The following is a 57671-nucleotide window of genomic DNA, read 5'->3' on the forward strand; positions in this document are numbered from 1 at the left end:
GCCACGCCTTCAGCCCGGGCCGCTGCGGACAGGCTGCCACGTGTTGCCACTTCGGCAAAAGTCGAGAGTTGTTTGAATTGATCCATGGCAGCCTGGCTGGTTATTCTTTCATTTGCAACTAAAATGAAAAGATGTAGTGATGAAATTCGATGATTATGTGATTTTATATTGAATATACTGCTTTCATGTTAGTTGCCGATCAAATTTTTAACACGTTGCTTTTGATGCATTCTTGATACTCTGACCGAAAATCATGCCCATATCAGCCATCGCCTTTGACGCCTACGGTACCCTGTTCGATGTGTATTCCATCAGTGAACAGGCAGACAAGCTGTTTCCCGGCAAGGGACGGGCATTGGCTGAATTGTGGCGCGACAAGCAGATTGAATACACGCGCCTGCGTACCATGTGCAGCATGTACAAGCCATTTTGGGAAGTGACACAGGATGCCTTGCTCTTCTGTTGTCATAAGCTGGGGCTGGAGCTGAGCCTGGATGCGCAAAATACCCTGATGGGCCAGTATGCGCGCTTGCAAGCCTTTCCTGAAAACCTGGCAGTGCTGCAAGATTTGCACAAGCAGGGTTTGAAGCTGTCGATTTTATCGAACGGTAATCTGCACATGCTACAGTCAGCGGTCGATGCGGCTGGCATGCAGGGCCTGTTCAGTCATTTGCTGTCGGTGGACGCCGTCAAAAAATTCAAGACTGCACCCGAGGCCTATCAAATGGCACCCGATGTATTTGGTGTGCCGGCCAAGAATATCCTGTTTGTATCCAGCAATTGCTGGGACGCCTGTTGCGCCGCCTGGTTTGGCTACACCACATTCTGGGTCAACCGGCAAAATGCGCCGCTCGAGCAACTGGGCGTCACGCCGCATGGCGAAGGACGCAAGCTGCAAGATCTGATTGCCTTTGTTGAAAAACACCGCCACTGATTTCGTTTTACATTATTTTTTTGGAGACCATCATGACACAACTGACTTTACCTGAAGGCATGCAAATTACTGGCGAAATCAAGCCGGGTTTTGCCGGGATTTTGACACCCGAGGCACTGGCCCTGGTTGCCAAACTGAGCCGCGCATTTGAACCACGCCGCCAGCAATTGCTGGCCGCCCGCGTAGAACGCGCCAAGCGCCTGGATGCTGGCGAGACACCAGACTTCTTGCCAGAAACTCTGCACATCCGTGAAGGTGACTGGAAGATTGCGCCTATCCCCAAAGCGCTGGAATGCCGCCGTGTAGAAATCACCGGCCCGGTAGAGCGCAAGATGGTTATCAACGCCTTCAACTCAGGCGCTGACAGTTACATGACCGACTTTGAAGATTCGAACACCCCGAACTGGGACAACCAGATCACCGGCCAGATCAATATGCGCGACGCCGTGCGTCGTACCATCAGTCTGGAACAAAATGGCAAGTCCTACAAACTGAATGACAAGATCGCCACCCTGGTCGTGCGTCCACGCGGCTGGCACCTGGATGAAAAACATGTGCTGGTCGATGGCAAGCGCATCTCTGGCGGTATCTTTGATTTTGCCCTGTTCCTGTTCCATAACGCCAAAGAGCAACTGGCGCGCGGCGCTGGCCCTTACTTCTATTTGCCGAAGATGGAGTCGCATCTGGAAGCCCGCCTGTGGAATGATATTTTCGTCATGGCACAAAATGAAATCGGCCTGGCACAAGGCACCATCAAGGCCACCGTGCTGATCGAAACCATTGTTGCTGCTTTCGAGATGGATGAGATTTTGTATGAACTGCGTGAACATAGTTCAGGCTTGAATGCCGGTCGCTGGGATTATATTTTCTCTTGCATCAAGAAATTCAAGAACGATAAAAACTTCTGCCTGGCAGATCGGGCCAAGGTCACCATGACTGCGCCTTTCATGCGTTCTTATGCGCTGCTGTTGCTGAAGACCTGCCACAAGCGCAATGCGCCAGCGATTGGCGGCATGGCGGCACTGATCCCTATCAAGAACGATCCTGAGAAAAACGAAATCGCCATGGGCGGCGTGCGCACTGACAAAGCCCGTGATGCAACGGATGGTTACGATGGCGGCTGGGTAGCACATCCTGGCCTGGTTGAACTGGCGATGACAGAATTCAAAAAAGTCTTGGGTGATGCACCTAACCAGATTTCCAAACAGCGCCCTGATATCGAAGTCAGTGCCAAGGATTTGTTGAACTTTCAGCCAGAAACGCCGATCACTGAAGCGGGCCTGCGTTACAACATCAATGTCGGCATCCATTACCTGGGTGCATGGCTGGCGGGCAATGGTTGCGTGCCTATCCATAACCTGATGGAAGATGCAGCAACCGCAGAAATCAGCCGTTCACAAGTCTGGCAATGGATACGTTCGGCCAAGGGTAATCTGGAAGATGGTCGCAAGGTCACTGCCGACATGGTGCGTGCCATGATCCCGGAAGAATTGCTCAAAGTAAAAGCAATCGCAGGCACAGGTGCCACTTATGACCGCGCAGCGCATATTTTTGAAGAGATGTCGACTTCAGAAAATTTCGCTGAATTCCTGACTCTGCCTTTGTACGAAGAAATCTGATAGAAGAAAGTAAGTCAGCCTGATCGTGGCAGATTAAAAAACGCGGACCAGTTCATGACTGCTCCGCGTTTTTATTTAATGGTACTGGGACTATCAGTCGGCAAAGCGCTGTTGCAACGCATCTCCAGCGAGCCCGGTGCTACTACTACTGCCGGCCAGGGCTTCCGATAACAGTTGTTCTGCCTGCTGATAGCAGCATTGATACACGGCGCGGCACAGTTGATACGCTTTGCTACCCGCCCAGTCAGCCGGGCGCAATTCTGCCGGCAGGTGCGGGTCATGCAGTTGGGTACGGCGGAAGTTGTGGATCAGCAGGCTGCGTATGACAAAGGCGGCAGGGGCTGGCAGATCCTGGTTGCTGATTAATTTCAACAGCGGGGAAAAGTTGTGGATGAATTCCTGGTAACTGGCATTGATTTCATCCAGTTGCCAGTGCGACTTGATCAGCGTATGCAAGGGCAGGCCCTGCAACTGATCATCATCGCTGGCGCTGCAGATCAGCAATTGGTCGCGGTAGCCTGTGCGTTCCAGAATATCCTGCAAGGCCACTTTATCTGCCTGTGGATGGGCATAGACACCGGTATTGATCTGGCGAAAACCTTCCCAGCTTAATTCCTTCTTCAACAGGCTTTTATTGCCGCTGCCTGCATCGCCATTGCTGGCAATCAGCAGCGTCCAGTGTTTATCCCAGACCGGGGATTGCTGGGTATACACCCTTTTATACGCATGCTGGAAACGGGCATAGGTGGCCGTTGCCAGTTGATAGCTGCTGCGGCGACCGTCGCGTTGCGCTTCCAGCCAGCCTTCATCGGTCAGCCTGAAGACACTGGTGCGCACCAGGCGGTCACTGATACCGAAATGACCCATCAGTGCGATCAATTCCCCCAGCCAGATACTGCCGCCATGGGGCGCTATGGCATCGCCAAACACCGTCATCACCAATGATTTGGCGCGCGGCGGGTCCCTCGTTATGCATAGTTCTATCCAGTCCTGGATTTTTGCTTCATTTCGCATACGATACTTTTAGGTTGAGGGCCAGATGATGTCAGGCAGATTTTACCCAAGCCTGGCTCCGCACACTCAGGTTTACAGCCCGCTATTTTCATGCGGAAATACCTATTTAAATTAAATGATACAAAAAAATACTAACATCAATAAAAACTGTATCATATAATTGTTTGAGACAGATCAAGGTTTTTGTATTTTTATTAAGTGCACAGAAGGAGATGTGGTCATGTATGCACAATTAGTGGAAACAGGTCTTTCAAAAGTCCGCACGCCTGAAGAATTAAGTGCTGCAGAGCGTGCCTTCCAGGAAAGAATCGATGCCGGTATCCGCATCGAAGCCAAGGACTGGATGCCTGATGCCTACAGGAAAACCCTGATACGGCAAATTTCCCAGCATGCCCATTCCGAAATCGTCGGTCAGTTGCCCGAGGGGAACTGGGTCACCCGTGCACCTACCCTGAAACGCAAGGCCATCCTGCTGGCAAAAATCCAGGATGAAGCAGGGCATGGACTGTACTTGTACAGCGCCGCCGAAACCCTGGGCGTATCGCGTGATGATATGCTGGCTGACCTGCATTCCGGCAAGGCCAAGTATTCCAGCATCTTCAATTACCCGACCTTAAGCTGGGCTGATATGGGTGCCATAGGCTGGCTGGTCGATGGTTCTGCCATCATCAACCAGATACCACTGTGCCGTTGTTCTTACGGCCCTTATTCTCGCGCCATGATCCGCGTCTGCAAGGAAGAGTCCTTCCATGCGCGCCAGGGTTACGACATCATGATGACCTTGTGTCGCGGCACGGCAGAACAAAAAGCCATGGCGCAAGATGCCCTGAACCGTTACTGGTGGCCGGCGCTGATGATGTTTGGCCCGTCAGATGCGGCATCGGTAAATAGTGCGCAATCGGCGCAGTGGCGTATCAAGCTTTTTTCCAACGATGAACTGCGCCAGCGCATGGTGGACCAGACAGTGCCGCAGATTGAATACCTGGGCCTGCAATTACCTGATCCCGCTATTAAATGGAATGAAGAACGCGGTCATTATGATTTTGGTGAAATCAACTGGGATGAGTTTTACCAGGTCTTGAAAGGCAATGGCCCCTGCAACCGTGAACGCCTGCGCACCCGCGTCAAGGCGTATGAAGATGGTGCCTGGTTTCGTGATGCCTTGCAGGCGCATGCAGACAAGCAGCACGATAAAAAACAAAGCGCGTAAGAACTGGAGACAGATCATGAGCAAAGAATGGCCCTTGTGGGAAATTTTCATCCGCAGCCAGCATGGCCTGGCACACAAACATGTGGGTAGCCTGCATGCACCAGATGCGGAAATGGCGATCAACCATGCGCGTGATGTGTATACGCGTCGCAGTGAAGGCGTCAGCATCTGGGCGGCGCGTGCCGGCGATATTTTTGCCAGCAGCCCGGGCGACAAGGAAGCCCTGTTTGAACCATCGGACAGCAAGGTGTACCGGCATCCGACTTTTTTCCCCATGCCGGATGAAGTCAAGAATCTTTAATTGAATCATGCCTGCACAGCAGGCACATCATTTCTGGAGAGTTGAGATGTCTGAGGATAAGCTCAATCACAAGTTCAATCATGTTTTGCGTCTGGCAGATCATGTCATGGTGCTGAGCCAGCGGCTGTCGCAATGGTGCGGCAAGGGGCCAGCGCTGGAAGAAGACATGGCACTGACCAATGTCGCTCTTGACCTGATAGGCCAGGCCAGGCTGTGGTATACCTATGCGGCAGAACTGGAAGGCAGGGGACGCGCAGAAGACGACCTGGCTTTCTTGCGTGATGCCCACGACTTTCATAATTTCTTATTGGTCGAACAGCCGAATGGCAGCTATGCCGATACCCTGACACGGCAATTCTTGTTTGATACCTGGCATTACCACTACCTGCAGGCGCTGAAGTCATCCACGGATCAGCAGATTGCCGCCATCGCAGAAAAATCGCTGAAAGAAGTGACTTACCATTTGCGTCGCAGCAGCGACCTGGTGGTGCGCCTGGGGGATGGCACGGCATTAAGCCATCAAATGATGCAGGCTGCATTGGAAGAGCTGTGGCGCTTCAGCGGTGAAATGTTCATGGATGATGATATTGATATCGGCATGCATGCCGCGGGTGTGGCGCCCTTGCCGTCGGCATTGAAACCAGCCTGGGATGCGCATATTGCCGATGTCATGCATGCCGCCACCTTGCACCTGCCAGTTGCCAACAGCTGGATGCACAAGGGCGGCAAGCAAGGCGTACATACTGAGCACATGGGTTACCTGCTGGCCGAGATGCAGTTCTTGCAGCGCGCTTATCCGGGCGCGCAATGGTAGCCACTGCCGCAGCAGACAGGACAGACCCAATTGCCACAACCGCGCAGATCTGGCAATGGCTGGGCGAGGTCAGCGACCCGGAAATCCCGGTCATTTCAGTGACAGATCTGGGCATTATCCGCTCGGTGGAATGGCAGGGTACAGAATGGGTCATCACCATTACACCTACATACTCTGGCTGCCCGGCCATGGATGTCATCGCAGAAGAAATTGGCAAGACCTTGCAGGCGCATGGCATCACCACCCCCAGCATTGTCTATCAATTGTCACCCGCCTGGAGTACAGACTGGATGACAGAAGCGGGCAAGCAAAAACTCACTGGCTATGGTATTGCGCCACCACAGCAACAGGTGGTTGATATCTCATCCATACAGCGTTATCGCGAAGTGCAGCCCGCCATCGCTTGCCCGCAATGCGGTTCTGCCGATACGCAACTGGTCAGCCAGTTTGGATCAACGGCTTGCAAGGCTTTGTACAAGTGCCGGGTTTGCCTGGAACCTTTTGATTACTTCAAGCCGCACTGAGCGAGTAATAAGAAGTAATAAGAATAAGAGGAGACCATTGTAAATGAGTAAATTTTACCCGCTGACAGTCAGCCAGATACGGTCAGAAACCCGTGATGCCGTGGTATTGAACTTTGCCGTGCCAACTGATTTACAGGAACAGTTTGCCTATCGTGAAGGGCAACACCTGACTCTGCGCACGCAGATAGCTGGTGAAGATGTGCGGCGCTCGTATTCGATTTGTTCTGCCGTGCAGGATGGGCAATTGCGTGTTGCCATCAAACGCGTACAGGGTGGCGTGTTTTCCAACTGGGTACATGACAGCCTGCGTACGGGCATGGCCGTCGATGTCATGCCTGCCATGGGGCATTTCAATTTTCCCTTGGCTGCTGCGCACAAAAAACACTATCTTGCCTTTGCCGCAGGTAGTGGCATCACACCCATACTGTCCATCATCAAGACCACCTTGCAAAGCGAACCGCACAGCAAATTCACTCTGGTGTATGGCAATCGCGCATCGTCTACTGTCATGTTCAAGGAAGAACTGGCGGCGTTGAAGGACAGCTACCTGCAACGCCTGAACCTGGTCTACATCATGAGTCGTGAACAACAGGATATAGACTTGTTCAATGGTCGCATCACCGCAGAAAAATGCCTGAACCTGTTTGATAAATGGATACCTATTTCCGATATGGATGCCGCTTTCATCTGCGGGCCGGAAGACATGATGCAGGCGGTCAGCGCAGCCTTGCAACAAAGCGGCATGCCCAAAGAGCATATCAAGATCGAATTATTTGCCGCCAGCATCCCGACACACCGGCATGTGGCCAGCAACCAGCCTTTGCCGGGCAAATCGTCCTGCGCCGTGACGATTGTCATGGATGGTCATCACACCCATTTCGATATGGAAAAAGATAAGGAATCTGTACTGGATGCAGCCCTCAAGCTGGGGCATGATATGCGTTATTCCTGCAAGGGCGGGGTATGTTCGACCTGCCGTTCCAAAGTGGTGGAGGGCAAGGTGGATATGGACAGGAATTATGCCCTTGAAGATTACGAAGTGGCACGCGGATTCGTGCTGACCTGCCAGAGTTTCCCGGTCAGCGATACCCTGACCCTGGATTTTGATAGCGAGAATTGAATGGACTATTCCCACATCCTGTTTCACATCAGCGACGGCATTGCCCACCTGACCCTGAACCGCCCCGAAAAACTTAATAGTTTTAACGTTGCCATGCACCTGGAAATACAGGATGCACTGGCAAGGCTGCGGGCCGACACCTCGGTGCGTGTCATGGTGTTGACCGGTGCCGGACGCGGTTTTTGCGCTGGCCAGGATTTATCTGACCGTGCCGTCAAAGGAGACAATGCGGCCGACGGTGCTCCACCTGATCTGGGCGCATCGGTAGAAAAATATTATGCGCCACTGGTGCTGGCCCTGCGTGCCTTGCCCATGCCAGTCATTTGTGCGGTGAATGGCGTCGCGGCCGGTGCCGGTGCCAACCTGCCACTGGCTTGTGACATCGTACTGGCAGCGCGTTCTGCCAGTTTTGTTGAAGTCTTTTGCAAGCTGGGCCTGATACCCGATACCGGCGGCACGTATTTCCTGCCGCGTGCACTGGGTACGGCCAGGGCCATGGGCGCCGCCATGCTGGGTGGCAAGATCAGTGCTGAACAGGCAGAGCAATGGGGCCTGATCTGGAAATGTGTGGATGACGATCAGTTGCAGGCCGAAACCATGGCCCTGGCCAGGCATTTTGCATCCGCCCCGACCAAGGGTCTGGCGTTGACCAAGCAGGCGATCTACGCCAGCCCGCAACATACCCTGGAACAGCAACTGGTACTGGAAACCAGCATGATGCGCGAGCTGGGGCAAAGCCAAGATTATCGTGAAGGCGTGGCGGCGTTTGTCGAGAAGCGTGCGCCAAAGTTTGTCGGCAAGTAAGCCTGGATGGAATGCAACTACCTTGAGGAACAGCATTGATGAACACAGAGATCAGTCAAGTAAGCAAGCAGGTCGCCAACGACCACCAGCACATGGCAGAACTTACGGCTGCTGCCATGTTCGCCAGCGATGCCGCAACGCGCGGGCTGGATATGCAAATCGTGCACGTGGCGGAAGGTACGGCAACACTCAGCATGCGCATCAGGCCGGCTATGCTGAATGGACATCAGACCTGCCACGGCGGCTATCTGTTCACCCTGGCTGACAGTGCGTTTGCCTTCGCCTGCAATAGTCGTAACCAGGCGACTGTCGCCGCTGGTTGCAGCATAGAATATTTATTGCCGGGGCGGGAAGCGGATGTCATCACCGCGACCGTGACCGAGCAATCATTGACTGGCCGTACCGGTATTTACGATGCACGCCTGACGAATCAACATGGGCAGTTGATTGCCCTGTTTCGTGGCAAGTCGCATAAGCTGAATGCTGAAGTGGTGCCGGGCCTGGTGTTGCGGGAAAATGCAGTTCCAAATGAACCTGTGTTTAGTCATCAAAAATAGAGACGAATCGAGAGAGTTCAGCAGGAGACAAAACATGGCAGACAACACAGACAACACAGACAGCAAAACAAACAGGAAAATAGCGACAGGCCTCGATGCGATAGAAACAGCCAGCAAGGATGAGCTGCAGTCCCTGCAATTGCAACGCCTGAAATGGACCCTGCAGCATGTGTACAATAATGTCCCGCATTACCGCACCAGTTTTGATGCAGCAGGCGTGCACCCTGAGGATTTGAAAACTCTGGCCGACCTGGCGAAATTTCCTTTCACCGGCAAGCAGGATTTACGCGACAACTATCCCTTCGGCATGTTTGCAGTGCCGCGTGAAAAAGTGCTGCGGGTACATGCCTCCAGCGGTACCACGGGCAAGCCTACGGTGGTGGGTTACACACAAAAAGATATTGATACCTGGACAGACCTGGTGGCGCGCTCGATACGTGCTGCCGGTGGTCGTGCCGGGGACATAGTGCAAGTTTCGTATGGCTATGGCCTGTTCACCGGTGGCCTGGGTGCGCATTATGGGGCAGAACGTCTGGGCTGTACGGTGATCCCCATGTCGGGCGGGCAGACAGAAAAGCAGGTGCAACTGATACAGGATTTCCAGCCATCCATCATCATGGTCACGCCTTCTTATATGCTCAACATCATAGAAGAAATGACGCGCCAGGGCATAGATGCTGCCAACACTTCGCTGCGTATAGGTATCTTCGGTGCCGAACCCTGGACTGATGCCATGCGCAGTGAAATCGAAATGCGTGCCGGTATTGATGCCGTTGATATTTATGGCTTGTCAGAAGTCATGGGCCCCGGTGTTGCCAGCGAATGCATAGAAAGCAAAGATGGGCCGGTGATCTGGGAAGACCATTTTTACCCTGAGATCATCAACCCGGATACTGGTGAAGTTGTGCCCGATGGTGAAGAAGGTGAACTGGTATTTACTTCACTGAGCAAGGAAGCTTTCCCCGTCATACGCTATCGCACCCGCGACCTGACGCGTTTGCTGCCACCCACTTCACGCGCCATGCGCCGCATGGGTAAAATCACCGGACGTTCTGACGACATGCTCATTATCCGTGGTGTGAATTTATTTCCGACCCAGGTAGAAGAACTGATACTCAAACATCCGCAACTGGCACCGCAATATCAATTGGTGGTGACGCGTGAAGGGCATATGGACAAACTCGACATCGTCGCCGAACTGCGCCCCGAGGTATCAGGTACGCTGTCAGAGCAGGATGTGAAGCAGTTGCACCAGCAGCTTGAACACCATATCAAGACCTTTATCGGCGTCAGTTGCCATGTCAGCATATTGCCCGCCAACAGCATAGAACGCACCTTGGTGGGCAAGGCCAGGCGGGTAATAGACAAGCGGCCCAGGGCCTAGTAATCAAAGCAAATATACGCAAAAATACGCAAAAAAAAGTAATCAGGAGTACATGGTATGAAAGTATATGCAATCGATGGCCTGATACCGGTGGTGCATCCCACTGCCTATGTGCACCCCAGCGCTACGCTGATTGGCGATGTGATTGTCGGGCCAGCTTGTTATATCGGCCCGTCTGCCAGCCTGCGCGGTGACTTTGGTCGCATCGTCCTGGAAGAAGGGGTGAATGTGCAGGATACCTGCGTTATCCATGGTTTCCCGGACAGTGACACGGTGGTGGAACGGGATGGGCATATCGGCCACGGTGCGGTATTGCATGGCTGCCGCATAGGCAGGAACGCCATGGTGGGCATGAATGCCGTGGTCATGGACCTGGCTGTCATCGGCGAATCATCCATCGTCGCGGCCATGTCCTTTGTCAAGGCCGGTATGGATGTGCCAGCGCGCAGCCTGGTCATGGGCGCACCGGCGCGCATTGCGCGTGCTTTGCGTGAAGAAGAGATCGCCTGGAAAACCGAAGGTACGGCGCAATACCATGCACTGACGCGACGTTCACTCGCCAGCATGCAGGAGGTGGAAGCTCTGACTGCCGTTGAAGAAAATCGCCCGCGCATTGCACTGGTCGCAGGCTTGCCAGCTTATCGCATCAAGTCTTGATTCATAGGACTTACGCAAAACCGCCCCAACTGCGTTGCAGCTCCTCGCCGTACTATTCGTACTGTCTTCGTCGCTGCGGTGTAGTCGGGGTTTTGGACAATATATTGTCCGCCGACGTAACGAACCTCCCCTGCAAGGGAGGTTTCCTAAAAGCGGCAGCCTTGCTGGGACAATTTTGCGTAAGTCCTGATTCATTTCATTATTAAAGAGTAGCCCATGAAAATTTTGCAAAGCTGGATAGCTGGTGTGTGGACAGGTGCAGAGCCCGGGCAGGTCTTGCATAGTGCCATTGATGGCAGTGCGATCTACGCCAGTCATGCTGAAATTTTGGATTTTAAGGCAGCGCTGACGTATGCAAGACAGATCGGTCTGAAGAATCTGCTGGCGCTGGATTTTCAGCAGCGCGCTGCCATCTTGCGCGCCCTGGCCAAATACCTGACCGAACATAAAGAAGATCTGTATGCAATTTCCTCGCACACCGGTGCGACGCGTAGCGATAGCTGGATAGATATAGAAGGTGGCGCTGGCACCGTATTTGCCTATGCCAGCATAGGCACGAATGAATTCCCATCCGGGAACGTGGTGCACGAAGGCCCGGCCATGTCGCTGGGTAAGCAGGGACATTTTTCCGGCACCCATATCCTGGTGCCGCGTCAGGGTGTGGCTGTGCATATCAACGCCTTCAATTTTCCGGTCTGGGGTTTGCTGGAAAAATTTGCTCCCAGCTTTTTGGCAGGCATGCCTTGCATCGTTAAACCGGCAACGGCGACATCGTATCTGACCGAGGCCCTGGTCAGGCAAATTCATGTCAGTGGTTTGCTGCCCGAAGGCAGCCTGCAACTGATCATTGGTACCACCGGCAACTTGCTTGATTTGCTGGAAGAAACCGATGTCGTCACCTTCACCGGTTCTGCTGCCACGGCGGCGCAATTGAAGGTGCATCCGAATATCGTGCGCCGTTCTATTCCCTTCAATGCCGAAGCCGATTCACTGAATTGCGCGATACTCGGGCCGGATATAGTGGATGGTGATGAAGAAGTCGATTTGTACGTCAAGGAAGTCGTGCGTGAAATGACCGCCAAGGCCGGGCAAAAATGCACGGCCATACGCAGGGCCATGGTGCCCGCCGCACAACTGGATGCTGTGGCAGAAAAAATCCGCGCCAGGCTCGACAAAACTGTCGTTGGTGACCCTCGTCTTGAAGGTGTACGAGGTGTACTGATGGGGCCACTGGCAAGCCGCGCGCAGCAGCACGACGTACTCGCCAGCATTCAACAACTGGCAGCAGGCAATCAAATCATCTGCGGCGGTTCAGTGCCAGCGCAGTTGCAGGGTGAAGGGCTGGAACAGGGGGCTTTCGTCTCGCCGACCCTGATCGTCTGTCGTCAGCCAATGGAAAATTCGGCAGTACACGAGATTGAAGCCTTTGGCCCGGTGGCGACCCTGATGCCTTACCATGACATGCCGGAAGCCTTGATGCTGGCTGCAAAAGGCAATGGCAGCCTGGTGGCCACCCTGGTCACCAAAGACCCGCACGTCGCTGCCATGGCGATACCGCATATGGCGGCAAGACATGGTCGGCTGATGATATTGAATGCCGAGTCAGCGCCAGAATCAACCGGCCACGGTTCCCCCCTTGCCGCAATTGAAGCATGGTGGACCGGGCCGCGCTGGCGGTGGTGAAGAGCTGGGTGGTGGCCGGGCAGTCAAGCATTATTTGCAAAGGGCCGCCGTACAGGGTTCGCCTACCATGCTGGCTGCAGTGACGGCAGAGCATGTACGTGGTGCTGCCGTACTGGAATCGGACATCCATCCTTTCCGCCGCTATTTTGAAGATTTGCAGATAGGTATGTCCTTGCTGACCCACAGGCGTACTGTCAGTGAAGCCGACATCGTTGCCTTTGGTGGTTTGTCCGGCGATTATTTCTACATGCATTTTGATGAGATCGCTGCCAAAGAAAGCCCTTTCGGCAAGCGCATTGCACATGGTTATTTTGTGTTGTCGGCTGCTGCCGGTTTATTCGTGTCGCCCGCACCGGGACCGGTATTGGCCAACTATGGACTGGATACGCTGCGCTTCATCAAGCCGGTAGGCATAGGCGACACCATCCGTGCGCGCCTGACTTGCAAGCGTAAGACAGACAGGCAAAAGAAAGATGCCAAAGGTGTGGGGCAGGGTGTGGTAGCGTGGGATGTGGAAGTGACGAATCAGGACAATGAACTGGTCGCAGCGTATGATATTTTGACATTGGTAGCCAAAAAAACGGCTGCTATTGCATGAGCCCGCGCCAAGATCGTAAACAGGATCTTATAAACAGGTTCTTATAAACAGGTACTTATAAGCAGGTTCTTAGATTTTTGCCTCAACATTAACATGGCTAGCTTACAACAGGCTTGTCATGCTGATGACTAGCAGCTTTTTGGTAACATTATTTAAATGATGTTGAACTGGTATGGGATAAAGTGAACTTTTCCCCATTGATCTGATACTATTTCTGGAATAGGACTTATTTCAACCACCTTAGCCTTTTGATACCAGCGTTTATCCCATGGACATGTTCGTTACTGATGACGAAGTAAAACAATGGGAATGTGAGTTGCCGTGTTTGCAGGGACAAGAATTATTGCGAATGATGGTCAGGCTGGCCTGGCATTTTCGTCAGCGCGATACCGCCAGGGCGCTCAAGCTGGCGGATGCTGCAGAGCAGTTGCAGCATGAATTGTCGTCGCTTGCTACCGCAACAAAAAAAGATCCTCAATCCGACCTGATCCATGCCAGGCTGATGCTGGTCAGGGCCGAGGTCGCCTGGTTGTTTGGTGAGTTTGATAATGCGCAGCAAATGACAGAAGCCAGCCTGCAACTGTCTGAGCATGACAGAACGCGCAGCACTGGCATGCTGGCAGCAGATGCCCATTATCTGCTGGCCTGTATCGGTTTGCTGAAAGGTGACATGCAGGTGATGGAAGTCGAGGTTGAACGGGCTATCCTGTTTGCCCGTCAAGCCCAGGATAGCATGCGTGAGCTGGTGGCTGAATCGTTGCTGGCGAACCAGATGGTGTTACGCAACCTGCCACGCGCTATCGAGCGCTGGAATGCAAACCATAATCCCGAAACGGCGGTTGACGACCCTTTCATCAACAGTTACATCAACGAATTCCTGATTTACACCTCTTCCGTGAGCAGTGATTTCGCACAATCGGCTGCACGTGGCATACAGGTATTTGAAGTCGCCCGGCAATACGGACAAAAAAGACGCATGATCAGCATTGCCAGCAATGTCGGGGATGCATTCAACATCATGCGTGACCATCAGGCGGCCTTGCGCTGGATACAGGAAGGCCTGAATCTCGCCCGCGAAACCGGCTGGCCCAACAGCATCGCCAGTTGCCTGCTGCAGATGTCGGAAACCCTGCGCCGTCTTGGACGCCTGGATACTGCCAAGGAAATGCTGGACAGCGCCTTCCCCATCCTGAACAACGTCGTCGGTTCACGTTCACATTTACTGGCCCTGCGTTACCTGGGTGATTTGTCGCTGGACCGTGGTGATTTCGATGTCGCGCTGAAGAGTTTTTCTGAACTGATATTTTGGGCTGACAATAAAGATCACCTGGATTTTCGTATAGGTTCACGCCGTGGCTATGCCGCTGCCTTGTCGCAACTTGGGCAGGCACAAGAGGCGCAACTGGCCGCGCTGGATGCGCTGGAACTGGTGCGTCACAGCAGGGACAGCTATCGCCATGTTGAAGTCTTGCGGGTGCTGGCGGCCTTGCACGCACGGCATTTTTTGCCACCCCCGGCCGACATGCAGGCGGCCAGCGCACCGCTGTATTATCTTGGCATGGCCATGGATATTGCCAGCCATATTGGCGGCTTTACCGTGCCGGGCGAACTGTATCAGGAACTGGCAAATGCCTATGCTGCTGTCGGCAGTTTTAAAGAAGCCTATGAATATAGCCGCGAAGCCATTGCTGCGCGTGAAAAAATTCATAAGCAGGAAGCAGCGAATCGCGTCAATGCCATGCAGCTGAATCAGCAGACTGAACTGATGAAGGCAGAAAGCGAACACCTGCGCCAATTGGCTGCAGCCGAAGCAGAGCGTGCCGAAGTCTTGCAACAGACCAGTGCAGTGCTGGAAAAACTGGGTGCGATAGGGCAGGAAATTACTGGCAGCCTGGATGCTGCGGCTGTCTTCGATGCACTCAACCGTCACGTCCACGATTTGCTGCACGTCACCGCCTTTGTCATCTATCTCATGAACGATGACCAGCAAAGCATGACGTCCGCCTTTGGTGTGGAAAACGGCGAGCCGATAGAGCCGGATACCGTGTACATGCACAGCATGGTCTCGAATTCGGTGCGCTGCGTGAGAGAAAGAAGCGAGATTTCCATAGACCTGGCTGGCGAAGACGATTTACCGGGCCTGATACCCGGTACAGAAAAAGTACACAGCATGCTGTTTGCACCACTGATTATCGGCGAACGGGTGCTGGGTGCCATGACCATACAATCTTCCCGGCAGTTTGTGTATGGCGCGCGCGAGAAAATGATTTTCCGTTCCCTGTGTGCCTATGGTGCGATCGCCCTCGGTAATGCCGATGCTTATCTGCGCCTGAAACAAACCCAGGAACATTTGCTGGCACAGGAAAAACTGGCCGCACTGGGCTCACTGGTGGCCGGTGTTGCGCATGAACTGAATACACCGATAGGCAATTGCCTGCTGGTCGCCAGCACCCTGCAGGATGGCAGCAAAGTCTTGCACAGCAAGCTGCAAGGCCAGACCTTGCGCCGTTCTGACCTGAATAATTTTTGCGAAGAAGTCAAAACTTCATCCGAGATATTGATGCGCGGCTTAAGCAGCGCCGCCACCCTGGTCAGCAGCTTCAAACAGGTGGCAGTGGACCGCACGTCAGAGCAAAGACGCAGCTTTGATTTGCGCCAGGTCTTGCACGACATTATCGCCACCCTGAACATTCGCATTACCCAGACTGGCCATACGATAGAACTGAACGTGCCCTATAACATCCACATGGACAGCTACCCAGGGTCGCTGGGGCAGGTGATCAGCAACCTGGTAGAAAACTCCATCCTGCATGCTTTTGATCAAGCCGAATCTGGCCACATGCGCATTGACGTATCGCTGATAGATGACCAGCGTGTTTTGATCGGCTTTTCGGACGATGGCGCAGGCATACCTGAAGAAAATCAAAAACGTATTTTTGATCCCTTTTTTACGACTAAACTGGGACAGGGGGGCAGTGGCTTGGGCTTGAATATTTGCTATAACATTGCAACTTCGATATTGCACGGCCAATTAAGCGTCAAAAGCAGCATGGGCGCAGGTACCAGTTTCTTCCTGGATTTACCGCTGACAGTTTGATCAGCAATAGGGCATGGCTGCTCAATTGATAGAGAAACAGTGTTAAATAAATATTGATCCGCGTAAATTTTTTGTAAAAAGAACTCCCGAATTTAATACTTGTCAAGCACCGTTTTTTTGTTGCACTTACTTGAAAATAGTTACGGAATCACCTATTGTGCAATGCACCAATAATAACAAGGTACACAATTGGCTAATCAACACACAAAAAGCAGCATCGCAGGCTTAACCCTGGCTGCTGTCGGCATCGTATATGGCGATATAGGAACAAGTCCTCTTTACACGATGAAAGAGGTGTTTTCAAAAGAACATGGCCTGCCACTCAATGAAGCGAATATTTTCGGCGTTGTTTCGCTGATATTGTGGGGGCTACTGATTATCGTCGCTATCAAGTACGTCACCCTGATCTTGCGCGCAGATAACCGGGGTGAGGGCGGTATCATGGCCCTGACTGCGCTGGCGCTGGAATCGGTCGGCAAATCTTCCAAATGGCATTTCACATTACTGGTCCTGGGTTTGTTTGGGGCCGCGTTGTTTTATGGTGACGGCGTCATTACCCCAGCCATTTCAGTATTGTCAGCGATTGAAGGGCTGGAAGTGGCCACGCCTGCGTTTACACCGTATGTGGTGCCGATTACCCTGGTGGTACTGTTGTTTTTGTATTCAGTGCAATACAAAGGCACGGCCGGCATCGGTAAATGGTTCGGCCCCATCATGGTCATCTGGTTTTTGGTACTGGCAGCCATGGGTGCTTATAATATCCTTAAAATGCCAGGCATTTTATGGGCACTGAATCCTGGGCATGCGTTCGCTTTTTTGACAGAACATAAAATGCTGGCTTTCCTGGCCCTGGGTGCCGTGGTACTGGCATTTACTGGTGCCGAAGCCTTGTATGCAGACATGGGCCACTTTGGTAGCAAGCCTATCCGTTCAGCCTGGTTCATGATCGTTTTCCCGTCGCTGGCCTTGAATTATCTGGGACAGGGCGCTCTGTTGCTGGATAATCCGGCTGCCGTGGGCAATCCTTTCTATCAGCAATTGGGTGCGTGGAGTGTTTATCCGCTGGTGATTTTGTCTACGGTGGCAACGGTCATTGCATCGCAGGCGACTATCTCCGGCACCTTCTCCATGACCAAACAAGCCATTTCTCTGGGCATCATGCCAAGGATGGAAATCGTGCATACCTCCTCCAATGAAATCGGGCAGATTTATATCCCTGCAGTGAACTGGCTGCAACTGGTCGTGGTGGTTGCCGCAGTAGTTGGTTTTGGCTCTTCATCCAGCCTCGCTTCTGCCTACGGTATTGCGGTGACGGGCACGATGCTGGTGACATCCTTGCTGACCTTCTTCGTGATTCGCTATGGCTGGAAATACAACCCCTTCCTGTGTTTTGCAGCGACCGGTTTCTTCCTGTTTATTGACGTTTCGCTGTTCTCTGCCAATGCGCTGAAATTCTTCCATGGCGGCTGGTTCCCGGTCGTGCTTGGTATCGTCATGTTCACCCTGATGATGACCTGGAAACGTGGACGTGAGCTGGTGTTTGACAACCTTAAAAAACACGCCATTCCGCTGGAAGATTTCCTGGAATCCCTGTTTGTTTCGCCACCAGTGCGGGTTGCTGGCACTGCCGTATTCCTGCGCGGTGAAGCAGACGGCGTGCCGCATGCCCTTTTGCATAACCTGTCGCACAACAAGATCTTGCATGAGCGCGTCATCTTCCTGACTTTGCACAACAAGGAAATCCCCAGGGTGCAGGATGCTCAACGCGTCAAGGTGACCGATCTTGGCAATGCCTGCTTCCAGATCGATGTGTTCTATGGCTTCAAGAATGAACCCGATATCCCTGCGGCACTCGCGCTGTGCGAGCAATATGGCCTGACATTTGAATCCTTGGAAACATCGTATTTCATCTCGCGCCAGACTATTATTTCTAGCCCAGGCAGCGGCATGGCCATGTGGCGCGAAAGCGTTTTCGTCGCCATGTCCCGTATCGCCCGCGATGCTGCCGACTATTACCAGATCCCCAGCAACCGCGTCATTGAGGTAGGTTCACAGGTGGAAATCTAAAAAATGGCAGCAGGGGCTTATCAATTGAAAATGCCTATGCTATAATCTTGGTCTTTCGCGGCTGTAGCTCAGCTGGATAGAGTACTTGGCTACGAACCAAGGGGTCGTGGGTTCGATTCCTGCCAGCCGCACCAGATTTAAAGGGACTAGATGAAAATCTAGTCCCTTTTGTCTTTGGGGAATTGGTTTTTTGTTGAGTTAATCGGACTACGATTGCGGTTAAAAGGTGTTCAAATAGAGTGTTGATGTGGGGAATGCAAAAGTTGTTTTTGCTTTTTTATCGACTTGCAGGCGAATTGAAATGCACAAATGTTTTTCGATTGATTCTGCACTCGTGCAGGGCGTATGTAGGATTTTCCCGTGTGGGTTGATGCTGCTTGTATCGGCGCAACATGCCGGGAGGGTGCCAGGCTCGCACCTTGTTTGACCAGCGCTACTGTCACGACAGGCCGGTTACACCCCGTTGTGGTCGCTCAGAGTTAGGTCGGGCGTCTTGAACTCAGTGGCACCGAAGGCATTCGATGGAGTGAAGGGCAGGGCGGGGGCCGCGCCGAATAGGCTCAGTCTTCGGTAGAATTCCAGTCTAAAATTTCTACAAATTCCTCATCGCCGGAATTTCGTTCAAATGCCGAGCCGATCGGGGCGTCTAGTAATGGAATAATGGAACGATCATAATTGGCGATCGTATTCATATTGTAATACGCGAGATTTGCGGGGTCGTTCGCGTACTCATCAGTTTCTTGCCCTGACATGAAGCACCATCCGCTATCGTGTTCGTGTCTGGGGCCTTCTCGATACATGAAACATACCGGCAGGCCATCGACAGTGATCATGTCGCTTGCTAGGCCTGCGCCATAGCCAGATACGAGCGGTTGGATCTGATCTTTCGGCAAGAAGTAAATTTTCGTCATACCTAACGTCTAACCTACAAGTTCAATGCGGTCAAAAGGCCGTCTGCTGTAACATTCAGGTTCGCGATGACTGCTTGTGCTCGTCTGCCGACGATTGTACCCAACATCGCGCGGGCTGTGTTCGCTTTGGTCCCTGTAAGGTTGGGCGGCTGGCGCGCCAAAGTTGTTGCGAGATGAGTCATTTTATATCAGTGGATCGACAAACAACTTATTCATTTCCCCCATTGGTGGATGATTGGCTGCCAGAGAATCATCTGGCACGCTTTCTGGATTAATGCATACGTTGACGACTGACAATGGTAAGGGATTTGCTCATTTATATCGCAACCTTCGAAATGAATAAAAATATGCGATGCAGCTTTGCACTGCGTTGATGCTTATTGATTCTTTTTACGCATCTCGCTCGCAAAGGCATGATTGTATATCTGCAGGCGTATCGTGTTATTGTCTTCGTTGAAACCCAATATCTTGAGGGGTTTTTTACGAGTGCCTATGATCGCTAATATGATCGCAAGAACCCACCAGAACAGAATAAATTTGTCTGATTTATGGAAAACTTGCAAGCCGGACCAACCAATCGCGGCACATGCTATTGCCGCCCCATACCATTTAAAATGTGCTGAAGAGCAACTCCCGCAAACGGGTATTTCGACTGAAATATACCGGTATTTTGTGACACTTAAGACCGTCCATAGCACGACTTTTTCTGTGTGCACTTCCATGTTGAAATTTTTGCTGCCGCAACGGCAGCATTTGGATGGCCAATTAATGTAATCTGCATCTGCATCTACGTCGAGGGGTTTCATTTTTCTAATTTAGGTGAAGTGAACTGGACATGCTGAATATTGAAAAGTAGAGAATCTAAATTCAGACTGGCTGAATATATTATAGCCAGGACTTACGCAAGATTGTGTTAGCAAGGCTATTGCTTTAAGAATCCCAACCTTGCAGGGTAGGTTCCTTGCGTCGGCAGCAATGAAGACGATACTTTAGTACGCGGCTCCTGGGAAAGGAGCGGCAACGCAGTTGGGGTGGTTTTGCTTAAGTTCAAATAGCGATGTTTATTGATAGACTGCTCTTGGGCGGATAATTGCAAATGGCCTTGAATCACATGGATTGTTCATCATGACTTGTCATTTTGAACAAGTGTCAGTTGAATCAGGATGGGCAGAAAAAGACAAATGAAAAGCAATTTTTTGGCGAGTCGCCGATGAATTGTGCTGGGTTTTTGCCCGTCAACCCCATAAAACCCCAAAATATTTCCCTCAAGGGGCTTTTTATTTCCAGATTACCCGTGCTATACTCTCGTTTTTCGCGGCTGTAGCTCAGCTGGATAGAGTACTTGGCTACGAACCAAGGGGTCGTGGGTTCGATTCCTGCCAGCCGCACCAGATTTAAAGGGACTAGATGAAAATCTAGTCCCTTTTGTCTTTGGGGCGTTGGAATATGTTCTGGATGTAAATTCTGGGCTGGTATCTGGGGTGTTGCTGACGCGTAGGTTGCGACGGCTGCTGCTTTGTCAGGTGGCCAGAATCAGTTGCCGTATATTCCAGCCTTGCGGGGCGTCCTGGTTCAGGGTGCTGCGTTTGATGTCGGCACCTGGTGTGTGTTCTGTCATGGATGCAAGCAATCTTTGCAATTGCATTTGATCTGGCAGTACGGTGCCGAGGAAGATGACCTGGTCGCGGTATTGAATCAGGATGGTGGGAAAGTCCTGAATATCCACTTCATCCACCAGATGGGCCTGGTCTTCGATGTCTATCCAGGCGAAGCATTTGTCGGCATGCTGCTGCGCCAGACTGTCGAACGCCGTGCGATAGGTATTGCAGGTGTCACACCAGGCAGCGCACAGGCAGGCGATGAGCCAGTCCTTGTTGGCCAGTTCAGCCTTGATGGAAGGGATGTGTTCGGTATTCGTGATTGCTTTCATATGACAATTTTAACCGAACTGGGCGACCGGGTGCGACTGGCAAAAGCCAGCCTTGAGTTGAATGGAACACGGTAAAATACGGGCATGACTATTTTATTAGCAATTGAAACTTCTACTGAACTGGCGACGGCAGCCGTGCTGGTTGATGGGCGCTTGTATCTGCGTGAGCTTTCAGGTGTGCAGACGCATTCCCAGGGTATTTTGCCGGCCATCCAGGCGCTATTGAAAGAAGCAGGCGTTGCCTTGCAGGATTGTGCTGCCATTGCCTTTGGTTGCGGGCCGGGCGCGTTCACCGGCATCCGCACGGCATGTGGCATTGTGCAGGGCCTGGCGTATGGTGCTGGTCTGCCGGTGTTGCCGGTGGTGAGCCTGCAGGCAATGGCAGAAGCTGCCCGAGGTGAAAAACCCCTGGCCGAATTTGTTTGCATACTGGATGCCCGCATGAATGAAGTTTATTGGGCGCAGTATCGCTATATCGGTCATGCCTGGGAAGTGGTGTCGGCACCAGCGCTGGCACGTCTTGATGATGTGTTTCCGCTGGTCAGTTTTGCCGCACCCACGTATGTGCTGGGCCATGGCATTGTTTTGCCGGAAGCGATTGCGGTCGCTGCAGAAAGCCAGTTGTGCATGCCACATGCGGCGCAAGTGGCAACGCTGGGCCATATTGCGCTGCAGGCAGGCTTGCAATTGTCACCAGAGCAGGCACAACCCCTGTATTTGCGAAACAAGATTGCACTGACCACGGCCGAGCGGGAGCAGGCCAAAGCACTGGTTTGAAAGATTGTTAAGAGTGATGAATTTAACGCCCACCTTATCCAGCTTACCTGCCCTGGCCGCATTGCCAGCTTTGTGCAAACTCGGCTATGCCGACATAGACAGAATACTGACGATAGAAGAACAGGTGTACACCCATCCATGGACGCGGGGTAATTTTACCGATTCGCTGTTGAGTGGCTATGAGGCTTATGGCCTCCGCGATGCAGAGCAGGAATTGTTTGCCTATTTTGTGGTGATGCCGATTCTGGATGAATTGCATCTTTTGAATTTTGCTGTGGACTTGCCGCATCAGGGGCAGGGCAAGGGTAGGTTATTACTCGATAAATTGTTCGATTATGCGAATGAACTCCACTATGTATCCATCTTACTGGAAGTCCGGCGCAGCAATGCGCGTGCTATCTCTGTGTATGAAAGCGCGGGTTTTGCTGCCATTGGCGTGCGCAAGGGCTATTACCCTGCGCATAATGAACAACGCGAAGATGCCATCGTCATGCGGAGGGCTTGCTGATGTCTGCATTTGATCAACATGATCAACATCGTAATAACCTGTTGCAGGAACTGGGCATAGGCCCAGTTTGGCAGTTGCGACACCATGCCAGCACACCAGCAGAGGTACCAGACCCGGTTGTGGCGCGCGTGCCGGTTGAGGCAGGCGAGCTTAAATCACCGCCAAGCCTTACACCAGAACTCGCGGCACAATCATCACGCCCACAGGTAATGCCGCCAGAAGAAGTAATACCACAGCAGCACGCGGCGCAGGCAGAAGCAAGACCAGTAACAGAAACAGTAGCGGAAGCAGATGCGGACACAGACACATCGTTGGTAGCCGCCATGTCCTGGGAAGTATTGCAGCCCGTGGTTGAAAGCTGCCGCGCTTGCGGTTTGTGCAAGGGCAGGTCGAAATCGGTGTTTGGTACTGGCGATAGGCGTGCCACGTGGCTGTTTGTGGGCGAAGGCCCTGGCTATAATGAAAACCTGCAAGGCCTGCCTTTTGTTGGGGCTGCCGGGCAGTTGCTCGACAATATGCTGAAAGCCCTGGGGCTGGCGCGTGGCGACCAGACGTATATTGCGAATATCGTCAAATGCCGTCCTACTGATGAAAACGGCAAGGACAGGCCACCTACCGCCGACGAGATAGCTGCTTGCCTGCCATATCTACACAGACAGATTGCGCTGATACAGCCGCAAGTGATTGTCGCCCTGGGCAAGACGGCGGCGGTATCACTGCTGGGCATGAATCTGGAAACGCCAGTGGGGCAACTCAGAGGCAAGCTGCATCACTTCAATAATATCCCGCTGGTGGTGACCTACCACCCGGCTTACCTGCTGCGCAAGCCGGCAGATAAAAGTAAGACATGGGTGGATTTGTGCATGGCCATGCAAGCCATGCCTGCTGCCTGATTCGCTGATTACCTGATGCGCATGGATAGCTACCAGGCTGGTTTCCATCAACAATGGCAACATCTGCACACCCCCCATGTGCGTGCGCTGGCCTGGATGCTGACTGCGCCGGGCTTGCTGGATGCGCAATCACCCTTATGGCATGCGGCTATCGCCCAGCCCCCAGTGACCGATGCGGCGGCCCAGCAATGCCGGCAATGGCTGCAAGCACTGGATCATGATCCGGCCGCCTTGCTGACATTGCTGGGTCGGCATTCACATCGCCGCCTGGGCCTGTATGCCGAAACCCTGTTCGAATTTTATCTGCAAGCGCACGGTTTGCTGCATGCGCATGGCTTGCAGGTGCATAACAAGGGTAGCAATACCATAGGTGAGTTTGATTTCTTGTTACAGAGGGATGGCAGCTTGCTGCATCTGGAACTGGCGACCAAGTTTTATCTGTTTCATAGGACTGATGCTGCAGTGGCAGCGGGCAAGTTGGCTGTCCTGCATGATTTTCTGGGGCCCAATCTGGCGGATAGCCTGGGCGCAAAAATCCGCAAGATTATTGACCAGCAATTGCAATTGTCACGCCATCCCCTGGCGCAACCTTTGTTACCGCAGGTGGTGAGCACTGCACAGGCGCTGGTGCTGGGTTGGCTGTTTTATCGCGAGCAGGATTTGCCGCATCAACAAGCTGGTTTGCCAGGTTTGAATGTCAAGCATTGCCGTGGCTTGATCTGGACGCAGGAAGAATTGCAGTCGCTGGAATTTGATCAGGCGTTGGTACTCGACAGGCTGGATTGGCTGGCACCGGCGCAAGTGTTGCCAGGTGCGACGCAAGACAAAGCTCAGGTAATGGCCGCTGTCGAAGCCAGTTTTGGTGTGACTGAAACCCCGGTCATGCTGGCACTGATGCAGGAAAACCAGGGGCAGATGCAGGAATACCGGCGCGGCATGGTCGTGCCTGCTAACTGGTTTATGCGTGCTGCAGAGATCAAACGACCTGGAGGATGACGCGCCATGCAGGCGCGTCGGTATGCCGGAGTTGATGCTTCAGTGCTTGTGCTCAGTGTTTGTGTTCACCAATCAGTGCCAGCGAATCAAATTCGCGCTGATTGGCGGCATGCTTGCGCATCACCAGATACATGGTGCTGGCAACGAACATGCCAAACAGCACGATCACTACCAGAATATCCAGGTTCAGCGATACCATCAGCGCATACAGCGCCAGCATGGTCAGCACCGACAGGTTTTCATTGAAGTTTTGCACGGCGATGGAATGTCCAGCGCTCATCAGCACGTGGCCGCGATGTTGCAGCAGCGCATTCATGGGGACCACAAAATAACCCGCCAGCGCACCTACCAGTATCAGTAGGGGGTAGGCAATCCAGACATCATGCACGAACACCATGGTGGTCACGACCAGGCCCATGGTGATGCCCAGCGGCATGACGCTCAATGATTTTTTCAATGGCACAAAACGCGCTGCTGCCACTGCACCGAGGGCAATGCCGACCGCCACCACACCTTGCAGGACGGCCGCCCTGTCGAGTTGCATGTTCAGAGATCTTTCTGCCCATTTCAAAACGATGAATTGCAGCGTTGCGCCGGCACCCCAGAACAGGGTGGTCACTGACAGTGAAATCTGGCCTAACTTGTCTTTCCACAAGATCGTGAAGCAGCCGGCAAAGTCGACGATCAGTCTGATGGGGTTACGTTGCTGGTGTTCGTAGCGGGCACCAGTGTCCGGGATGCGCATATTGAACAGGGCCGCCAGTCCATAGCAGGCGGTGATGACGCACAAGGCTGCTTCAGACGGTGTCGTGATGTTGAAATCAAGGATGGGGAAATCAAAGTGCAGCAAGGTACTGGATATCTGCGGGTTCACCAGCGCACCGCCCAATACTGTACCCAGGATGATGGATGATACCGTCAGGCCTTCTATCCAGCCATTCGCAGCGACCAGTTTTTCTGGCGGCAGCAATTCTGTCAGGATGCCGTATTTGGCGGGTGAATAGGCAGCAGCACCAAAGCCCACTACCGCATACGCGAGTAAAGGATGGACATTGAAGAACATCAGTGCGCAGCCACCGACCTTGATCATATTGGTCATCAGCATGACCTTGCCCTTGGGCAGGGAATCTGCAAAGGCACCAACAAAAGCGGCCAGCAAAACGTAAGACAGGACAAAGAATAACTTCAACAGCGGCGGCATCCAACTCGGAGAGTGCATGGACGCCAGCAGTGCCATTGCGGCTATCAGTAAGGCATTGTCGGCCAGTGATGAAAAAAACTGCGCCGCCATGATGGTGTAAAAACCGCTTTTCATGCTTTATTCATGCTTGATATTTACCTGCTACAAAATGTCACTGGCATGCTTTATACCATGAAAATTGCGGCGAATTTGTGAAATAGGGCAAGCTAAATCACGAATACTGGTTAAAATATCAGTGTTTGCGTTGGCATGTTTGACGGGCATCAAATGTCAATAGCAGGTTTCACCTGTCATGCTGGTATGGCATTCCAACAACTTTATAGCGCTCAAAATGGCAAAAGCAAAAACCAATTACACCTGCACCGAGTGCGGTGGCGTCGTCAATAAATGGGCTGGCCAGTGTCCGGCCTGCGGGCAGTGGAATACCCTGGTCGAAACCATCGTAGAGTCTGTCGGCAATCGCTTCTCTGTTAAACCGCAGGGGCTGGCGCAATCGGCACCGGTATTGAACCTGGCTGAAATTGAAGCCATCGATGTACCGCGTTTTGGCACTGGTATTGATGAATTTGACCGCGTGCTGGGTGGCGGTCTGGTACCGGGTGGCGTGGTGTTGATAGGTGGCGACCCTGGCATCGGTAAATCAACACTGTTGTTGCAGGCACTGGCAAATATGGCGCGCATAAAAAAAGTGCTGTATGTCAGCGGCGAAGAATCCGGTGCACAAATTGCGCTGCGCGCCAAACGTCTGGTGCTGGATGCCAAGGATCTGCAATTGCAGGCCGAGATACAACTTGAAAAAATCCTGAATACCCTGGCAGAACACAAGCCACAGGTGGTGGTGATTGATTCCATACAAACCATGTATTCAGATGCGCTGAGTTCGGCACCCGGCTCGGTCGCCCAGGTGCGTGAATGTGCCGCGCAATTGACCCGGGTTGCCAAGACCATGGACATCACCATGATACTGGTCGGCCATGTCACCAAAGAAGGTGCGCTGGCGGGGCCAAGGGTGCTGGAGCATATTGTTGATACGGTCTTGTATTTTGAAGGGGATACCCATTCCAGCTTCCGCCTGGTGCGGGCCATCAAGAACCGTTTTGGTGCTGTCAATGAGCTGGGCGTGTTTGCCATGACAGAAAAAGGCCTGAAGGGCGTATCCAATCCTTCAGCCCTGTTTTTATCGCAGCATGATACCCAGGTCGCCGGGTCTTGCGTCATGGTCACGAAGGAAGGCACGCGGCCTTTGCTGGTTGAGATACAGGCCCTGGTTGACAGTTCGCACGCACCGAATGCACGTCGTCTGTCTGTCGGGCTGGAGCAAAACCGTCTGGCCATGTTGCTGGCGGTGTTGCACCGGCATGCAGGCGTGGCGGCGTTTGATCAGGATGTATTCATCAATGCCGTGGGCGGCGTCAAGATTGCCGAGCCTGCTGCCGACCTGGCAGTGCTGCTGGCGATTAATTCATCCATGCGCAACAAACCCTTGCCGCGCGGGCTGGTGGTGTTTGGTGAGGTTGGCCTGGCTGGTGAGATACGGCCAGCACCACGCGGGCAAGAGCGTTTGCGTGAAGCGGCCAAACTGGGGTTTTCTATCGCCATGATACCCAAGTCCAATGCGCCCAAACAGAAGATCGAGGGTTTGACGATTATTGGCGTGGACCGTATCGAAGAAGCTTTGACCAAGATACGCGAGGTTGATGATGCGAGCTGAGTTGACCTGAGTTTAGCCAGGTTGACCCAGGTTGCGCTATTTGGATTTCAAAAATGCCAGCACCGCCTTGCTGGCTGCAACACCGCTGCGGACAGCGCCTTCCAGCGTCGCCGGATAATCACCCTTGGTGTAATCACCGGCCAGAAACAGACCGGGGCTGGATGTCTGGTTGTCTGGCCTTGTCAGCCCGGGTGTGCAACTGAAGGTCGCACGTTTTTCTGAAATGCATTTATGCCATAGCGGTTGCAGCAAGGTGTGCATGCCCAGGCTAGTGGCCAGTTGCGCCGCGATGTCTTGCGCCAGTTGCTGCTGATCCAGGGCACATGCCTGTTCAGATGCGCTTACCACCACGGCCAGTAAACCTGCCTGAGCGTCGTGCAGTTGGCCGCGGTCAAATACATATTGCCCCCATTTACTTTGTGCCGCGTCATCCAGCAAGGCCAGCATAGGGCGTGGCAAACGCAGGGTCTGTTCATATTGCAGATAACAGGTGGTGATGGCTTCGTAGCTGAAGGCCGGCATGGCGCTGGCGTGGCCGGGTAAGGTTTGCATCAGCCGTTCGGCATTGGCGAAATCGCTGGCCAGGATGACGGTGTCGAATACCGGCAGATCGACGGCGGTTGTTTCACTGTGTTTGATATCCAGTTGCCATTTAGCTTCTGCATTCTGGTGCAGGGCCTGGACAGCGTGTCCCATGATCACCTGGCCGCCATGTTTAGTCACCAGGGCAGCTGCTTTTTCGGGGAACAATGCAGACAGGTCAAGCCGTGGCAACAGCATGTCAGATGCGGCGCGGCTTGCACCCAGGCTGTCGCGCAGCACATTCATAAATACCTGGGCCGAGGCGCGTTCAGGCGGGGTGTTCAGGGCGGCGATGCAGAGTGGGTTCCACATCAGGCGGCACAGACGCTCGGTCTGGTCGAAACGTTGCAGCAATTCACTGACACTGCAATCTTCATGCAAGCGCCAGTTCATCCAGCGCGCTGTCGTGGAAAAACGGGCCAGTGCCTGTTTATCGGCAAAACTCAGGCCTGTGGTTTTCCATAGCGCCACCAGCATATGCAAGGGCGCTGGCAGCCTGGGGGCAATGAAACACATGCCATCTTCAAGCTGCGGGTAGACCATTTGCAGCGGCAATTTCAGCAGCGCCTGATCCAGGTCCACGCCAGCCTTGCGCATCAGGCGCAGGCTTTCACTATAGGCACCCAGCAAGATATGCTGGCCATTGTCGAGCTGATGACCATGCAGGTTCACACCACGCGCGCGGCCACCGGGATGGCGACCGCTGTCGATCAGGGTGACCTGCATGCCCGCTTGCGCCAGTTCAAGCGCCGCGGCGCAACCGGCCCAGCCAGCACCGATGATGGCGACTGACGTGGCTGGCGTCCTGCTCAGCTTAGCCACGGATGTAGGTCTTCCAGGCCAGCCACAGCTTGCGTATGGGTGTCAGTGAAATGCGCTGGTTCAGCACATGGAAGCCATCGCGCTGTATCTCGACCAGCAGGGCACGATAAATCGCTGCCATGATCAGGCCGGTTCTTTGCGCCTTGCGGTCTTCTGGCGGCAGCAGGGCAAAGGCTTCGTCATATAGGCGTTGCGCACGTTCGTACTGGAATTGCATCAGGCTTTCAAACTGGGTGCTATGGCGTGCATTCAAGATATCCGCAGCCGTGACAGAGAACTGCTGCAATTCATTCACTGGCAGATAGATCCTGCCTTTGCGCGCATCTTCGCCCACATCGCGGATGATATTGGTCATCTGGAAAGCCAGGCCCAGTTTTTCAGCAAATTCACGGGTTTGAGGATGTTGAATGCCAAAAATACTGGCAGATAAGATACCGACCACGCCAGCGACATGCCAGCAGTATTTTTGCAAGGCGGCAAAATCCAGATAGCGGGTCTGGTTCAAATCCATTTCCATGCCATCGATGATGGCTTGCAGATGCGTGCCATCCAGCTGGTACGTTGCCATATGCGGCAACAATGCCTTGGTTACCGGATGGGTGGGTTGTTGCGCCAGCATGGCCTGGATTTCTTTGCGCCACCAGCCCAGCTTGCTGCGCGCTACCATGTCATCCGTGCTCTCGTCCACCACATCATCGACCTCGCGGCAAAAGGCGTATAGCGCAGTAATGGCACGGCGCCTTGCAACTGGCAAAAACAGGAAGCTGTAATAAAAGCTGGAACCACTTTGTGCAGCTTTTTGCTGGCAATATTCGTCTGGAGACATGCTGGATAGTCTGGGATAGTCTGAATTGTTCAGGGAAAATCTGGTTAAAGGGAGGCCGCTAAGCTTAAAAAATATGGCCAAAAAGAGGTAATGCTAGCAAACTGCGGCAAAGCGCACAAATACAGATGCCTTGCGAAAGTCTTTATTTATTGTGATGCGAATTTACTCCAATTTACCTGTGTCTGGCAGAGTGAAACATTGGTTTAATGGTACTATGCGCCGTAACAGAATGTAATCACAATGAAGAATTGTCTCCTTTGGCAACGCTAGCTCGTATAATAGTGGGCGCATTATAGTGCGCTCCGTCATACCGGGGCGCTGCTTTTGGAAAAATTCTATCAATCCGGACGAATATCTTGAATAAATCGAAACTTTTAGGAATTATAGCTTGCCTGGCACTTGTCCTCGCTGGTTGCGGTGGCTTTGTATACACCACGGTGGGTGGTACTGTAACGGGACTCACCTCGGGTGATACCCTTAAGTTGCGAAATGAAGCCGGCTACACCCAGACTCTGACAGCAGATGGTAGCTTCTCATTCAATGTTGCCAGTAACGGCAGCTATGCGATCACTATCCTGTCACAACCAAATACAGTCAACTGTACCGTGGTAAACGGTACAGGCAAAATGACCGGTGAAGCTGCGGTCAAGAATATTATTGTTACTTGTGTCCCGAATGTGCCTATCGGCGGTACCCTGGCCGGCCTGGCAGACAGCACTTCGCTGGTACTGGTGAATAATAATTCCGGCTTGACGGCCACCGTGTCGACAAATGGTACTTTCCTGTTCGGTAATTATGTGGTCAACGGTGATGCGTATGCGATTGCCGTGGGTATTCCCCCAGCAGCGCAATACTGTACCGTTGTCAATGGCACCGGCACGGCCAACATTCTGAATACGGCAGCGGCACTGACATCTGTTGTGACCTGTGTGCCTGCGGTGCCAGTCAAGTTCACGGTGACAGGCCTGACAGCTGGCACCATACTGACCATGGTCAATACCGCCAATGCCTACGCCGACAAGTTCTCGGTGACACTGGATGGTACCTATGGCTTCAACTGGAGTCTGCTCAATGGCGTGTCTTATGTCACCGCAGTGGATACCCAGCCTAGCGGCCAGACCTGTAAGGTAGCCAATGGTACGGGTATCATTGATTTCAATAATCCTACTGCTGCCGCCAACATCACGGTGACTTGCACCAAGAGCTGATGCGGCATTTGCCTGCACTTGTGCAGGCAAATGAAGTGTAGAAGTAAACGAAATACAGCCACGCGTATGCATGGCTGTATTTTTTTATGGTGTATTCAAAAGCTGCGGTAAAAGATGGGCGCGCTTACAGTTCTTCCAGGCGACCCTGGGCGTTGAAGTAAAAAATGCCTTCATGCTTAAAGCCCCATTTGCCACCTTTCAGGCGTATGAAGGGTTCAAAGCTGAAAAATGGGACTTCACCCAGCTCTATCTTGTTGTCTGAGTGTATGAATTCACGGTCGTCCTTGTTGATGACGATGCTGTGACCGACATTATTGCGATAATCCAGATTCACAAAACCGTTTTGGCGTATGCGCAGGTTGGCCCAGTCGAATAACTGACCGAAGGTGGTTTTCGGGGTCACCATTTCCGGCATTTGTGCATGCAGGTGCTTCAGGAAGCTGAGGCCATTGCGAAATTCCAGCATTTGCGGCGCATGGGTGACCATGCCGTTTTCTACCGGAAAAGAGCGCGCGCAATCGCCCCAGTATTGTTCATTGGTGGGGCTAAGATCAACCGTGATCAGGTTGGCGCTGCCAACCTGCTCGGTGCCGGGTTGATAATCGCGGCCAGAAATCGAGACACAACTGCGGGACCCCAGCAAAACCAGGGCCGGGCACTGGTGGTACCAGGTGTCGGCATAGCCGCATTCACACAGCATGGCATAGGCCTTGTCGGCAATGCTTTGTTCGGTATCTTTGGCGGTAATGATGCCTGCCAGACGTTCCAGTACCGCCTTGGCGGCAGCCTGGACTACACGGTGTTGCTCAATTTGTGTCTCTGTCGGCATGATGGCTTTGGTGGTGAACAATATGTTTACTCGGTGAACTTATGGCTACGGGTTGCGATGGCGGCTGCCGGCATCATCTTTGTCGCTACGCTCATTACTATCTATATTGCTGTCGGTATCAGTATTGTTGCCATCGTCATCCGCCTTGTTGCTGGTCCCTGGGGTAATTGCCCTGACGCCGGCACGTGTCACATCCACTGCCGTGCCCACCACTGCGCTGCCAACTTTGACCGTAGTGGATACTGCCGCATCAGCAATCGCAAGGACAGTGCAGCCGTTCAAGGAAAGCAGGCAAAGCAGCAGCGCACTGCGGGTTATATAAGTTAGCAAAACTGGCTCCGGTTTTTGGTAGGAGGGAAGAGGATGATGCAGCGCCCAGGGCGGTAATGCATGCATGAGAATGATCGTGACAAACAATTCCCTGTCATTTCATATCAAGCTTAGTGCATGCAGATTATTTTAAGTTCATTCTGTAATAACTACTATGTCTATCCGTATAAATTCGGATTGATTTGTTACCAATCGTTGCGTTTGTTTACATCGGCAAGAAAAAACTGTCCAGATGCAGGTGCAAGTCAACTGACGTCCTACATGTGTTCCGCATGTGCCTTGCATGTGCCCTACCTATGTTTTACATGTGACAGGCGCGCCATACCAGTCTTATCCAGTCTGTTTTGCCCAGTTTGGGGCGCTGATAAAATACATCGGCTTGTACTTGCTCGATTTTTTCCAGTATGCGCAAACCACCCTGTACCACCAGTCGTAATTCCCAGCCCAGCCTGCCTGGTAATCGTTTCGCCAGGCCACTGCCGGACAGCATCAGGTTACTTGCGCGGGCAATCTGGAAGCGCATGAGATTGCGCCAGTCTTCATTCAGCACGCCGTTGGCAATCTGTTGCTCGGCAATGCCAAAGCGGCTGAGATCATCCTGCGGCAGGTAGATGCGCTGTTTTTGCCAGTCCACGGCTACATCTTGCCAAAAATTGATAATTTGCAGGGCACTGCAAATGGCATCCGAATCACGCAAATTGTCTGCACTGGCTTCGCCATACAGATGCAGCATCAGTGTGCCCACCGGGTTGGCCGAGCGTGCACAATAATCCAGCAGGCTGGGAAAATCGGCATACCGGGTCGTGACCACATCCTGTTTAAAGGCTGACAGCAAGTCACGAAAACATTGCAGTGGCAGGTCATATTTGTGTATCACCGCGGCCAGCGCCTTGAATAGTTGTGATTCGCTGCTACTATTTTTCTCTATGCAATCAAGTTCGGCTTCATAGACGGCCAACTGGCGCAGTCTTTCTTCAGGGCTGGCATCGCCTTCATCCGCGATATCGTCGGCGCTGCGGGCAAAGGCATAGATGACATTCACCGCAGGCCGCAGCCTGGCCGGCATCAGCAGCGAGGCGACCGGAAAGTTTTCGTAATGCTTGGAGGGCTGGGTAGGTGCAGCAGGCATATTGAGTGATGGTTGTTCAGATTGTGTACCGGATACGCCGTAATTCAGGACGATTTATAGGCAAAAATTCAATAAAAATAGGCAAAAGTTCAATAAAAAGCTTAATGACTGAAAAGTCATTGGCAAAAACAAGATGCTTAACTATAATTACTAACCGCAAAGTCAGTTATTTGATGGTAGCAGAAAAATATTCTAAAAGATCAAGAAATCTGGGCATGTCTGAAGTCCGGCAAGATTCATTCTCTTTAACAGGGTTTACGCAAAATTGTCCCAAAAGCTGCGGTCGGGCGCTGAAGTAGCTGTAGCCGCATCGCATAAAGAGGCAGTTTTGGGCAAATCCTGTTTAGGTTTTTTACTCGTTTCATCCCGGCTTGGAAAGCCTGCATAGTAAAGGAAAACTCCTGTGTTAACACCAGAAACTACCAATCATCCTCAGGCACGGCAACTGGCTGGCAGGCGCGTAGCCACTTACGCCTTTGCTCTTGCTGCTGCGAGCCTGTTGCTGGCTTGTTCCAAACCTGCTGAAAAAACCGAAGACATCCGCCCGGTAAGGACGATTACCCTGGCATCCAGCAATGTTGATATCAATTCCGAATTACCTGGCGAAGTCAGACCACGTATCGAATCTCGCCTGGGTTTTCGGGTTGCCGGCAAAATCGTTACCCGCAAGGTCGATGTTGGCACTGTGGTCAAACGTGGCCAGGTGCTGATGCAGCTTGATCCGCAAGACCTGGCCTTGGCCCAGATGCAGGCCAGGGCCGGATTGGCAGCGGCAGAAAGCAACCGTGACCTGGCAGTGGCAGAACTGAAGCGTTATCAGGACCTGCGTTCCAAGAATTTTGTTGCTGCTTCCGTTCTGGACGGCAAAGAAGTAGCAGCCAAGTCTGCCCAGTCCAGCTATGAACAAGCCCAGGCGGCCTATAAAAACCAGGCCAACCAGTCTGGCTATACCAGCCTGGTGGCAGACGTGGATGGTGTGGTCACCGGTTTGGATGCTGAAGTGGGGCAGGTAGTGACTGCCGGCACGCCGGTAGTCCGGGTTGCGCAAACGGGTGATCTGGATGTCGTGGTCGGCATTCCGGAAGACAAGATCAACTCCATCCGTCAGATGACTGATGTCAATGTGCGCCTGTGGGCCAGCCCTGGTCAGACTATTCCTGCCAAACTGCGCGAATTGTCACCGATTGCCGATCCGGTTACCCGCACCTTTACTGCCAAGGTCAGTCTGGGTGGCGATGTCAAGAATGTGCAACTGGGCATGACGGCCTTTGTCAGCTTCAATGCCAAAAATCCAAATGCCGCGATCAAGGTGCCGCTGACAGCGATGTTCCAGGAAAAGAATGCCTCCTCGGTATGGGTGGTTGAAGCTGGTGTGGTCAGGCTGGTGCCGGTGCAGGTCGCCGGTTCATCAGGCGAAGAAGTATTGCTGGCTGGTGGTGTCAAGCCGGGCCAGGTAGTGGTGACTGCTGGTGTCAATCAACTGAAAAATGGTCAGAAAGTGACTATCCTTGGCGTTGAAGTACCTGCCAATGCCGCTGCTCCTGCGGCCGCTTCTGCCATTCCTGCTGCCGCCACTCCTGCTGCTGCGCCAGCCAAAGTGGCTGATGCCGCTTCAGGAGTCACCAAATGAGCGATTCTTCCCGTGGATTCAATTTATCCAGGTGGGCGCTTGAGCATATACCGCTGACGCGTTACCTGATAGTCGTGCTGCTGCTGGGTGGCATACTCAGCTACAGCAAGCTGGGGCAGGATGAAGATCCGCCGTTTACTTTCCGTGCCATGGTGGTCAGGGCCATCTGGCCAGGTGCCACTGCCTTGCAGATGGCCGATCAGGTGACCGACAAGCTGGAGAAAAAACTCCAGGAAACACCGTATATCGACAAGATACGCAGCTACTCCAAACCGGGCGAAACCCTGATCATTCTGCAATTGCGTGAATCGACACCGCCCAAGGAAACCGCGCAGTCCTGGTATCAGGTGCGCAAGAAGATAGGCGATATCAAGGCGACCCTGCCGCCAGGCGTGCAGGGGCCGTTCTTCAATGATGAATTCGGCGATACCTATGGTTCGATCTTTGCCCTGTCTGGTGATGGCTTCAAGTATGAAGAAGTGAAGGAATATGCCGATTACGTGCGTCAACAATTCTTGCGCATTCCTTCCGTCTCCAAGGTTGAATTGTTTGGGGTTCAGGATGAAAAAATCAATATTGAATTTTCCCAGAAAAAATTCTCGCAACTGGGTATTCCCTTTGATGCGGTAGTCGGGCAAATCAGCTCACAGAACGGTATCGAGGGTACCGGCGTGCTGACCACATCCAGCGACAACCTGCAAGTGCGTGTAACCGGTGCATTGATGACGGTGAAGGACCTGGAAAGCCTGCAATTGCGCGCTAACGGAACCACCTTCCGCCTTGGCGATTTTGCTACCGTCAAGCGTGAATACAAGAACCCGCCGCAAGACAAGATGCGCTTTAACGGTAAAGAAGTGGTGGGTCTCGGTATCTCGATGGAAAAAGGTGGCAACATCATCGAGCTGGGTAAGAATCTCCAGCATGATGTCGCCATTATCAAGGCCAAATTGCCAGTCGGTATCACGCTGGAGCAAGTGTCCAACCAGCCAGATGCGGTCAAGTCATCAGTCGGTGAATTTATTCATACCCTGATCGAGGCGGTAGTGATCGTGCTGGCGGTCAGTTTCCTGGCGCTGGGCTTGCATACCAAACCATTCCGTCTGGATATCTGGCCGGGTCTGGTGGTGGGGTTGACGATACCATTGGTATTGGCGATCACCTTCCTGTTCATGCGTATTTTGGATATCGATCTGCACAAGATATCGCTGGGGGCGCTGATCATTGCGCTGGGCTTGCTGGTGGACGATGCTATTATTGCGGTCGAGATGATGGTCAGGAAAATGGAAGAGGGCTTCTCGCGCTTTGACGCCGCGACCTTTGCCTATACCTCCACCGCGATGCCGATGCTGACCGGTACCCTGATCACGGCAGCGGGCTTCTTGCCGATTGGTCTGGCCAAGTCTGCTGCGGGCGAATATACCTTCTCCATGTTTTCCGTGAATGCGCTGGCCCTGATTATTTCCTGGCTGGCAGCGGTTATCTTTACGCCTTATCTTGGTTACCTGTTGTTGAAGGTGAAGCCGCACGGTGGTTCTGGTGGCAGCGAGCATGAGATATTCGATTCACCGTTTTATAGCCGTTTCCGTGCCCTGGTGAACTGGTGTGTGGAGTGGCGCAAAACCACCATCATCATTACGCTGGGTGTGTTTGGTCTGGGTGTATTCGGGTTCAAGTTTATTGAGCAGCAATTCTTCCCTGATTCCAGTCGCCTGGAATTGATGGTTGAACTGTGGTTGCCTGAAGGCTCATCTTTTGCCGCGACGGAAGCGCAAGCCAAGAAATTTGAAGCCTTCGTCCAGAAGCAAGAAGGTGTGGATAGCGTTACCAGCTACGTCGGTACTGGCAGCCCGCGCTTCTATTTGCCACTGGATCAGATTTTCCCGCAGACTAACGTGTCGCAGATCGTGGTCTTGCCCAAGGATTTGAAGGCGCGCTCGGCGTTGCGCCTGAAAATCATCGATGCCTTTAAAAAGGATTTCCCTGAGGTGCGCGGTCGCGTCAAGCTGTTGCCGAATGGACCTCCAGTTCCTTACCCTGTGCAATTCCGCGTTTCTGGCCTGGAAGTGACTAAAGTCAGGGAAATCGCTGATCGCGTGAAAGCGATTATGCGCGCCAATGCCAATACCGTTGGTGTGAATGACAACTGGAATGAATCCGTGAAGGTGATCAGGATAGATCTTGATCAGGACAAGTTGCGCATGCTGAACATTACCTCGCAAACGGTGATGCGTGCTGCCAATACCATCTTGACCGGCACCACCGTTGGCCAGTTCCGTGATGGCAACAAGCTGATCGACATCGCGGTACGTCAGCCGGTGGATGAGCGTTCGACCGTAGAAGCGCTGGGTAATGCCAATATTCCAACTGGCAGTGGCAAATACGTGCCTTTATCACAAGTCGCCCGCATTTCCCTGGTATGGGAGCCTGGCGTGGTCTGGCGTGAAGGGCGCGAATGGGCCGTCACCGTCCAGTCTGACGTGGTGGATGGTATACAGGGGCCAACTGTATCCAGCCAGATTTCACCGAAGCTGGATGAAATCCGCGCCAGCCTCTTGCCTGGTTACAAGATAGAGCTGGCCGGCGCGGCAGCCGATAGTGGTAAGGCACAGGAATCGATTGCAGCCAATGTGCCATTAGTGGTGTTTATTATCTTTACATTGCTGATGTTGCAACTGCATAGCTTCTCGCGTTCCTTGCTGGTGTTCCTGACCGGGCCTTTGGGTGTGGCCGGTGCGGCCATGGCCTTGCTGATATTGCAACGCCCATTCGGTTTTGTCGCCCAGTTGGGTGTGATCGCCTTGTTCGGCATGATCATCCGTAACTCGGTGATTCTGATCGACCAGATCGAGCATGATATCCGTGAGGGGGCTGCGCCGTGGGATGCCATCGTGGAATCGGCGGTACGCCGTTTCCGCCCCATCATCCTGACGGCTGCCGCTGCAGTGCTGGCGATGATACCTTTGTCGCGTTCCGTATTCTGGGGGCCGATGGCGGTAGCCATCATGGGTGGCTTGATCATCGCGACAGCGCTGACCCTGCTGTTCTTGCCGGCATTGTATGCGGCCTGGTTCCGCGTCAAGAAACCAGCCTGATCCCTGTGGATGTAGTCTGATCAAAAAAAGCCCTTGCCTGTGTTGTATACAGGCAAGGGCTTTTTTGGTTTGTAGGTGGCCGGGCAGGGCGGGTAATGGTTAATAAGGGCAGGTAGGGGTTTTTCGGCGTCTGTAAAAAAATACGGCACATGCGAATAAAATCCAGTAGAATATCGGGCTGGAGTTGTAATGCCACATACATCAGTTTTGGGCGACGCTTGAATTTCGGGTCGCCCTTTGCTTTTGTACCGGCCGTGCGGAACATGGTCTGACACGATGTCGGTATGCAACATAAACATCCCGCGAGGATGGCGAAATTGGTAGACGCACCAGGTTTAGGTCCTGACGCCAGCAATGGTGTGGGGGTTCGAGTCCCCCTCCTCGCACCACAGAATTTTTACTATTTGGACGATTTTCATGGCAACTGCAGTCGAAACTTTAGATAAATTGGAACGCCGCTTAACGATTTCTTTCCCGATCGCTGACGTGCAATCGGAAGTTGAAAAGCGTTTGAAAGTGCGTGCACGTACAGCAAAAGCGCCTGGTTTCCGTCCTGGTAAAGTGCCGATGAAAATGGTGGCTGCCCAGTATGGCTATCAAGTCGAAACAGAAGTGCTGAACGACAAGGTCGGTCAGGCTTTCTCAGTCGCCGCCAATGAAAACAAATTGCGCGTTGCCGGCTACCCAAGCATAGAACCAAAATCCGGTGCTGATGTTGCCGAAGGCAGCCTGGCATTTGATGCAACATTTGAAATTTATCCAGAAATCAGCGTCGGCGATCTGTCTGTTGCTGAAGTGGAACAAGTTAAGTCCGAAGTGACTGATGTTGAAATCAACAAGACTATCGACATCCTGCGCAAACAACGTGTGCATTTCCACGTTAAAGGCGAGCAGGGCGCGCATGGCGACGGCGGTGCAGACCAGTCCGCACAAAGCGGTGACCGCGCTACAGTCGATTTCGTTGGCAAGATCGACGGCGTCGAATTTGCTGGTGGCAAGGCCGATGACTTCACTTTCGTTCTGGGCGAAGGCCGTATGTTGCCTGAGTTTGAAACAGCAACCATCGGTTTGAAAGTGGGTGAATCCAAGACTTTTCCATTGGCTTTTCCAGAAGATTACCATGGCAAGGATGTTGCCGGTAAAACAGCAGAATTCACTATTACGCTGAAAAAACTGGAATGGGCGCACATGCCTGAAGTAGATTCCGAGTTCGCAAAAATGCTGGGCGTGGAAGATGGCGATCTGACCAAAATGCGTACCGACATCAAAGACAACCTGGAGCGCGAAGTGCGTGGCCGTGTCAAATCCAAGACCAAAGAAAGCGTCATGGACGCGCTGGTCAAGGCGGTTGAATTTGACGTGCCCAAGAGCCTGGTTGCCCAGGATGGCGAGCGTCTGGCAGAAATGACACGTCAGGACATGGCGCAACGCGGCATGAACGTTAAAGATGTACCATTCCCGGCAGAATTGTTTGCTGCTCAGGCAGAACGTCGCGTACGTCTGGGCTTGATCCTGGCTGAACTGGTCAGGGTCAACAACCTGCAGGCAACAACCGAGCAAATCAAGGCGCAAGTTGAAGATTTCGCCCAAAGCTACGAAGACCCACAGCAAGTCGTTAAGTATTATTTTAGCGACCGCAACCGTCTGGCTGAAGTCGAAGCCCTTGTATTAGAAGAAAACGTCGTTAACTATGTGTTGGGTAAAGCGAAAGTCACAGACAAGGTTCTGCCTTTCGACGAATTGATGGGTAACAACGCACAAGCGTAACAAAAAGGAAATCACATGACAGGCATCATCCGTAATTCGGCACTGGACACAAATATGCTGGGCATGGTGCCTATGGTGATTGAGCAGAGTGGCAGAGGTGAGCGTGCTTACGACATCTATTCCCGCCTGCTCAAGGAACGTGTGATTTTTCTGGTTGGCCCGGTCAATGACCAGGCTGCCAATCTCATCGTTGCGCAATTGCTGTTTTTGGAAAGCGAAAATCCAGACAAGGATATTTCCCTTTACATCAACTCTCCTGGCGGTTCGGTATCGGCCGGTATGGCGATTTATGACACCATGCAGTTCATCAAGCCCGATGTATCGACGCTGTGTACGGGTCTGGCGGCATCCATGGGTGCCTTCCTGCTGTCAGCTGGTGCCAAGGGCAAACGTTTCTCCCTGCCAAATTCCCGTATCATGATTCACCAGCCTCTGGGCGGCGCGCAAGGTCAGGCTTCTGATATTGAAATCCAGGCACGCGAGATCTTGTATCTGCGTGAACGTCTGAACGGTATCCTGGCCGAAAACACAGGCCGTAGCCTGGAGCAGATCGCCAAAGATACCGATCGTGACAATTTCATGTCTGCCGATGCAGCAGCGGAATACGGTCTGATCGATAAAGTTTTGACCCATCGCGCGTAAGCAGCATAGAAAAAATAAAACGCCCGCTCCTCGATGGTTCGGGCGTTTTTTTATTCTGCTCTATAATGTCGACGTGGGCTTAACTGTAATTCGACTGCAATAGGTGGTTGCCATGACGAAAGCCGTTTTTGCAGGTAATATGCGTACGGAAGAAGCTTGGGGCAGGTCGCATGGGTGTTTTGTCATCCTCGCTGTGCTGTTGACCTCGGTTTCATAGATTAATTTTGTTTATTTTATATACGTATCATGCCCGATAAAAAATCCTCCAGCGGAGAAAAGTTGCTCTATTGCTCGTTTTGCGGCAAGAGTCAGCATGAGGTTAAGAAACTGATAGCAGGGCCATCCGTATTTATTTGCGATGAGTGTATCGATTTGTGCAATGACATCATTCGTGACGAAGTGTCCGAAATTGATAATATTGCCAGTGCAAAAACCGAGCTGCCGACACCGCAGGAAATCACCGATCTGCTGGACCAGTACGTCATTGGTCAGCTCAACGCCAAACGCATTCTGGCAGTGGCGGTGTACAACCACTACAAGCGTCTGAAGCACCTCGGCAAGAAAGATGATGTCGAACTGGCCAAGAGTAATATCTTGCTGGTGGGCCCGACTGGTTCCGGCAAGACCCTGCTGGCACAAACGCTGGCACGCATGCTGAATGTACCTTTCGTGATCGCCGATGCAACCACGCTGACCGAAGCCGGCTATGTCGGTGAAGACGTTGAAAACATCATTCAAAAGTTGCTGCAGAATTGCAACTATGAAGTTGAACGCGCGCAAAAGGGCATCGTTTATATCGATGAGATTGACAAGATATCGCGTAAATCTGACAACCCGTCAATCACCCGTGACGTTTCCGGTGAAGGCGTGCAGCAAGCCTTGCTGAAGCTGGTTGAAGGTACCATGGCATCGGTGCCGCCACAGGGTGGTCGCAAGCATCCTAACCAGGATTTCATCCAGATCGATACCACCAACATCATGTTTATCTGTGGTGGTGCGTTTGACGGCCTGGCCAAGATCATTTCCGACCGTTCTGAGCGCAGTGGCATAGGTTTCTCTGCCAGCGTCAAGAGCCAGGCAGAAAAGAGCGCCAGCGACGTCATGCAGGACGCAGAACCACAGGATCTGATCAAGTTTGGTCTGATTCCTGAACTGGTCGGTCGCCTGCCTGTGATTGCTACGTTGAATGAACTGGATGAAGCGGCACTGATACAAATTCTGGTTGAGCCTAAAAACGCCCTGATCAAGCAATATGCAAAATTGCTGGAGATGGAAGGCACGGAACTGGAAATCCGTCCTGCTGCCCTGCAGGCCATAGCCAAGAAGGCGATTGCCCGCAAGACCGGCGCGCGTGGCTTGCGTTCCATACTGGAACACGCCTTGCTGGACGTTATGTATGACTTGCCTAGCCATCAGAATGTAGAGAAGGTGGTCATTGATGAAAATACCATCACCAATGGCGCGAAACCCTTGCTGATTTACCACGAACAACCCAAAGTCGCCGGTGCCTGAGTCACCTGCTTGATGTGGTAGCAAAAACATGATGGGGAGGCAACTCCCCATTTTTTATTGGTTTCCCTCGCTTTATTTCTTCGTTTTAATTTGATTCGAAGTACAATGATTTAACAAAATAATTACAGCTTCAATCGTAAAGCTACCCGGGGAAGCTCTCTGTGTGGCTTTTTTTATTGTTTTTTCCCGGAATGGGCTTGTGTTTCCGCCCAGTGCGCCAACATTGTTAACCAGTATTTATGAAAGGTGCGCCATGACGACTACTCTGATAACCGAACAAACCCAACTGCCGTTGTTGCCACTGCGTGATGTTGTTGTATTCCCGCACATGGTGATTCCTCTGTTTGTGGGGCGTCCAAAATCCATCAAGGCTTTGGAAGCTGCCATGGATCAGGGCAAGAGCATTATGCTTGCCGCTCAGAAAGCCGCTGCCAAGGATGAACCTTCGGCAGATGATATTTATGAAATTGGCTGTATTGCCAATATCCTGCAAATGCTGAAGTTGCCGGACGGTACCGTCAAGGTACTGGTCGAAGGCGCTCAACGTGCGCGCATACACAAGATCCATGATTCCGAATCCCATTTTTTCGCAGACCTGACACCCGTCGCTCTGGATGAAGGTGACGAATCCGAAGTGGAAGCGATGCGTCGCGCCATCGTTCAGCAATTTGATCAATACGTCAAACTGAACAAAAAAATCCCGCCAGAAATCCTGGCATCCCTGTCCGGTATCGACGATGCCGGTCGCCTGGCAGATACCATCGCTGCCCATCTTCCATTGAAGCTGGAACAGAAGCAGGTCATCCTGGAAATCTTCAGCGTCTCCAAACGTCTTGAGCATTTGCTGGGACAACTGGAAGGCGAACTCGACATCCTGCAGGTTGAAAAGCGTATCCGTGGTCGCGTCAAGCGCCAAATGGAGAAATCGCAGCGCGAGTACTACCTGAACGAACAGGTCAAGGCCATCCAGAAAGAATTGGGTGAAGGTGAAGAGGGTGCCGATATTGACGAGCTGGAGAAAAAAATCCTGGCCGCCAAGATGCCTAAAGAAGCCCGCGACAAGGCACAGAATGAGTTGAAAAAACTCAAAATGATGTCACCGATGTCGGCTGAAGCCACCGTCGTGCGCAATTACATCGACACCATCGTCAATCTGCCATGGAAGAAAAAATCCAAGGTCAATAATGATTTGACGAATGCTGAAAAAGTATTGGAAGACGAACACTTTGGCCTGGATAAGGTTAAAGAACGCATCCTGGAATATCTTGCAGTACAACAGCGCGTTGACAAGTTGAAAGCACCTATCCTGTGCCTGGTTGGTCCTCCGGGTGTGGGTAAGACCTCGCTGGGGCAATCCATCGCCCGTGCCACGAACCGCAAGTTCGTGCGTATGGCTCTGGGTGGCGTGCGTGACGAGGCTGAAATCCGTGGTCACCGCCGTACCTACATCGGCTCCATGCCAGGCAAGATTTTGCAAAGCCTGTCCAAGGTTGGTGTGCGTAATCCGCTGTTCTTGCTGGATGAAGTGGACAAGATGGGCGCTGATTTCCGTGGCGATCCATCTTCTGCCTTGCTGGAGGTATTGGACCCTGAACAAAATCATACTTTTTCGGATCATTACATCGAAGTCGATTTCGATCTGTCCGACGTGATGTTTGTGGCGACCTCCAATTCCTACAATATCCCGCCAGCTTTGCTGGACCGGATGGAAGTGATACGCCTGTCGGGTTATACCGAAGATGAAAAAACCAGCATTGCCCAACGCTATTTGCTGCCTAAACAAATCAAGAACAATGGTTTGAAAGAAGGCGAAATCACCGTGGCAGAAAGTGCTTTGCGCGACATCATCCGTTATTACACCCGTGAAGCCGGTGTGCGTTCGCTGGAAAGGGAAATCTCCAAGATTTGCCGCAAGGTCGTGAAAATGCTCTTGCTGAAAAAGACCGAGAAAAAAGCCACAGTCAATTCCAAGAACCTGGATAAATACCTGGGTGTGCGTCGCTATGACTTTGGCGTCGCCGTCAAGGATAACCAGATTGGCCAGGTTGTCGGTTTGGCCTGGACTGAAGTGGGCGGCGATTTGCTGACCATAGAAGCCGTAGCCATGCCGGGCAAAGGTGGTGTCATTCGTACAGGTACCCTGGGCGATGTCATGAAAGAATCGATCGAAGCAGCCCGTACTGTGGTACGCAGTCGCGCCAAGCGTCTGGGTATCAAGGCCGATGTGTTCGAGAAGAGTGACATCCATATCCACGTACCCGAAGGTGCAACACCGAAAGACGGCCCGTCTGCCGGTATTGCCATGACCACGGCGCTGGTGTCCGTATTCACCGGCATCCCGGTTCGTGCTGATGTCGCCATGACAGGTGAAATCACATTGCGCGGCGAAGTATTGCCTATCGGTGGCTTGAAAGAAAAATTGCTGGCTGCACATCGCGGTGGTATCAAAACCGTGTTGATACCAGAAGAAAATGCCAAGGATCTGACAGAGATCCCGGACAACGTCAAAAACAAACTGGAAATCATCCCGGTTCGCTGGATAGACAAAGTCCTGGAAATCGCACTGGAAACCCAGCCTGTTCCTCTGGTCGACGAGCCAGTCCCCGTAGCTGCCGCCGCAACACCGGCAACGCCAGAAACACCGGCGGATACGACAGTGGTGAAACACTAGGCTTAGGGGGTGTCGGCGTATGCCGGCAGACTCTGCTAGCCAATAAAGAAAAGCGCCCGATTTCTAATCGGGCGCTTTTTTATTGATGTTGGCATAAAAGTTTGAGGACGAGCCAGGCGTGATCCGGATGAGAGGGGAGGATCACACCCAGGCTGTCCTCAAACCCAGTTTCTCATCAGGCCGACTGCCAGGCCTTCCAGAGCAAAATCTTCTTCGGTATCGCCGACCCTGATGATGGGGTAATCCGGGTTTTCTGGCATCAGTTCAATCAGGTCGCCGGTTTTCTTGTAGCGTTTGACGGTGACATCATCGCCCAGGCGGGCGACGACGATCTGGCCATTGCGGGCGCTGTCGGTTTTTTTTACGGCCAGCAAATCACCATCAAGGATGCCGGCATCGCGCATGGACATGCCGCGTACCTTCAGCAAAAAGTCAGGCTTGGCAGAGAACAGGGCGGGGTCCACATGGTAGGTGGATTCGATATGTTCGCTAGCCAGTATCGGCGAACCGGCAGCGACGCGGCCAACCAGCGGCAGGCTCAGTTGCATCAGTGCCGGATGCGGTAGCGCCATCTGTATGCCGGGGATGTGGCTGGACAGTGCGGATTCCAGCAGGCGTATGCCGCGCGAGGTGCCAGCGGCAATCTCGATCACACCCTTGCGTGCCAGTGCCTGCAAATGTTCTTCGGCCGCATTGGTGGAGCGGAATCCCAGTTCAGCGGCAATTTCTGCGCGGGTAGGCGGAAATCCGGTATTTTGGATGGCATCCTTGATCAGGTTAAGTATTTGTTCCTGGCGGGCAGTCAGTTTTAGCATGGCGTTTTCTAATGTGAATGTGCTGTATATGCAAGCAGTCTGTATTTTTATACAGTAAAGCTGAATATGCAAGTCAAAATCCGCAGAGAGTGGCAAAAATGTGAAAAATATCCTCATTCAAACAGGTGAATGAGGTGTTTGCTTGGCTAAGTCACTGATCTAATTGATCAAAATGAAAAACTGGGTTATTATTGTCGGCTTTCCTCTTCCCGCACTCGTCTTGACGCCGAGGCGGGCTATTTTTATTGTCCACAAGGAGAATATATGCGTCATTATGAAATCGTATTTATCGTACATCCCGATCAGAGCGAGCAAGTTCCTGCAATGATCGAACGCTACAAGGCAAGTGTTGTAGCGCGTGGTGGTCAAATCCATCGCGTTGAAGACTGGGGCCGTCGTCAACTGGCTTACATGATTCAAAAACTGGCGAAAGCGCACTATGTTTGCTTGAACATTGAATGCGATGCCGAAACTCTGCTCGAGTTGGAAACAGCATTTAAATTCAATGATGCTGTCTTGCGTCACCTGACAGTCAAACTGAAAAAAGCAGAAGCAACACCTTCTCCAATGATGAAAGCTGTTCAGAAGGAAGATGCTGCAAAAGCGCAACGTGTTGAAGCGCCTGCTGCTTAATTATTCATTGACAGAGGTCGTGTAAAAAATAGTGAATCAGCTGAAGCTTGTAGCCCGGATCGTAGAAAAAACCGCATTGCGGTACACACCGGCCGGTATACCGATAGCTTCTGCGACATTGATGCACAGTTCGGAAACTCGTGAGGCGAACGCAGTTCGACAGGTCGAGTTTGAAATTTCAGCAGTTGCGGCAGGGGAGATTTCCCGCCAATTCAATGAAATTGCACTGGATGTGCCGGTGGAATTTACTGGTTTTTTAGCACGCAAAAATCGCAATAGCAAAAGTCTCGTTTTTCATGTCACTGAATTCGGGACACCTTTACTAGATTAGGAGCCAAAAATGGCATTCGGTAAAAAATTCGACAAAAGCAAATTGAAGCAAAAGCGTCAGCAACAAAATCCTTTGTTCAAGCGCAAAAAATTCTGCCGTTTCACAGCGGCACATGTAGAAAAAGTTGACTACAAAGACATCGACACACTGAAAGACTTCGTGCAAGAAAACGGCAAAATCATGCCTGCACGTCTGACAGGTACTAAAGCGTTGTACCAGCGTCAAGTTGATACAGCAATCAAACGTGCACGTTACCTCGCGTTGCTGCCATACACTGATTTGCACACAGCGTAATTGACGACAAGGTAAAGGAGAAAAATATGCAAGTTATTCTGTTGGATAAAGTCGTTAATCTCGGCAATCTGGGTGATGTAGTTCGTGTAAAAGACGGCTATGCCCGTAACTTTTTGATTCCTCAACGTATGGCTCGTCGTGCAACGACAGTTGCCGTTGCTGAATTCGAAGCAAAACGCGCTGAACTGGAAAAAGTAGCAGCCGCCAAATTGGCAGCAGCACAGGCTCAAGGTGAAAAACTGTCCGGTTTGACAGTGCAAATCACCCAGAAATCTGGTGTTGATGGCCGTTTGTTCGGTTCCGTTACTAACTTCGATATCGCTGACGCCCTGACAAAACAAGGTTTCGCGGTTGAAAAAGCACAAGTGCGTCTGCCACAAGGTCCATTGAAGATCGCTGGCGATCACAGCGTTTCCGTTGCATTGCATACGGACGTAGTGGTTGACGTGATCGTTGCTGTACTGGGCGAACACGCCTAATTTGCTGCTTGCAAATTGCTGAAGAAAAAGCCGGGAATTCCCGGCTTTTTTGTTGTGTGCGGGATATTTTTCCTGGTTTTGTTGCTTACGGGATATTTGTTGCAGCGTGATTAGACGCTTGTCACAATCTTGTCACAAACAAGCTTGTTTCCCTCACGTTGTATTGTCTGGCAATTTGAATTAACGGTTATAATGCGCGCCATGAAAGCTGGTTCTGATCCTCAAGTTGACGCGATACGCGTTCCCCCCCATTCCATAGAAGCAGAGCAATCTGTCCTAGGCGGCTTGTTGCTTGACAATGCCGCCTGGGATCGTATCGCCGACTTTATCAGCGAAGAAGATTTTTATCGCTATGACCATCGCATCATTTTTCAATGCATGGTCAAGCTCATCAATGCGTCCCGTCCTGCTGACGTGATTACCGTGTTCGAAGCCCTGAGTGGCATGAACAAGGCCGAAGATGCAGGTGGCCTGAGCTACCTGAATGCCCTGGCGCAAAACACCCCCTCGGCCGCGAATATACGGCGCTATGCCGAAATCGTGCGTGACCGTGGCGTATTGCGCAAGCTGATCACGGTATCCGATGAAATCGCTGGCAATGCCTTTAATCCGCAGGGTAAGGAAGTCAAGCAAATGCTGGACGAGGCCGAATCCAAGATTTTTGCCATCGCCGAAGAAGGTGCCCGTGGTGCCCAGGGTTTCCAGGCCATCCAGCCCTTGCTGACCCAGGTGGTCGAACGTATTGATGAACTGTATAACCGCGACAATCAAAATGATATTACCGGTGTACCTACCGGTTTTGCCGATCTGGATAAAATGACTTCCGGTCTGCAGCCTGGTGATCTGATCATTGTTGCCGGTCGTCCCTCCATGGGCAAGACTGCGTTTTCGCTGAATATCGGTGAAAACGTGGCGATCGAGAGTGGTTTGCCAGTTGCCGTGTTTTCCATGGAGATGGGCGGCACCCAATTGGCCATGCGTATGCTGGGTTCGGTGGGGCGTCTGGATCAAAGCCGCCTGCGTGTCGGCAAGCTGACAGATGAAGACTGGCCACGCCTGACGCATGCCATCCAAAAAATGAATGATGCACAGTTGTACATCGATGAAACCCCGGCGCTGAGCTCGATAGAATTGCGCGCCCGTTCGCGTCGTCTGGCCAGGCAATGCGGCAAGCTGGGCCTGGTGATTGTCGATTACTTGCAACTGATGTCTGCCAACTCTGCCGGTGAAAATCGTGCGACCGAGATTTCTGAGATTTCCCGAAATCTGAAAGGTCTGGCGAAAGAATTGCATTGCCCGGTGATTGCCTTGTCACAGTTGAATCGCTCGCTGGAGCAGCGCCCGAACAAACGTCCCGTCATGTCCGATCTGCGCGAATCAGGCGCGATCGAGCAAGATGCCGACGTCATCATGTTTATTTATCGCGATCAGGTTTATAACCCCGATTCACCGGACAAGGGTACCGCAGAAATTATTATCGGTAAGCAGCGTAATGGCCCGATTGGTAGTGTGCGCCTGACCTTCCTGGGTGAGTACACCAAGTTTGATAACTATGTAGGTAACCTGTCGATTTACGGCGATAACGAATAAGTTGTAAGAACGTGTTTACGGGCACCAGGAATTTTTGTTTTAGTAGTTAGTGGCAAATGCAGCAAAGCCTTAAACAGGACGGGCAGCATAAGCCGTACCACCAGTACCAGCTTGTTGTGCGGTTTCAGGTGCTGTTTTTATTTGTTTGCTTTTATTTGTAGGCTTTTTTTTGTTTGCTTTTGCCTGAGCAATTCTAGAAATCTTCTATTTTCAGTGAGAATAAAATGTTTGGACGCTTGATGCCCACCGAGGGCAAATTTTTTGAACTCTTCAACCAGCACGCCGAATTATGTGTCAAAGGCTCGAAAGAGATGGTTGCGCTGATGACGAATTTTGATGACCTGGAAAATCGCGTGCACGCGATAGAAACCATAGAAAAACAGGCAGATAAGGTTACCTACAATACGATAGAGTTGCTGCATAAAACTTTCATCACACCACTTGACCGTGATGACATCCATAAATTGATCACCCGCATGGATGACATTCTGGATTTGCTGGAAGATGCAGGGCAGACTATCTCCCTGTACGATATCCGCGAAATCACACCAGAAGCAAAACGCCTGGCAGAACTCTGCCTGGGCTGTGCTGAAAAAGTAAGGGCAGCGGTAGCCTTGTTGCATAACATGGATAATTCCCGCGAAATTCTGGCGCTGTGTGAAGAAATTGATCGCTTGGAATCGGATGCTGATCATGTCATGCGTGCCGCCATGTCCAAACTGTTCCGCGACGAACCAGATGTCCGCAACCTGATTAAATTGAAAGCCATCTACGAGATACTGGAAACAGTGACGGACCGTTGCGAAGATGTCGCCAATATCATTGAAGGCATTATTGTTGAGAACGCTTAAGCGTCTGACTCTTTTATTTTGACGCCTAACAGTTCTCTGTCAATGCAGAGAGCGAACAAGGGAATTCACTTTTATGCAATCCTTCCATATGAGCACGCACGTCATCATCTTATTGGTGATGTTGGCGTTGTTATTCGATTTCATGAACGGCTTCCATGATGCCGCCAATGCGATCGCCACCGTTGTGTCGACGGGGGTATTGAAGCCCAGCCAGGCAGTGGCCATGGCTGCCATATTCAATGTATTTGCTTTTTTTGTCTTTAATCTGTCGGTTGCCAAAACCATAGGTAAAGGTACCATCGATCCTCAGATTGTTGACCACTATGTCATCTTTGGGGCACTGGTCGGGGCGATATTCTGGAACCTGGTCACCTGGTATTTTGGTATTCCTTCTTCATCCTCCCATGCCCTGATCGGTGGTTTGATCGGTGCCGCAGTAGCGAAAAAAGGTACCAGTGCCTTGATTGCGGCGGGTCTCTACAAGATCATTTTGTTTATCGTTCTGTCGCCGCTGCTGGGCTTTTTCCTCGGTTCTTTGATGATGCTGATCGTATCCTGGCTATTCGTTAAGTCGACGCCAAGGAAAGTGGACAAATGGTTCCGTCGCCTGCAACTGGTGTCTGCTTCTGTTTTCAGTCTTGGTCACGGTGGTAATGATGCGCAAAAAACCATGGGTATTATCTGGATGCTGCTCATCGCTGCCGGATATTCAACCGAGGCCGATAAAGGTCCACCAGGATGGGTAGTGTATTCCTGCTACGCAGCGATCGGTCTGGGTACCTTGTTTGGCGGCTGGCGTATTGTAAAAACCATGGGCCAAAAAATCACCAAACTCAAACCTGTCGGTGGTTTTTGTGCTGAAACCGGTGGCGCTATCACCCTGATCATGGCAACGGTATTGGGTGTGCCTGTGTCGACAACGCATACCATTACGGGCGCGATTGTCGGTGTCGGTTCGGCACAAAAAATGTCTGCTGTGCGTTGGGGGGTGGCTGGCAATATTGTCTGGGCCTGGATTCTGACTATACCGGCTTCTGCTTTTGTGGCCGCGATAGCATGGTGGATAGGCGTACAAATCCTGTAATTACAGTGTGATTATGGATATGAAAAAAGCGCCTGATTTTTTGTTCGGGCGCTTTTTTATTGCTGGCTTGGATTGCTGTTGTTTGCCTACCTTGCTTACATCTGCTTAAACAAATGCACAAAGCTGCGGCTGACTTCCAGTTTTTCGGTCAGGCCCTTGATCTGCACCAGGTGACGTCCGCGCAGATCGCGGATTACGCCAGAAATCGCTTTCGCATTCACCAGGGTAGAACGGTGTATCTGCCAGAACAGGGCAGGGTCCAGTTCTTCTGCCAGGTCACGTACCGGCTTGCGTATCAGTGCTTCATAGGTGGCAGTCTGTACCCGGGTATATTTTTCGTCGGACTGGAAAAACAGGATTTCTTCCACCGGTATCAGGCGCAGTTCCTGCCCTATCGAAGCCTGTATCCATTGCAGGTAATCCGGTTTGGCGCTGATGCCCATCTGCTTGGCCAGTTGTGACAGCATGCTGCTCATGTCGCTGGGCTGGCTTTGGCTGGACAGGCGCTGCTTCAGTCTTTCCACGGTGCGTGTCAGGCGATCCACATCGGCCGGTTTCAATACATAGTCAACCGCGCCATGATCAAAGGCCTGGATGGCGTACTGGTCATACGCGGTGATGAAAACGATATGGGCTTTGTTGCCGATATCCCTGGCTGCTTCCAGGCCGGTCTTGACCGGCATGCGAATGTCGAGGAACACCAGGTCAGGCCGGTGTTTCTCTACCAGTTCGACGGCTTCTTCGCCGTTCTTGGCTTCGTCCAGGATATCCAGTTCAGGCCAGACCTGTTCCAGGCGCGACTTTAACTGGTCGCGCATCAGTCTTTCATCATCGGCGAGTATTGCTGTTGGCATAGTCGTCACTAATTGGCTAATTCGTAAGGGATTTCTATGGTAACGCAAACGCCGCTTGGTTGATTGGCTGTAATGATCATTTGTCCTTTTTCTTTATAAATCAATTTCAGGCGCTCCCGGATATTTTGCAGGCCAAGGCCGGTACCGTTGCTGGGCATGGCACCAAATCCCAGGCCATCGTCACTGACCGAGACGCGCAGCTTGTTGTGGGCGACTTCGGCATGGAAGCGTATGGTGCCACCTTCTGCCTTGCATTCCAGCCCGTGCTTGATGGCATTTTCGACCAGGGATTGCAGCATCATCGGTGGGAAGGCCGCACTGCGCAATCCTTCCGGCATGATGAAATCGACATTCAGGCGTTCTTCCATGCGCATTTTCAGCAATTCCAGGTAAGACTTGATCATGTCTGCTTCGCGGCCCAGATTGGTGATGCTGGCGTTTTCACGCATTTGTGGCAAGACCGCGCGCAGATAGGCGATCAGGCTGCGCTGCATGGCGGCAGCGCGTGGCGGATCGGTTTCTATCAGATGTTCGACCGAGGCCAGGGTGTTGAACAGGAAATGTGGTTCCACCTGGGCCTGCATCATCTGCATCTGTGCTTCGCTGACCTGGCGCAGCAGCGATTCGCGTTCGGCGGCCATGCCGGCTTCCTTGGCTTTTTCTTCAGCCCGGACTTTGCCGCTCATCAGGGCCTTCATGCCAAACAGGCCAAATACCAGCAATACAACAAAGTTCTTGAACCATTTGGAGGACGTGCGCTTGTAGCTGCGGACTTCTTCGTCGGCGGCATCGGCGACGGCATTATTGATGTCTTCGCTGATTTCCCTGGCAACCTCAGCCGGTAGTCTGATGTGGATATCATCATGGCCTGCAACTGACGGCATGGCCGGAGGTGCTGGTGGAGCAGCAGGGGCGGCAGGCTCTGCGCCTGGGCTGGGCGCTGTGGTGGATGCTGCTGCTGGTGTACCTGGCGGCGTGTCCGTATCCTTGTTGATGCGGATACCGTTTTCGTCTATCTCGATTTGCTTGCCCTTGCCGTCAGCATTGTTCTTGCGGATGTGGATGCCGGTGTTGTCAATTTCAATATTGGTATCGCCATCCGTGATCTTGCTGGTCTTCTTGGCTTTTGCTGCCGAAGGCGTGTTTTTCTTGATGATCACATTTTCTTCAGACGTGAACAGGGCGTCCTGCAAAATGCCGCCAGCGGCAATGGTCAGCACGGCAAACAGCAGAAATTTCCACCACGATAATTGAGTGACCCAGGCCGCTGTCTTGTCGAAGACTCTGCTCAGCAAAGCCATCATGTCGGCGATGAATTCCTTGAAATTTTGTGTGTTCGTATTGTTCATGATGCATCTCTTTTAGCGAGTATCCCAGATAGCCGCAGCGCCTGTGATAATTGAGGGCGCTGCTTTCTTGGGACTTTTCAGTCCATGCTTGCACTGTAAGGAAATTACCCGGACATGGATAGCGACATGCGACAGTCTGCAAAATCGGCAGGACAGAACGAAGAAAAAGCCATGCAATATGAACTGGTTATGCACTATTTATGAACGGTCGCACAGGCAATCGCATGATCACTATGCATTTTTCTGGGTGATGTCAGGCGCACAAGCAGGGCTGAACGGTTTATCTTGTTGCCAGCCAGGCATGCAAATCGTCGCGGGTCAGGGGCTTGGAGTACAGATAGCCCTGGGCGATATGGCAGTCGTAAGAAAGCAAGGTAGCGGCCTGCATTTCACTTTCCACCCCTTCGGCAATAATCGACAGGCCCAGGTTTTGACCAAGCTGGACGATCATCTTGGCGATACTGCCTTCACTTGAGTTTTTCTGGATTTCGTTGACAAAGGCACGGTCAATTTTCAATTTGTCTACATCGAGTTTTTGCAGGTGGCTGAGTGAAGAGAAGCCTGTGCCAAAGTCATCAATCGATACGCTCATACCCAACTGTTTGATCTGGTGCAGGGTCTTGACCAGCAATTCAGGATCTTTCATGGCCATGGATTCGGTAATTTCCAGTTCCACAAAATTGGGCGGTACCTTGGTATCGGTCAGGGCCTTGTTCAGTGATTGCATGAACAGCGGGTGTGAAAACTGTACCTGCGACACATTGATCGCCATCTGGAAGTTGGTATAGCCCAGGCTGCGCAAGTGCACCAGTTCAAAACAGGCGGTGCGCAATACCCATTCGCCAATATCGACGATCAGGCCAGAATATTCGGCAATCGGGATGAACTGGTCGGGCGGGATAAAGCGGCCGTCATCTGTCTTCCAGCGCAGCAGGGCTTCGGCACCTGTCACGCGGCCATCGCGCATATCAATTTGCGGCTGGAATACCAGGAATAATTTTTCATGCTCAAAGGCGGCCCGCAGGGCATGCATGAGCAAGACACGCTCACGAATTTCCACCCCCATATTGCGGGTGAAGTATTCATAGCCGCCGCGCCGGTTCATTTTGGCGCGCTTGAGGGCAATGTTGGTGTCTTTCAGCGCTTCTGAACCATCGCCGTCATACTCATCCAGTTTGATCAGGCCTATGGTGGCCGACAACTGCACTTCTTGCTGGTCAACATCAAACGGTGTGTTGAACAGGGCCAGTATCTTGTCCGGGTAGACCATGCTGGCTTCACCCAGCAAGGCAAAGGTGTCGCTACCGACCCTGGCCAACTGGCAATCTTCGCCAAAGGTATTGGATAGTCTTTGTGCGACTGAATACAGTAACAGGTCGCCAAACTGATGGCCCAGGGCGTCATTGGTTTCGGCAAAGTGATCGATATCGATCAGTGACAGGGCGCTATGACTTTTCAGTGAAGTCAGCAGGGTTTCATTCAGCGTCTGCAAGAGCTTGAGGCGATTCGCCAGGCCGGTCAGCGGATCATAAAATGCATAATTGTGCAGGCGTGATGTCAGCATCACATTGTCCAGGCCCACCGATACATTGCCGCAGAAAACGCCCAGCAGGCGCTGGTCCATCTCGTTCAGGTGCAGGCCGGTATTCAGGTAGAGCGTGAAATCTTTTTGCGCAACATTGTTGAAATACAGTGCCGTCATGTCGGCTTCGAACACGCTCTGGCGCACCGCCAGTGAGCGTTTGACGATGTTGGCGGCCGGTGCATCAAGCTGATTCAATGCTTGATTCAGCTTGCCTTGGTACATGGCCGTGGCGGCAATGACGAACAGCTCGCCTTGTTCCTGCTGCTCGACCGGGGCTTGCCTGGCGCAGACAAAACCTTCAGTATTTAAACCCAGCAGGCCACTGATCTGTACCAGCACGCCAGCGGCAAAATTTTGCAGGCCTTGCAGCGCCATTAGCTCGGTGCTGGCATGAATGATCATTTCCAGGCCGCGCCGGCTGGCGCTGATGGCGCAGATCTGTTCGTAAGAGCGGATTGCCGAAGTGACGGCAGTATACAGCTTGGTACGTGTCAGTTCGGATTTGGTCTTATAGTCATTGATGTCGTAGTCACGAATTGCATCAATTTCAGGTGCATAACCTGGCTGGCCGGTACGCAATATGATCCTGACATCGGTCAGGCCCAGGGTCTTCCGGATATGGCTGACCAGTTGCAGGCCGGCGTCTTCCTGCTCCATGACCACGTCCAGCAGGATGATGGCGATATCCGACTCGCTTTGCAATATGTCACGTGCTTCTGCCGCAGAATAGGCATGCAGAAAGCTCAGCGCACGATGCTGTATTTCAAGACTGCCCAGTGCAAAGGTGGTGGCCGAATGCACATCCGGATCATCATCAATAATCATGATCCGCCAAGTCTGCATGGGCTTGGATGCCACCGAAGTTTCTTCGCTGTCTGGTTCTTCCAGGAAAACCAGATCATCTTCGGACGAGTGGATCGTTGAATTCATCTGTAATGCGGCTCCATGCTTGGCATATCTTATGGTAAGAACCTGTTTACGATCTTAAGCGCGAGCGCAATCGTAGTCCACGCGGGGCTCATGCGCTGCTCAAAGTGCGCATGTACTTAGAGTACATTCCGCTTTTTGCGCGGCGCTTTTGTTACCCTTACCCCGCTGACGCTCGCTCGCTACAGATCATAAACACGTTCTAAGGGCGCTGCAAAATTTGTTCCTTGTGGAACTATGACACTAAACCTAGCGTCAGCCAAGCGTCAACTCGTCTCTTTGGTAAGAATAAAACAAGATTTGACCGATTGGGAAGAAAAATACTTTGAATTTCTTGATAATTTGTGAAATCTCCAGTCAAGTTTCCCGGAACTTGAATTCAGCGCCTGTCGCTTCACTGGTAAAATGCGGATAGATTTGTCTATTCACCTACTTTTCTTCACATACTTATGTCTGGCAATACTTTCGGCACTTTGTTTACTGTTACCACCTTTGGCGAATCACATGGGCCTGCCATCGGTTGTGTTATTGATGGATGCCCGCCAGGCATGGAGCTGTCCGAAACCGATATACAGCCAGAACTTGATCGCCGCCGCCCGGGTACCTCGCGTCATGTGACACAACGCCAGGAACCAGACACGGTAGAGATACTGTCCGGCGTCTATCAGGGTAAAACCACGGGCACGCCGATTGGGCTATTGATACGTAACCAAGACCAGCGCAGCAAGGATTACGGCAACATCACCGAAACCTTCCGGCCCGGTCATGCTGATTTCACCTACTGGAATAAATATGGCATTCGTGACCCGCGCGGTGGCGGACGCTCGTCGGCACGTCTGACGGCGCCGGTGGTAGGGGCAGGGGCGGTCGCTAAAAAATGGTTGCATCAGCAATATGGGACGGTATTCCATGGCGGCATGAGCCAACTCGGTGAGATTGATATCCCGTTTGAAGCCTGGGCCCATACCGTCGACAATCCATTTTTTGCGCCAACCGCCGACGCCGTGCTGATACAGCGGCTTGAAGATTATATGGATGCCTTAAGAAAAGACGGGGATTCCATCGGTGCCAAAATTGATGTGGTGGCCAGCAAGGTGCCGGTAGGCCTGGGGGAACCCATCTATGACAAGCTGGATGCGGAAATCGCCTATGCCATGATGGGCATCAATGCCGTCAAAGGAGTGGAAATCGGTGCCGGATTCAGGTCTGTTGCACAGCGTGGCTCGGTACATGGCGATGAACTGACGCCAGAAGGTTTTATCGGCAACAATGCAGGTGGCATTCTGGGTGGTATTTCCACCGGTCAGGACATCACGGTATCCATCGCCATCAAGCCAACCTCATCGATACGTATCCCACGTCGCTCGATAGACAAGGATGGCAATCCGGTCATGGTGGAAACCTTTGGCCGTCACGACCCCTGTGTAGGTATACGGGCAACACCGATTGCTGAATCCATGCTGGCACTGGTGTTGATGGACCACGCCCTGCGTCACCGTGCCCAATGCGCAGATGTGCGCTTGCCTGGCTGATCTTTCGCCCGATACTGTAGACTGGGTGGCCATGCCAGATGTTTACCATGGGTCACCATGAAAAATCACCCGGACTGGCCTTGGTCCGGGTAAGTGGTATGCTGTAGTCAGGAGCGATAGCTGAAGATATGTTTCGCATGTCTTTTGATGGTTTTTGTTTCCAGACTGCATCAAAATATTCACCGGGAAATTTCCAGATTTCCATCCCATGTCAGATGAAAATTTGGCGATTTAATTCAAACCTGATTTTTATCTTGAAATTTTCATGCACCAATTTGGCGTGAGACGTGGTTTTGCATTGCACAATTGTGGCATAATCAAATGCAAAAAATTGATGCAATACGGATTAATGACCTATTTTCAGGCTTCAGATCATGCTTAAAACGCTTTACGACAAATTGTGGGAATCTCATGTAGTGCATTCCGAGGAGGATGGTACCGCCATTCTGTACATAGATCGGCATCTCTTGCATGAAGTTACCAGCCCCCAGGCTTTTGACGGCCTGAAACTGGCTGGCAGAAAACCCTGGCGCCTGTCCGCCAACCTGGTGGTGGCCGACCACAATGTACCAACCACCAATCGCATCAATGGTATTGATGATCCCATTTCGCGCCTGCAGGTGGAAACGCTGGATGGCAATGCCAAGGAATACGGGCTGACTTATTTCGGCATGGCTGACAAACGTCAGGGCATCGTCCACGTTATCGGTCCTGAGCAAGGCGCGACCTTGCCCGGTATGACCGTGGTGTGTGGTGATTCACACACCTCCACGCATGGTGCATTCGCCTGCCTGGCGCATGGCATAGGCACGTCGGAAGTGGAACATGTGCTGGCAACCCAGACATTGATCGCTAAAAAATCCAAGGCCATGCTGGTGCAGGTAGATGGCGCATTGCCATCCGGCGTGACAGCCAAAGATATCGTGCTGGCGATTATCGGCAAGATAGGTACCGCAGGCGGTACTGGTTATGCCATTGAATTTGCCGGTTCTACCAT

The 57671-nt window shown here is 52.2% G+C and carries 50 protein-coding genes, 3 tRNA genes and 1 pseudogene (2 of these 54 cut by a window edge); 38 read left to right on the top strand and 16 right to left on the bottom strand.

Translation table 11 applies throughout. The features are described from left to right. A protein-coding gene (locus ACO0LM_RS19445) for a LysR family transcriptional regulator (RefSeq protein ID WP_423039058.1) crosses the window boundary here: on the bottom strand, positions 1 to 86 show its start. 820 nt of this gene lie to the left of the window's left edge; 86 of the gene's 906 nt are visible here — the first part of the coding sequence; the start codon lies at positions 84 to 86; its stop codon lies beyond the left edge, outside the window. 164 nt (positions 87 to 250) lie between these two features. Between ACO0LM_RS19445 and ACO0LM_RS19450 the strand changes: the two genes are divergently transcribed. After that, a complete protein-coding gene (locus ACO0LM_RS19450; protein WP_423039172.1) occupies positions 251 to 934 on the top strand; it encodes a haloacid dehalogenase type II in 684 nt (227 codons plus the stop codon). Between the two features lie 32 nt (positions 935 to 966). After that, positions 967 to 2553, top strand: a complete 1587-nt coding sequence (aceB, locus tag ACO0LM_RS19455; RefSeq protein WP_423039060.1) for a malate synthase A — start codon at positions 967 to 969, stop codon at positions 2551 to 2553. Between the two features lie 93 nt (positions 2554 to 2646). Here the strand turns inward: aceB and paaX are convergent, their stop codons facing one another. Further along, positions 2647 to 3567, bottom strand: a complete 921-nt coding sequence (gene paaX, locus ACO0LM_RS19460; RefSeq protein WP_423039062.1) for a phenylacetic acid degradation operon negative regulatory protein PaaX — start codon at positions 3565 to 3567, stop codon at positions 2647 to 2649. Positions 3568 to 3787: 220 nt separating this feature from the next. On the opposite strand from paaX, the gene paaA reads away from it, so the two are divergent. The 13 genes and pseudogenes from paaA (at position 3788) to ACO0LM_RS19525 (ending at position 18517) form a co-directional block, all read left to right on the top strand. Further along, complete coding sequence (gene paaA, locus ACO0LM_RS19465; protein WP_423039064.1) at positions 3788 to 4777, top strand: 1,2-phenylacetyl-CoA epoxidase subunit PaaA; 990 nt, start codon at positions 3788 to 3790, stop codon at positions 4775 to 4777. Between the two features lie 16 nt (positions 4778 to 4793). Then, entirely contained in the window at positions 4794 to 5078 is a 285-nt protein-coding gene (gene paaB / locus ACO0LM_RS19470) for a 1,2-phenylacetyl-CoA epoxidase subunit PaaB (protein WP_422988070.1), read from the top strand. A gap of 46 nt (positions 5079 to 5124) precedes the next feature. Next, on the top strand, positions 5125 to 5892 hold the full coding sequence (gene paaC / locus ACO0LM_RS19475) for a 1,2-phenylacetyl-CoA epoxidase subunit PaaC (protein ID WP_423039066.1): 768 nt from the start codon (positions 5125 to 5127) through the stop codon (positions 5890 to 5892). Beyond that, entirely contained in the window at positions 5886 to 6416 is a 531-nt protein-coding gene (gene paaD / locus ACO0LM_RS19480) for a 1,2-phenylacetyl-CoA epoxidase subunit PaaD (protein WP_423039068.1), read from the top strand. The genes paaC and paaD overlap by 7 nt, the downstream gene beginning before the upstream one ends. 43 nt (positions 6417 to 6459) lie before the next feature. Then, the gene (gene paaE / locus ACO0LM_RS19485) at positions 6460 to 7536 is read left to right on the top strand and encodes a 1,2-phenylacetyl-CoA epoxidase subunit PaaE (protein WP_423039069.1); all 1077 of its coding nucleotides are present in this window, start codon (positions 6460 to 6462) and stop codon (positions 7534 to 7536) included. Next, positions 7537 to 8340, top strand: coding sequence for a 2-(1,2-epoxy-1,2-dihydrophenyl)acetyl-CoA isomerase PaaG (gene paaG / locus ACO0LM_RS19490; protein ID WP_423039071.1), 804 nt, complete (start codon positions 7537 to 7539; stop codon positions 8338 to 8340). 38 nt (positions 8341 to 8378) lie between these two features. After that, positions 8379 to 8897, top strand: coding sequence for a hydroxyphenylacetyl-CoA thioesterase PaaI (gene paaI, locus ACO0LM_RS19495; protein WP_423039073.1), 519 nt, complete (start codon positions 8379 to 8381; stop codon positions 8895 to 8897). A 34-nt stretch (positions 8898 to 8931) separates the two neighbouring features. Continuing rightward, positions 8932 to 10281: a phenylacetate--CoA ligase PaaK gene (gene paaK / locus ACO0LM_RS19500; RefSeq protein WP_423039075.1), complete on the top strand. Its 1350-nt coding sequence runs from the start codon at positions 8932 to 8934 to the stop codon at positions 10279 to 10281. Between the two features lie 57 nt (positions 10282 to 10338). Continuing rightward, the gene (locus ACO0LM_RS19505) at positions 10339 to 10938 is read left to right on the top strand and encodes a phenylacetic acid degradation protein PaaY (RefSeq protein ID WP_423039077.1); all 600 of its coding nucleotides are present in this window, start codon (positions 10339 to 10341) and stop codon (positions 10936 to 10938) included. 216 nt (positions 10939 to 11154) lie between these two features. Continuing rightward, positions 11155 to 13219: pseudogene (gene paaZ / locus ACO0LM_RS19510) on the top strand (phenylacetic acid degradation bifunctional protein PaaZ). Between the two features lie 268 nt (positions 13220 to 13487). Further along, positions 13488 to 16316: an ATP-binding protein gene (locus ACO0LM_RS19515; RefSeq protein ID WP_423039079.1), complete on the top strand. Its 2829-nt coding sequence runs from the start codon at positions 13488 to 13490 to the stop codon at positions 16314 to 16316. Between the two features lie 189 nt (positions 16317 to 16505). Then, complete coding sequence (locus tag ACO0LM_RS19520; RefSeq protein WP_423039081.1) at positions 16506 to 18383, top strand: potassium transporter Kup; 1878 nt, start codon at positions 16506 to 16508, stop codon at positions 18381 to 18383. A gap of 57 nt (positions 18384 to 18440) precedes the next feature. Continuing rightward, positions 18441 to 18517, top strand: a tRNA-Arg gene (locus ACO0LM_RS19525). A gap of 426 nt (positions 18518 to 18943) precedes the next feature. Here the strand turns inward: ACO0LM_RS19525 and ACO0LM_RS19530 are convergent. Next, positions 18944 to 19294 (bottom strand): DUF2185 domain-containing protein, encoded by a 351-nt coding sequence (locus ACO0LM_RS19530; RefSeq protein WP_423039083.1) that lies wholly within the window; start codon positions 19292 to 19294, stop codon positions 18944 to 18946. Between the two features lie 377 nt (positions 19295 to 19671). Further along, positions 19672 to 20100: a hypothetical protein gene (locus tag ACO0LM_RS19535; RefSeq protein ID WP_423039085.1), complete on the bottom strand. Its 429-nt coding sequence runs from the start codon at positions 20098 to 20100 to the stop codon at positions 19672 to 19674. Between the two features lie 508 nt (positions 20101 to 20608). On the opposite strand from ACO0LM_RS19535, the gene ACO0LM_RS19540 reads away from it, so the two are divergent. After that, a tRNA-Arg gene (locus ACO0LM_RS19540) sits at positions 20609 to 20685 on the top strand. 128 nt (positions 20686 to 20813) lie between these two features. Here the strand turns inward: ACO0LM_RS19540 and ACO0LM_RS19545 are convergent. Continuing rightward, positions 20814 to 21224 (bottom strand): thioredoxin family protein, encoded by a 411-nt coding sequence (locus ACO0LM_RS19545; RefSeq protein WP_423039087.1) that lies wholly within the window; start codon positions 21222 to 21224, stop codon positions 20814 to 20816. Between the two features lie 84 nt (positions 21225 to 21308). Between ACO0LM_RS19545 and tsaB the strand changes: the two genes are divergently transcribed. The 4 genes from tsaB to ACO0LM_RS19565 are packed head-to-tail and all read left to right on the top strand — an operon-like array spanning position 21309 to position 24398. Beyond that, entirely contained in the window at positions 21309 to 22001 is a 693-nt protein-coding gene (gene tsaB / locus ACO0LM_RS19550; RefSeq protein WP_423039089.1) for a tRNA (adenosine(37)-N6)-threonylcarbamoyltransferase complex dimerization subunit type 1 TsaB, read from the top strand. Positions 22002 to 22017: 16 nt separating this feature from the next. After that, the gene (rimI, locus tag ACO0LM_RS19555; RefSeq protein ID WP_423039091.1) at positions 22018 to 22509 is read left to right on the top strand and encodes a ribosomal protein S18-alanine N-acetyltransferase; all 492 of its coding nucleotides are present in this window, start codon (positions 22018 to 22020) and stop codon (positions 22507 to 22509) included. Continuing rightward, positions 22509 to 23402 (top strand): uracil-DNA glycosylase family protein, encoded by an 894-nt coding sequence (locus tag ACO0LM_RS19560; protein WP_423039093.1) that lies wholly within the window; start codon positions 22509 to 22511, stop codon positions 23400 to 23402. Before rimI ends, ACO0LM_RS19560 begins: the two co-directional genes overlap by 1 nt. A gap of 15 nt (positions 23403 to 23417) precedes the next feature. Next, positions 23418 to 24398 (top strand): DUF1853 family protein, encoded by a 981-nt coding sequence (locus ACO0LM_RS19565; protein ID WP_423039095.1) that lies wholly within the window; start codon positions 23418 to 23420, stop codon positions 24396 to 24398. A gap of 52 nt (positions 24399 to 24450) precedes the next feature. Here ACO0LM_RS19565 and lplT read toward each other — a convergent pair whose 3' ends face one another. After that, positions 24451 to 25713 carry a lysophospholipid transporter LplT gene (gene lplT / locus ACO0LM_RS19570; RefSeq protein WP_423039097.1) on the bottom strand — a complete coding sequence of 421 codons (1263 nt, stop codon included), beginning with the start codon at positions 25711 to 25713 and terminating at the stop codon, positions 24451 to 24453. A 217-nt stretch (positions 25714 to 25930) separates the two neighbouring features. Here lplT and radA point away from each other — a divergent pair, with 217 nt between their 5' ends. Then, the gene (gene radA, locus ACO0LM_RS19575; protein ID WP_423039099.1) at positions 25931 to 27310 is read left to right on the top strand and encodes a DNA repair protein RadA; all 1380 of its coding nucleotides are present in this window, start codon (positions 25931 to 25933) and stop codon (positions 27308 to 27310) included. A 36-nt stretch (positions 27311 to 27346) separates the two neighbouring features. On the opposite strand, the gene hpnE is transcribed toward radA, so the two are convergent. Further along, complete coding sequence (hpnE, locus tag ACO0LM_RS19580; RefSeq protein ID WP_423039101.1) at positions 27347 to 28714, bottom strand: hydroxysqualene dehydroxylase HpnE; 1368 nt, start codon at positions 28712 to 28714, stop codon at positions 27347 to 27349. Beyond that, the gene (hpnD, locus tag ACO0LM_RS19585) at positions 28707 to 29540 is read right to left on the bottom strand and encodes a presqualene diphosphate synthase HpnD (RefSeq protein WP_423039103.1); all 834 of its coding nucleotides are present in this window, start codon (positions 29538 to 29540) and stop codon (positions 28707 to 28709) included. Before hpnD ends, hpnE begins: the two co-directional genes overlap by 8 nt. A 356-nt stretch (positions 29541 to 29896) precedes the next feature. Here hpnD and ACO0LM_RS19590 point away from each other — a divergent pair, with 356 nt between their 5' ends. After that, a complete protein-coding gene (locus ACO0LM_RS19590) occupies positions 29897 to 30748 on the top strand; it encodes a hypothetical protein (RefSeq protein ID WP_423039105.1) in 852 nt (283 codons plus the stop codon). A 124-nt stretch (positions 30749 to 30872) separates the two neighbouring features. Here the strand turns inward: ACO0LM_RS19590 and ACO0LM_RS19595 are convergent, their stop codons facing one another. The 3 genes from ACO0LM_RS19595 to hpnC form a co-directional block, all read right to left on the bottom strand. Continuing rightward, on the bottom strand, positions 30873 to 31598 hold the full coding sequence (locus ACO0LM_RS19595; protein ID WP_423039107.1) for a M24 family metallopeptidase: 726 nt from the start codon (positions 31596 to 31598) through the stop codon (positions 30873 to 30875). 24 nt (positions 31599 to 31622) lie between these two features. Beyond that, entirely contained in the window at positions 31623 to 31907 is a 285-nt protein-coding gene (locus ACO0LM_RS19600; protein ID WP_423039109.1) for a hypothetical protein, read from the bottom strand. A gap of 301 nt (positions 31908 to 32208) precedes the next feature. Further along, positions 32209 to 33036 carry a squalene synthase HpnC gene (hpnC, locus tag ACO0LM_RS19605; RefSeq protein WP_423039111.1) on the bottom strand — a complete coding sequence of 276 codons (828 nt, stop codon included), beginning with the start codon at positions 33034 to 33036 and terminating at the stop codon, positions 32209 to 32211. 403 nt (positions 33037 to 33439) lie between these two features. On the opposite strand from hpnC, the gene ACO0LM_RS19610 reads away from it, so the two are divergent. Next, positions 33440 to 34666 carry an efflux RND transporter periplasmic adaptor subunit gene (locus ACO0LM_RS19610; RefSeq protein ID WP_423039113.1) on the top strand — a complete coding sequence of 409 codons (1227 nt, stop codon included), beginning with the start codon at positions 33440 to 33442 and terminating at the stop codon, positions 34664 to 34666. Beyond that, entirely contained in the window at positions 34663 to 37758 is a 3096-nt protein-coding gene (locus tag ACO0LM_RS19615; RefSeq protein WP_423039115.1) for an efflux RND transporter permease subunit, read from the top strand. Before ACO0LM_RS19610 ends, ACO0LM_RS19615 begins: the two co-directional genes overlap by 4 nt. Here ACO0LM_RS19615 and ACO0LM_RS19620 read toward each other — a convergent pair. After that, positions 37742 to 38023, bottom strand: a complete 282-nt coding sequence (locus tag ACO0LM_RS19620; RefSeq protein ID WP_423039117.1) for a hypothetical protein — start codon at positions 38021 to 38023, stop codon at positions 37742 to 37744. The two genes, ACO0LM_RS19615 and ACO0LM_RS19620, sit on opposite strands and share 17 nt — an antisense overlap. A 37-nt stretch (positions 38024 to 38060) precedes the next feature. Between ACO0LM_RS19620 and ACO0LM_RS19625 the strand changes: the two genes are divergently transcribed. From ACO0LM_RS19625 to lon, 5 genes are all read left to right on the top strand, one after another. Beyond that, positions 38061 to 38147, top strand: a tRNA-Leu gene (locus tag ACO0LM_RS19625). 28 nt (positions 38148 to 38175) lie between these two features. Continuing rightward, on the top strand, positions 38176 to 39525 hold the full coding sequence (tig, locus tag ACO0LM_RS19630; protein WP_422988023.1) for a trigger factor: 1350 nt from the start codon (positions 38176 to 38178) through the stop codon (positions 39523 to 39525). Between the two features lie 15 nt (positions 39526 to 39540). Continuing rightward, entirely contained in the window at positions 39541 to 40167 is a 627-nt protein-coding gene (clpP, locus tag ACO0LM_RS19635) for an ATP-dependent Clp endopeptidase proteolytic subunit ClpP (protein ID WP_422988022.1), read from the top strand. A 246-nt stretch (positions 40168 to 40413) separates the two neighbouring features. Further along, a complete protein-coding gene (gene clpX / locus ACO0LM_RS19640) occupies positions 40414 to 41679 on the top strand; it encodes an ATP-dependent Clp protease ATP-binding subunit ClpX (RefSeq protein WP_422988021.1) in 1266 nt (421 codons plus the stop codon). A 253-nt stretch (positions 41680 to 41932) separates the two neighbouring features. Then, positions 41933 to 44350: an endopeptidase La gene (lon, locus tag ACO0LM_RS19645; protein WP_422988020.1), complete on the top strand. Its 2418-nt coding sequence runs from the start codon at positions 41933 to 41935 to the stop codon at positions 44348 to 44350. A gap of 158 nt (positions 44351 to 44508) precedes the next feature. Here lon and lexA read toward each other — a convergent pair whose 3' ends face one another. After that, a complete protein-coding gene (gene lexA, locus ACO0LM_RS19650; protein ID WP_422988019.1) occupies positions 44509 to 45165 on the bottom strand; it encodes a transcriptional repressor LexA in 657 nt (218 codons plus the stop codon). Positions 45166 to 45429: 264 nt separating this feature from the next. Between lexA and rpsF the strand changes: the two genes are divergently transcribed. The 7 genes from rpsF to ACO0LM_RS19685 all read left to right on the top strand — a co-directional run bounded on the left by rpsF (position 45430) and on the right by ACO0LM_RS19685 (position 50427). After that, the gene (gene rpsF, locus ACO0LM_RS19655; protein ID WP_422988018.1) at positions 45430 to 45798 is read left to right on the top strand and encodes a 30S ribosomal protein S6; all 369 of its coding nucleotides are present in this window, start codon (positions 45430 to 45432) and stop codon (positions 45796 to 45798) included. Positions 45799 to 45829: 31 nt separating this feature from the next. Beyond that, a complete protein-coding gene (gene priB, locus ACO0LM_RS19660) occupies positions 45830 to 46129 on the top strand; it encodes a primosomal replication protein N (protein WP_422988017.1) in 300 nt (99 codons plus the stop codon). A 9-nt stretch (positions 46130 to 46138) separates the two neighbouring features. Continuing rightward, a complete protein-coding gene (gene rpsR, locus ACO0LM_RS19665) occupies positions 46139 to 46423 on the top strand; it encodes a 30S ribosomal protein S18 (RefSeq protein WP_110252960.1) in 285 nt (94 codons plus the stop codon). Positions 46424 to 46449: 26 nt separating this feature from the next. Next, positions 46450 to 46902, top strand: coding sequence for a 50S ribosomal protein L9 (rplI, locus tag ACO0LM_RS19670; RefSeq protein ID WP_422988016.1), 453 nt, complete (start codon positions 46450 to 46452; stop codon positions 46900 to 46902). A gap of 201 nt (positions 46903 to 47103) precedes the next feature. Next, entirely contained in the window at positions 47104 to 48492 is a 1389-nt protein-coding gene (locus tag ACO0LM_RS19675; protein WP_423039119.1) for a replicative DNA helicase, read from the top strand. A gap of 224 nt (positions 48493 to 48716) precedes the next feature. Beyond that, positions 48717 to 49343 (top strand): DUF47 domain-containing protein, encoded by a 627-nt coding sequence (locus tag ACO0LM_RS19680; RefSeq protein ID WP_422988014.1) that lies wholly within the window; start codon positions 48717 to 48719, stop codon positions 49341 to 49343. 73 nt (positions 49344 to 49416) lie between these two features. Beyond that, positions 49417 to 50427 (top strand): inorganic phosphate transporter, encoded by a 1011-nt coding sequence (locus tag ACO0LM_RS19685; protein WP_423039121.1) that lies wholly within the window; start codon positions 49417 to 49419, stop codon positions 50425 to 50427. Positions 50428 to 50522: 95 nt separating this feature from the next. Here ACO0LM_RS19685 and ACO0LM_RS19690 read toward each other — a convergent pair whose 3' ends face one another. The 3 genes from ACO0LM_RS19690 to ACO0LM_RS19700 form a co-directional block, all read right to left on the bottom strand. Next, on the bottom strand, positions 50523 to 51281 hold the full coding sequence (locus ACO0LM_RS19690) for a LytR/AlgR family response regulator transcription factor (RefSeq protein ID WP_423039123.1): 759 nt from the start codon (positions 51279 to 51281) through the stop codon (positions 50523 to 50525). 8 nt (positions 51282 to 51289) lie between these two features. Beyond that, a complete protein-coding gene (locus ACO0LM_RS19695) occupies positions 51290 to 52630 on the bottom strand; it encodes a sensor histidine kinase (RefSeq protein WP_423039125.1) in 1341 nt (446 codons plus the stop codon). Between the two features lie 280 nt (positions 52631 to 52910). Next, positions 52911 to 55145: a GGDEF/EAL domain-containing response regulator gene (locus ACO0LM_RS19700; RefSeq protein ID WP_423039127.1), complete on the bottom strand. Its 2235-nt coding sequence runs from the start codon at positions 55143 to 55145 to the stop codon at positions 52911 to 52913. Between the two features lie 446 nt (positions 55146 to 55591). Here ACO0LM_RS19700 and aroC point away from each other — a divergent pair, with 446 nt between their 5' ends. Both aroC and leuC read left to right on the top strand, forming a co-directional pair. Continuing rightward, positions 55592 to 56674 (top strand): chorismate synthase, encoded by a 1083-nt coding sequence (gene aroC / locus ACO0LM_RS19705; RefSeq protein ID WP_423039130.1) that lies wholly within the window; start codon positions 55592 to 55594, stop codon positions 56672 to 56674. A 374-nt stretch (positions 56675 to 57048) separates the two neighbouring features. Next, a protein-coding gene (gene leuC / locus ACO0LM_RS19710; protein ID WP_423039132.1) for a 3-isopropylmalate dehydratase large subunit crosses the window boundary here: on the top strand, positions 57049 to 57671 show its 5' end (the start). The gene runs 781 nt beyond the window's last position; 623 of the gene's 1404 nt are visible here — the first part of the coding sequence; its start codon is at positions 57049 to 57051; the stop codon falls past the right edge of the window.

Source organism: Undibacterium sp. Di26W (assembly GCF_049340265.1).
In the GTDB taxonomy this organism is placed as follows: Bacteria; Pseudomonadota; Gammaproteobacteria; order Burkholderiales; family Burkholderiaceae_D; genus Undibacterium.

What these genes read in the sequence shown, in the direction of transcription:
- aceB (WP_423039060.1), top strand. Translation starts at nt 967, where the DNA reads ATGACACAACTGACTTTACCTGAAGGCATGCAAATTACTGGCGAAATC.
- paaX (WP_423039062.1), bottom strand. Translation starts at nt 3,567, where the DNA reads ATGCGAAATGAAGCAAAAATCCAGGACTGGATAGAACTATGCATAACG.
- paaA (WP_423039064.1), top strand. Translation starts at nt 3,788, where the DNA reads ATGTATGCACAATTAGTGGAAACAGGTCTTTCAAAAGTCCGCACGCCT.
- paaB (WP_422988070.1), top strand. Translation starts at nt 4,794, where the DNA reads ATGAGCAAAGAATGGCCCTTGTGGGAAATTTTCATCCGCAGCCAGCAT.
- paaC (WP_423039066.1), top strand. Translation starts at nt 5,125, where the DNA reads ATGTCTGAGGATAAGCTCAATCACAAGTTCAATCATGTTTTGCGTCTG.
- paaD (WP_423039068.1), top strand. Translation starts at nt 5,886, where the DNA reads ATGGTAGCCACTGCCGCAGCAGACAGGACAGACCCAATTGCCACAACC.
- paaE (WP_423039069.1), top strand. Translation starts at nt 6,460, where the DNA reads ATGAGTAAATTTTACCCGCTGACAGTCAGCCAGATACGGTCAGAAACC.
- paaG (WP_423039071.1), top strand. Translation starts at nt 7,537, where the DNA reads ATGGACTATTCCCACATCCTGTTTCACATCAGCGACGGCATTGCCCAC.
- paaI (WP_423039073.1), top strand. Translation starts at nt 8,379, where the DNA reads ATGAACACAGAGATCAGTCAAGTAAGCAAGCAGGTCGCCAACGACCAC.
- paaK (WP_423039075.1), top strand. Translation starts at nt 8,932, where the DNA reads ATGGCAGACAACACAGACAACACAGACAGCAAAACAAACAGGAAAATA.
- ACO0LM_RS19505 (WP_423039077.1), top strand. Translation starts at nt 10,339, where the DNA reads ATGAAAGTATATGCAATCGATGGCCTGATACCGGTGGTGCATCCCACT.
- ACO0LM_RS19515 (WP_423039079.1), top strand. Translation starts at nt 13,488, where the DNA reads ATGGACATGTTCGTTACTGATGACGAAGTAAAACAATGGGAATGTGAG.
- ACO0LM_RS19530 (WP_423039083.1), bottom strand. Translation starts at nt 19,294, where the DNA reads ATGACGAAAATTTACTTCTTGCCGAAAGATCAGATCCAACCGCTCGTA.
- ACO0LM_RS19535 (WP_423039085.1), bottom strand. Translation starts at nt 20,100, where the DNA reads ATGAAACCCCTCGACGTAGATGCAGATGCAGATTACATTAATTGGCCA.
- ACO0LM_RS19545 (WP_423039087.1), bottom strand. Translation starts at nt 21,224, where the DNA reads ATGAAAGCAATCACGAATACCGAACACATCCCTTCCATCAAGGCTGAA.
- tsaB (WP_423039089.1), top strand. Translation starts at nt 21,309, where the DNA reads ATGACTATTTTATTAGCAATTGAAACTTCTACTGAACTGGCGACGGCA.
- rimI (WP_423039091.1), top strand. Translation starts at nt 22,018, where the DNA reads ATGAATTTAACGCCCACCTTATCCAGCTTACCTGCCCTGGCCGCATTG.
- ACO0LM_RS19560 (WP_423039093.1), top strand. Translation starts at nt 22,509, where the DNA reads ATGTCTGCATTTGATCAACATGATCAACATCGTAATAACCTGTTGCAG.
- ACO0LM_RS19565 (WP_423039095.1), top strand. Translation starts at nt 23,418, where the DNA reads ATGCGCATGGATAGCTACCAGGCTGGTTTCCATCAACAATGGCAACAT.
- lplT (WP_423039097.1), bottom strand. Translation starts at nt 25,713, where the DNA reads ATGAAAAGCGGTTTTTACACCATCATGGCGGCGCAGTTTTTTTCATCA.
- radA (WP_423039099.1), top strand. Translation starts at nt 25,931, where the DNA reads ATGGCAAAAGCAAAAACCAATTACACCTGCACCGAGTGCGGTGGCGTC.
- hpnD (WP_423039103.1), bottom strand. Translation starts at nt 29,540, where the DNA reads ATGTCTCCAGACGAATATTGCCAGCAAAAAGCTGCACAAAGTGGTTCC.
- hpnC (WP_423039111.1), bottom strand. Translation starts at nt 33,036, where the DNA reads ATGCCTGCTGCACCTACCCAGCCCTCCAAGCATTACGAAAACTTTCCG.
- ACO0LM_RS19615 (WP_423039115.1), top strand. Translation starts at nt 34,663, where the DNA reads ATGAGCGATTCTTCCCGTGGATTCAATTTATCCAGGTGGGCGCTTGAG.
- ACO0LM_RS19620 (WP_423039117.1), bottom strand. Translation starts at nt 38,023, where the DNA reads ATGTTCCGCACGGCCGGTACAAAAGCAAAGGGCGACCCGAAATTCAAG.
- tig (WP_422988023.1), top strand. Translation starts at nt 38,176, where the DNA reads ATGGCAACTGCAGTCGAAACTTTAGATAAATTGGAACGCCGCTTAACG.
- clpP (WP_422988022.1), top strand. Translation starts at nt 39,541, where the DNA reads ATGACAGGCATCATCCGTAATTCGGCACTGGACACAAATATGCTGGGC.
- clpX (WP_422988021.1), top strand. Translation starts at nt 40,414, where the DNA reads ATGCCCGATAAAAAATCCTCCAGCGGAGAAAAGTTGCTCTATTGCTCG.
- lon (WP_422988020.1), top strand. Translation starts at nt 41,933, where the DNA reads ATGACGACTACTCTGATAACCGAACAAACCCAACTGCCGTTGTTGCCA.
- lexA (WP_422988019.1), bottom strand. Translation starts at nt 45,165, where the DNA reads ATGCTAAAACTGACTGCCCGCCAGGAACAAATACTTAACCTGATCAAG.
- rpsF (WP_422988018.1), top strand. Translation starts at nt 45,430, where the DNA reads ATGCGTCATTATGAAATCGTATTTATCGTACATCCCGATCAGAGCGAG.
- rpsR (WP_110252960.1), top strand. Translation starts at nt 46,139, where the DNA reads ATGGCATTCGGTAAAAAATTCGACAAAAGCAAATTGAAGCAAAAGCGT.
- rplI (WP_422988016.1), top strand. Translation starts at nt 46,450, where the DNA reads ATGCAAGTTATTCTGTTGGATAAAGTCGTTAATCTCGGCAATCTGGGT.
- ACO0LM_RS19675 (WP_423039119.1), top strand. Translation starts at nt 47,104, where the DNA reads ATGAAAGCTGGTTCTGATCCTCAAGTTGACGCGATACGCGTTCCCCCC.
- ACO0LM_RS19680 (WP_422988014.1), top strand. Translation starts at nt 48,717, where the DNA reads ATGTTTGGACGCTTGATGCCCACCGAGGGCAAATTTTTTGAACTCTTC.
- ACO0LM_RS19685 (WP_423039121.1), top strand. Translation starts at nt 49,417, where the DNA reads ATGCAATCCTTCCATATGAGCACGCACGTCATCATCTTATTGGTGATG.
- ACO0LM_RS19690 (WP_423039123.1), bottom strand. Translation starts at nt 51,281, where the DNA reads ATGCCAACAGCAATACTCGCCGATGATGAAAGACTGATGCGCGACCAG.
- ACO0LM_RS19695 (WP_423039125.1), bottom strand. Translation starts at nt 52,630, where the DNA reads ATGAACAATACGAACACACAAAATTTCAAGGAATTCATCGCCGACATG.
- ACO0LM_RS19700 (WP_423039127.1), bottom strand. Translation starts at nt 55,145, where the DNA reads ATGAATTCAACGATCCACTCGTCCGAAGATGATCTGGTTTTCCTGGAA.
- aroC (WP_423039130.1), top strand. Translation starts at nt 55,592, where the DNA reads ATGTCTGGCAATACTTTCGGCACTTTGTTTACTGTTACCACCTTTGGC.